53 protein-coding genes (1 of these 53 running past the window's edge) are annotated in these 55,916 nt (G+C 59.0%); 26 read left to right on the top strand and 27 right to left on the bottom strand.

The annotated features are described in order from the left end of the window. Nucleotides 1-806 carry the 3' portion of a DUF1853 family protein gene (locus DT594_RS18045; RefSeq protein WP_149334471.1) on the top strand. It extends 142 nt beyond the left edge of the window, so only the last 806 of its 948 coding nucleotides appear in the window; the start codon falls outside the window, past its left edge; it ends in the stop codon at nt 804-806. 8 nt (nt 807-814) lie between these two features. Here DT594_RS18045 and DT594_RS18040 read toward each other — a convergent pair whose 3' ends face one another. Both DT594_RS18040 and DT594_RS18035 read right to left on the bottom strand, forming a co-directional pair. Beyond that, entirely contained in the window at nt 815-2,359 is a 1,545-nt protein-coding gene (locus DT594_RS18040) for a CHASE domain-containing protein (RefSeq protein WP_149334469.1), read from the bottom strand. Nucleotides 2,360-2,583: 224 nt separating this feature from the next. After that, the gene (locus DT594_RS18035) at nt 2,584-4,038 is read right to left on the bottom strand and encodes a catalase (protein WP_149334515.1); all 1,455 of its coding nucleotides are present in this window, start codon (nt 4,036-4,038) and stop codon (nt 2,584-2,586) included. A 464-nt stretch (nt 4,039-4,502) separates the two neighbouring features. Here DT594_RS18035 and DT594_RS18030 point away from each other — a divergent pair, with 464 nt between their 5' ends. Continuing rightward, nucleotides 4,503-4,766 (top strand): hypothetical protein, encoded by a 264-nt coding sequence (locus tag DT594_RS18030; RefSeq protein WP_246164683.1) that lies wholly within the window; start codon nt 4,503-4,505, stop codon nt 4,764-4,766. Between the two features lie 17 nt (nt 4,767-4,783). On the opposite strand, the gene DT594_RS18025 is transcribed toward DT594_RS18030, so the two are convergent. Next, a complete protein-coding gene (locus tag DT594_RS18025) occupies nt 4,784-5,434 on the bottom strand; it encodes a DsbA family oxidoreductase (protein ID WP_149334467.1) in 651 nt (216 codons plus the stop codon). Nucleotides 5,435-5,562: 128 nt separating this feature from the next. Here DT594_RS18025 and DT594_RS18020 point away from each other — a divergent pair, with 128 nt between their 5' ends. The 3 genes from DT594_RS18020 to DT594_RS18010 all read left to right on the top strand — a co-directional run bounded on the left by DT594_RS18020 (nt 5,563) and on the right by DT594_RS18010 (nt 7,955). After that, nucleotides 5,563-6,813, top strand: coding sequence for an FAD-dependent oxidoreductase (locus tag DT594_RS18020; RefSeq protein WP_149334465.1), 1,251 nt, complete (start codon nt 5,563-5,565; stop codon nt 6,811-6,813). A 30-nt stretch (nt 6,814-6,843) separates the two neighbouring features. Next, complete coding sequence (locus DT594_RS18015; protein ID WP_149334463.1) at nt 6,844-7,365, top strand: DNA-deoxyinosine glycosylase; 522 nt, start codon at nt 6,844-6,846, stop codon at nt 7,363-7,365. Between the two features lie 167 nt (nt 7,366-7,532). After that, entirely contained in the window at nt 7,533-7,955 is a 423-nt protein-coding gene (locus tag DT594_RS18010; RefSeq protein ID WP_149334462.1) for a PaaI family thioesterase, read from the top strand. A gap of 18 nt (nt 7,956-7,973) precedes the next feature. Here the strand turns inward: DT594_RS18010 and DT594_RS18005 are convergent, their stop codons facing one another. Together DT594_RS18005 and DT594_RS18000 are read right to left on the bottom strand one after the other, a co-directional pair. After that, nucleotides 7,974-8,288 (bottom strand): EthD family reductase, encoded by a 315-nt coding sequence (locus DT594_RS18005; protein WP_149334460.1) that lies wholly within the window; start codon nt 8,286-8,288, stop codon nt 7,974-7,976. 67 nt (nt 8,289-8,355) lie between these two features. Further along, nucleotides 8,356-9,315, bottom strand: coding sequence for a sterol desaturase family protein (locus DT594_RS18000; protein ID WP_149334511.1), 960 nt, complete (start codon nt 9,313-9,315; stop codon nt 8,356-8,358). 126 nt (nt 9,316-9,441) lie between these two features. On the opposite strand from DT594_RS18000, the gene DT594_RS17995 reads away from it, so the two are divergent. Further along, entirely contained in the window at nt 9,442-10,446 is a 1,005-nt protein-coding gene (locus DT594_RS17995; protein WP_149334458.1) for a helix-turn-helix domain-containing protein, read from the top strand. Between the two features lie 20 nt (nt 10,447-10,466). Here DT594_RS17995 and DT594_RS17990 read toward each other — a convergent pair whose 3' ends face one another. Further along, nucleotides 10,467-11,048 carry a hypothetical protein gene (locus DT594_RS17990; protein ID WP_149334456.1) on the bottom strand — a complete coding sequence of 194 codons (582 nt, stop codon included), beginning with the start codon at nt 11,046-11,048 and terminating at the stop codon, nt 10,467-10,469. A 154-nt stretch (nt 11,049-11,202) separates the two neighbouring features. Here DT594_RS17990 and DT594_RS17985 point away from each other — a divergent pair, with 154 nt between their 5' ends. Beyond that, on the top strand, nt 11,203-11,802 hold the full coding sequence (locus DT594_RS17985) for a GNAT family N-acetyltransferase (protein ID WP_149334454.1): 600 nt from the start codon (nt 11,203-11,205) through the stop codon (nt 11,800-11,802). A gap of 76 nt (nt 11,803-11,878) precedes the next feature. Beyond that, entirely contained in the window at nt 11,879-12,289 is a 411-nt protein-coding gene (locus tag DT594_RS17980) for a PH domain-containing protein (protein ID WP_178091581.1), read from the top strand. A gap of 45 nt (nt 12,290-12,334) precedes the next feature. Here the strand turns inward: DT594_RS17980 and DT594_RS17975 are convergent, their stop codons facing one another. After that, complete coding sequence (locus DT594_RS17975) at nt 12,335-13,030, bottom strand: pseudouridine synthase (protein WP_149334450.1); 696 nt, start codon at nt 13,028-13,030, stop codon at nt 12,335-12,337. A gap of 162 nt (nt 13,031-13,192) precedes the next feature. Between DT594_RS17975 and rhlP the strand changes: the two genes are divergently transcribed. Beyond that, entirely contained in the window at nt 13,193-13,963 is a 771-nt protein-coding gene (rhlP, locus tag DT594_RS17970) for a rhombotarget lipoprotein (protein ID WP_149334448.1), read from the top strand. A 63-nt stretch (nt 13,964-14,026) separates the two neighbouring features. Beyond that, on the top strand, nt 14,027-15,172 hold the full coding sequence (locus DT594_RS17965; protein ID WP_149334446.1) for a GGDEF domain-containing protein: 1,146 nt from the start codon (nt 14,027-14,029) through the stop codon (nt 15,170-15,172). Between the two features lie 5 nt (nt 15,173-15,177). Here the strand turns inward: DT594_RS17965 and DT594_RS17960 are convergent, their stop codons facing one another. The 4 genes from DT594_RS17960 to DT594_RS17945 form a co-directional block, all read right to left on the bottom strand. Beyond that, the gene (locus DT594_RS17960; RefSeq protein ID WP_149334444.1) at nt 15,178-16,203 is read right to left on the bottom strand and encodes a hypothetical protein; all 1,026 of its coding nucleotides are present in this window, start codon (nt 16,201-16,203) and stop codon (nt 15,178-15,180) included. 69 nt (nt 16,204-16,272) lie between these two features. Further along, nucleotides 16,273-18,192: an acetyl-CoA hydrolase/transferase C-terminal domain-containing protein gene (locus DT594_RS17955; RefSeq protein WP_149334442.1), complete on the bottom strand. Its 1,920-nt coding sequence runs from the start codon at nt 18,190-18,192 to the stop codon at nt 16,273-16,275. Between the two features lie 183 nt (nt 18,193-18,375). After that, nucleotides 18,376-20,523 carry a 3-hydroxyacyl-CoA dehydrogenase NAD-binding domain-containing protein gene (locus tag DT594_RS17950; RefSeq protein ID WP_149334440.1) on the bottom strand — a complete coding sequence of 716 codons (2,148 nt, stop codon included), beginning with the start codon at nt 20,521-20,523 and terminating at the stop codon, nt 18,376-18,378. A 10-nt stretch (nt 20,524-20,533) separates the two neighbouring features. Then, nucleotides 20,534-21,844 (bottom strand): acetyl-CoA C-acetyltransferase, encoded by a 1,311-nt coding sequence (locus DT594_RS17945; RefSeq protein ID WP_149334438.1) that lies wholly within the window; start codon nt 21,842-21,844, stop codon nt 20,534-20,536. 191 nt (nt 21,845-22,035) lie between these two features. On the opposite strand from DT594_RS17945, the gene DT594_RS17940 reads away from it, so the two are divergent. From DT594_RS17940 to DT594_RS17925, 4 genes are all read left to right on the top strand, one after another. After that, nucleotides 22,036-22,407, top strand: a complete 372-nt coding sequence (locus DT594_RS17940; protein WP_149334437.1) for a DUF1622 domain-containing protein — start codon at nt 22,036-22,038, stop codon at nt 22,405-22,407. 93 nt (nt 22,408-22,500) lie between these two features. After that, on the top strand, nt 22,501-23,178 hold the full coding sequence (locus DT594_RS17935) for an MOSC domain-containing protein (protein WP_149334435.1): 678 nt from the start codon (nt 22,501-22,503) through the stop codon (nt 23,176-23,178). A gap of 3 nt (nt 23,179-23,181) precedes the next feature. Further along, complete coding sequence (locus tag DT594_RS17930; RefSeq protein ID WP_149334433.1) at nt 23,182-23,601, top strand: DUF2784 domain-containing protein; 420 nt, start codon at nt 23,182-23,184, stop codon at nt 23,599-23,601. 22 nt (nt 23,602-23,623) lie between these two features. Continuing rightward, nucleotides 23,624-24,067, top strand: coding sequence for a lysozyme inhibitor LprI family protein (locus DT594_RS17925; RefSeq protein ID WP_178091579.1), 444 nt, complete (start codon nt 23,624-23,626; stop codon nt 24,065-24,067). Nucleotides 24,068-24,092: 25 nt separating this feature from the next. Here the strand turns inward: DT594_RS17925 and DT594_RS17920 are convergent, their stop codons facing one another. The 11 genes from DT594_RS17920 to dksA all read right to left on the bottom strand — a co-directional run bounded on the left by DT594_RS17920 (nt 24,093) and on the right by dksA (nt 38,275). Next, nucleotides 24,093-25,274: an acetyl-CoA C-acetyltransferase gene (locus DT594_RS17920; protein ID WP_149334429.1), complete on the bottom strand. Its 1,182-nt coding sequence runs from the start codon at nt 25,272-25,274 to the stop codon at nt 24,093-24,095. A gap of 69 nt (nt 25,275-25,343) precedes the next feature. Beyond that, complete coding sequence (acs, locus tag DT594_RS17915) at nt 25,344-27,284, bottom strand: acetate--CoA ligase (protein WP_149334427.1); 1,941 nt, start codon at nt 27,282-27,284, stop codon at nt 25,344-25,346. A gap of 177 nt (nt 27,285-27,461) precedes the next feature. Further along, the gene (gene panC, locus DT594_RS17910) at nt 27,462-28,313 is read right to left on the bottom strand and encodes a pantoate--beta-alanine ligase (RefSeq protein WP_149334425.1); all 852 of its coding nucleotides are present in this window, start codon (nt 28,311-28,313) and stop codon (nt 27,462-27,464) included. A gap of 4 nt (nt 28,314-28,317) precedes the next feature. Beyond that, entirely contained in the window at nt 28,318-29,112 is a 795-nt protein-coding gene (gene panB / locus DT594_RS17905) for a 3-methyl-2-oxobutanoate hydroxymethyltransferase (RefSeq protein WP_149334423.1), read from the bottom strand. Between the two features lie 175 nt (nt 29,113-29,287). After that, nucleotides 29,288-29,791 carry a 2-amino-4-hydroxy-6-hydroxymethyldihydropteridine diphosphokinase gene (folK, locus tag DT594_RS17900; RefSeq protein ID WP_149334421.1) on the bottom strand — a complete coding sequence of 168 codons (504 nt, stop codon included), beginning with the start codon at nt 29,789-29,791 and terminating at the stop codon, nt 29,288-29,290. Beyond that, on the bottom strand, nt 29,788-31,170 hold the full coding sequence (locus DT594_RS17895; protein WP_149334420.1) for a polynucleotide adenylyltransferase PcnB: 1,383 nt from the start codon (nt 31,168-31,170) through the stop codon (nt 29,788-29,790). Before DT594_RS17895 ends, folK begins: the two co-directional genes overlap by 4 nt. Nucleotides 31,171-32,054: 884 nt before the next feature. Next, a complete protein-coding gene (locus DT594_RS17890; protein WP_149334418.1) occupies nt 32,055-33,488 on the bottom strand; it encodes a sigma-54-dependent transcriptional regulator in 1,434 nt (477 codons plus the stop codon). A gap of 35 nt (nt 33,489-33,523) precedes the next feature. Then, on the bottom strand, nt 33,524-36,475 hold the full coding sequence (locus DT594_RS17885) for a sensor histidine kinase (protein ID WP_149334416.1): 2,952 nt from the start codon (nt 36,473-36,475) through the stop codon (nt 33,524-33,526). Continuing rightward, complete coding sequence (locus tag DT594_RS17880) at nt 36,459-36,635, bottom strand: hypothetical protein (RefSeq protein ID WP_022964510.1); 177 nt, start codon at nt 36,633-36,635, stop codon at nt 36,459-36,461. The genes DT594_RS17885 and DT594_RS17880 overlap by 17 nt, the downstream gene beginning before the upstream one ends. A gap of 138 nt (nt 36,636-36,773) precedes the next feature. Then, nucleotides 36,774-37,709, bottom strand: a complete 936-nt coding sequence (gene gluQRS, locus DT594_RS17875) for a tRNA glutamyl-Q(34) synthetase GluQRS (RefSeq protein WP_149334414.1) — start codon at nt 37,707-37,709, stop codon at nt 36,774-36,776. Between the two features lie 122 nt (nt 37,710-37,831). Then, nucleotides 37,832-38,275: an RNA polymerase-binding protein DksA gene (gene dksA / locus DT594_RS17870; protein WP_096347915.1), complete on the bottom strand. Its 444-nt coding sequence runs from the start codon at nt 38,273-38,275 to the stop codon at nt 37,832-37,834. 230 nt (nt 38,276-38,505) lie between these two features. Here dksA and DT594_RS17865 point away from each other — a divergent pair, with 230 nt between their 5' ends. Both DT594_RS17865 and sfsA read left to right on the top strand, forming a co-directional pair. Then, nucleotides 38,506-39,684: a pyridoxal phosphate-dependent aminotransferase gene (locus tag DT594_RS17865; RefSeq protein ID WP_149334412.1), complete on the top strand. Its 1,179-nt coding sequence runs from the start codon at nt 38,506-38,508 to the stop codon at nt 39,682-39,684. After that, complete coding sequence (gene sfsA, locus DT594_RS17860) at nt 39,678-40,409, top strand: DNA/RNA nuclease SfsA (protein WP_425460587.1); 732 nt, start codon at nt 39,678-39,680, stop codon at nt 40,407-40,409. Before DT594_RS17865 ends, sfsA begins: the two co-directional genes overlap by 7 nt. On the opposite strand, the gene DT594_RS17855 is transcribed toward sfsA, so the two are convergent. Further along, nucleotides 40,381-40,722, bottom strand: coding sequence for a Rieske (2Fe-2S) protein (locus tag DT594_RS17855; RefSeq protein WP_149334410.1), 342 nt, complete (start codon nt 40,720-40,722; stop codon nt 40,381-40,383). The genes sfsA and DT594_RS17855 overlap by 29 nt on opposite strands. Nucleotides 40,723-40,875: 153 nt before the next feature. Here DT594_RS17855 and DT594_RS17850 point away from each other — a divergent pair, with 153 nt between their 5' ends. The 3 genes from DT594_RS17850 to DT594_RS17840 are packed head-to-tail and all read left to right on the top strand — an operon-like array spanning nt 40,876 to nt 43,577. Then, nucleotides 40,876-41,934, top strand: a complete 1,059-nt coding sequence (locus DT594_RS17850; RefSeq protein ID WP_149334408.1) for a FecCD family ABC transporter permease — start codon at nt 40,876-40,878, stop codon at nt 41,932-41,934. Beyond that, nucleotides 41,934-42,698, top strand: a complete 765-nt coding sequence (locus DT594_RS17845; RefSeq protein ID WP_149334406.1) for a heme ABC transporter ATP-binding protein — start codon at nt 41,934-41,936, stop codon at nt 42,696-42,698. Before DT594_RS17850 ends, DT594_RS17845 begins: the two co-directional genes overlap by 1 nt. Before the next feature lie 9 nt (nt 42,699-42,707). Then, nucleotides 42,708-43,577: a ChaN family lipoprotein gene (locus DT594_RS17840; RefSeq protein WP_149334404.1), complete on the top strand. Its 870-nt coding sequence runs from the start codon at nt 42,708-42,710 to the stop codon at nt 43,575-43,577. Between the two features lie 211 nt (nt 43,578-43,788). On the opposite strand, the gene DT594_RS17835 is transcribed toward DT594_RS17840, so the two are convergent. From DT594_RS17835 to DT594_RS17825, 3 genes are all read right to left on the bottom strand, one after another. Then, complete coding sequence (locus DT594_RS17835; RefSeq protein WP_149334402.1) at nt 43,789-44,583, bottom strand: cyclic nucleotide-binding domain-containing protein; 795 nt, start codon at nt 44,581-44,583, stop codon at nt 43,789-43,791. Between the two features lie 182 nt (nt 44,584-44,765). After that, complete coding sequence (locus tag DT594_RS17830; RefSeq protein ID WP_149334507.1) at nt 44,766-45,041, bottom strand: TfoX/Sxy family protein; 276 nt, start codon at nt 45,039-45,041, stop codon at nt 44,766-44,768. A gap of 232 nt (nt 45,042-45,273) precedes the next feature. After that, a complete protein-coding gene (locus DT594_RS17825) occupies nt 45,274-46,821 on the bottom strand; it encodes a bifunctional aminoglycoside phosphotransferase/ATP-binding protein (protein ID WP_149334400.1) in 1,548 nt (515 codons plus the stop codon). A gap of 151 nt (nt 46,822-46,972) precedes the next feature. On the opposite strand from DT594_RS17825, the gene mrcB reads away from it, so the two are divergent. The 3 genes from mrcB to DT594_RS17810 are packed head-to-tail and all read left to right on the top strand — an operon-like array spanning nt 46,973 to nt 50,295. Continuing rightward, nucleotides 46,973-49,294, top strand: coding sequence for a penicillin-binding protein 1B (gene mrcB, locus DT594_RS17820; RefSeq protein WP_149334398.1), 2,322 nt, complete (start codon nt 46,973-46,975; stop codon nt 49,292-49,294). Between the two features lie 21 nt (nt 49,295-49,315). Continuing rightward, entirely contained in the window at nt 49,316-49,969 is a 654-nt protein-coding gene (locus tag DT594_RS17815) for a tetratricopeptide repeat protein (RefSeq protein ID WP_149334505.1), read from the top strand. Then, nucleotides 49,966-50,295 (top strand): YqcC family protein, encoded by a 330-nt coding sequence (locus tag DT594_RS17810; RefSeq protein WP_246164682.1) that lies wholly within the window; start codon nt 49,966-49,968, stop codon nt 50,293-50,295. The genes DT594_RS17815 and DT594_RS17810 overlap by 4 nt, the downstream gene beginning before the upstream one ends. Nucleotide 50,296: 1 nt before the next feature. Here DT594_RS17810 and DT594_RS17805 read toward each other — a convergent pair whose 3' ends face one another. Continuing rightward, the gene (locus DT594_RS17805; protein ID WP_149334397.1) at nt 50,297-50,737 is read right to left on the bottom strand and encodes a DUF4124 domain-containing protein; all 441 of its coding nucleotides are present in this window, start codon (nt 50,735-50,737) and stop codon (nt 50,297-50,299) included. Between the two features lie 430 nt (nt 50,738-51,167). Here DT594_RS17805 and DT594_RS17800 point away from each other — a divergent pair, with 430 nt between their 5' ends. From DT594_RS17800 to pssA, 4 genes are all read left to right on the top strand, one after another. After that, on the top strand, nt 51,168-52,892 hold the full coding sequence (locus tag DT594_RS17800; RefSeq protein WP_096347938.1) for an acetolactate synthase 3 large subunit: 1,725 nt from the start codon (nt 51,168-51,170) through the stop codon (nt 52,890-52,892). Continuing rightward, on the top strand, nt 52,892-53,383 hold the full coding sequence (gene ilvN, locus DT594_RS17795) for an acetolactate synthase small subunit (protein WP_022964492.1): 492 nt from the start codon (nt 52,892-52,894) through the stop codon (nt 53,381-53,383). The genes DT594_RS17800 and ilvN overlap by 1 nt, the downstream gene beginning before the upstream one ends. Nucleotides 53,384-53,431: 48 nt before the next feature. Continuing rightward, nucleotides 53,432-54,448, top strand: coding sequence for a ketol-acid reductoisomerase (gene ilvC, locus DT594_RS17790; RefSeq protein ID WP_096347924.1), 1,017 nt, complete (start codon nt 53,432-53,434; stop codon nt 54,446-54,448). 125 nt (nt 54,449-54,573) lie between these two features. Then, on the top strand, nt 54,574-55,410 hold the full coding sequence (gene pssA, locus DT594_RS17785; protein WP_246164681.1) for a CDP-diacylglycerol--serine O-phosphatidyltransferase: 837 nt from the start codon (nt 54,574-54,576) through the stop codon (nt 55,408-55,410). The last annotated feature ends 506 nt before the right edge of the window (nt 55,411-55,916 follow it).

Raw genomic sequence — 55,916 nt, 5'->3', positions numbered from 1 at the left:
ATCTGCGCGCGTATTGGCCGGATGATCTGCTGGCGCGCCTGAGCCATTGGGATGCTCACCCTGAAGACGGGCCTGCCGCCTTGAGCCAGCAAGCGAATCGGCGTCTGGGAATGTACTTCGAAAGTCTCTACGCCTGCTTGCTGACAGACATTCTCGGCTGGGACTTGCTGGTCCGAAACCTGCCGATCCGACATGCGGGCATTACCCTGGGGGAGCTGGATTTTGTGGTGCGCAACGGCCACACCGGCGTGGTCGAGCATCATGAAATTGCGGTGAAATTCTATCTGGGCTATCTGCAGCCCGGTTCTGCGGCAGGTAAACAGGATGTAAGCTGGTATGGTCCCAACGCGCGCGATCGTTTGGACTTGAAAACACGGCGGCTGCTGGACCAGCAAAGCCAGCGCACGGCGTTGCCGGAAACCACTGCAGCGCTACAGCACGCGGGTATTGAGCAACCGCAGGCGACCCGCATTTTCATGCCGGGATACTTGTTCTATCCGCTGGATGTGCAGTTGCAGGCGGCTGAATGGGTGCCACTTGATCACCCGCGGGGCGTTTGGGCCTATCTGGATGCCGCGGTGCGGATGGATGTGAGCCACTGGGTGCCGTTGCGCAAGCCGCACTGGCTTGGACCTTGGGTGCAGTCAACCGCGCCCGACGAGCTTGAGCGCGACACTGCTCTGGCTGAGATACGTGAGCTGGCAACACCGCGCCTCTTTGCGCGGCTGCAGCAGCATCCCTGTACCGGTGACTGGTGCGAGGCGCAGCGGATCTTCGTTATGCCGGCCCGTTGGCCTGGGATTTAACCTTCATCTCAGCGGCCGGGCTCGCAGAGAACTACAATATTCCGTCCGGCATCCTTGGCGCGATACAGCGCGGCGTCTGCCTGCTCCTTCAGCTCTTCCAGGCTGGTAGTGGGCCCCGGTGTGCGGGCGCATACGCCGACGCTGACGGTCACCACGCTGCGAATTTCGGACAGCTTGTGTTCAATCTTGGCTGCTTCTACCGCAGCGCGGCAGGCCTCGGCGACCTGCGCTGCGTTATCCGTATCAGGTAGAACGATCGCAAACTCTTCACCGCCGTAGCGTGCCAGCAAGTCGGTAGGGCGGCGTACCACGCCCTGCAGGATGCGCGCTACCTCCCGCAGGCATTCGTCCCCGGCCGGGTGCCCGTAGTGGTCATTGAACGGCTTGAAGTAGTCGATATCCAGCATGATCAGCGCCAGCGGTGTAGAAAGCCGTTTGGCTCGGCCCCACTCGTGTTCGAGGAACTGGTCAAAGTGCCGGCGGTTGGCCAGGTTGGTCAGGCCGTCGGTGAGGGACATTTTCTCCAGCTTGTCTTTCGCTTCATTGAGCAGACGGTTGCGATGCAGGTTGATCAACGCATATATCACCAGCAGCGCAATAAAGAGCCCGCCTGAAACCATCACCAGAGCGGGCAGGTAGCCACGTCGGCGATCAATATAGGTTTGCGAGGGCATGGCTTCTATGCGCCAGGCGCGTCCGGCGACATCGCTCAACGGCGTTTGGAAACCCAGCTCACTTACCCAGCGCGGGTCTTCGGGGTCAGCGTTGCTGTAGAGCACATTGGGCTCTGGATCGGATATATCCACAACCTGAAACAGCAGGCTGGAAGTCTCTCCCAAACCAATTGCCTGATTAGCCAGCTCGCCCACCCGAAAAACACCATTCAAATAACCGTAGTGAGTGGATTGGCGGCGCTCGAAGGTGTCGGGATGCCCGCGGTACAGGGGCGCAAATACCAGAAAGCCCTGCTGGGTGTCCGGCTCCTGTACCAGCTTGATGCCGGCGGTTGCGACCAGTCTGCCGGTGTCGCGTGCGGTTTCAAGTGCCGCCAGCCGAAGGCTCTCGCTGGCCAGGTCAAAACCCATCGCCGCCAGGTTCTTGTCCAGTGGCTCAATAAACTGGACCGGTACATACCAGGGCCGGTCAGAAACGGGAACGAGCTGTTCGTCTTCGTTGCGCTCGGTCACTCGCAGGCCGGGTACCAGGCGTTGCTGCACGCGTTCAAACCCTCTAAGGCTATCCCGCTCAATCACCGGCGCCCAGGCGAATGCCATGATCGCTGGCGAGCGATCAAGAATCCCCTCGCTGAGGGTTCTGAAGCGGTCCGAATGCATGCCGGGCATGATATCCATTGCTGCTTTCAGGGCGTGCAGCACTTCAAGGTTGAGCAGCACTTCGCGCTCGAATACGGCCGCGGCTTGTTGAATATCGCCCTGGAACTGCGAGGCAATGGATTTGGTTTCTTCGTTGTAAAGGCTGCGGCTGAGCGCCGCGCAGATGCCCAGACCAATCAGGGCAAGCAGGATTATGGCCAGGAGTGGGTGTCGTTTCACGCTGGCCTCCTGATGTGTGGGTGCGAATACTCTCTGCAACGCTTCAATTCGAGCAGGTCCTCGGCACAACCTTGAGGTGGTGGGGTGCGCTAGTTTAGCTGTAATCGATGAAAGTCGTTTCCATCATTTATCCATGCCGCCATGAAAAAGGGGCCAGTGACTGCTGGCCCCTTGATACGACGCACTCAGGCGCTATTCAGTTCCTTTGATCTCAGGCGCTGACCTCAATTGCCCTTGACGCCTTGGGCAATGCGATCACCAATGTTCTGGTCGATATTGCGCCAGTACTGCAGTGAGCGCTCAAGCACCGGCTCGGTGACCCCATCCTTGAGGTGGCCAACGACGTTGGATACCAGCCTGTCGCGCGCGGCATCGTCCAGTACTTCACGGACCATGGTGCCGGCCTGACCGAAGTCGTCATCGTCGCGGCGCAGGGTATAGGCGCTGCGGACCATGTCGCCACTGGTAGCCCAGGTGTCCACGGGTGGGTTAAGCGATGGATCGGCTTTGGGGCCGCCCTTGGAATTGGGTGCGTAGACCGGATCGGTCACGTTATCCATCCGCATTGCGCCATCTTTGCTGTAGCTGTTAACAGGCGCATGGGGGCGGTTGACCGGGATCTGCTTGTAGTTCACCCCGAGACGCGCACGGTGGGCATCGGCATAGGCGAAGATACGGCCCAGCAGCATCTTGTCCGGACTGGCGCCGATACCGGGTACCAGGCTATTGGGCTCGAAAGCGGCCTGTTCGATCTCGGTGTGGTAATCGGTTGGATTGCGCGTCAGCGTCAACTTGCCGACCGTAATCAACGGATAGTCACCGTGCGGCCAGACCTTGGTCAGATCGAAGGGATTGAAACGATAAGTTTCGGCATCCTTGAACGGCATGATCTGCATCTGCAGTGTCCAACTCGGATGGTCACCGTTTTTCAGCGCTTCGTACAGGTCACGGGTGTGGTAATCCGCGTCCTGGCCAGCGAGTTTGTCGGCTTCCTCCTGAGTCAGGAAGTCGATGCCCTGATCCGTCTTGAAGTGGTATTTGACCCAGAACTTCTCACCCTGTGCGTTAACCCACATGAAGGTGTGGCTGCTATAGCCATTCATGTGCCGCCAGGTTTTCGGAATCCCGCGATCGCCCATCAACCAGGTGACCTGATGCGCGGATTCAGGCGACAAGGACCAGAAATCCCACTGCATATCATGGTCACGCAGGTTGGTATCGGCACGGCGCTTCTGCGAGCGAATGAAGTGCTGAAACTTCATTGGATCACGCACGAAGAACACCGGGGTATTGTTGCCGACCAGGTCATAGTTGCCCTGACTGGTGTAGAACTTGATCGAGAAGCCGCGCGGGTCACGCCAGGTGTCCGGGCTGCCACGCTCACCTGCAACGGTAGAGAAGCGCATGAGTACGTCGGTTTTGGCGCCGGGCTGAAACACGGCCGCCTTGGTGTAGGCGCTGACGTCGTGAGTGACTTCAAAATGACCAAAGCCACCGCCACCTTTGGCATGCGGTTGACGCTCTGGAATACGCTCACGGTTGAACTGCGCCATTTGCTCGATCAGATAATGATCGTGCAACAGAATCGGGCCGTCTGGGCCAATTGTCAGGGAATGTTCGTCACTCGAAACCGGTATGCCAGCATCGTTAGTGGTAGGTTTTTGCTCATTATCCGCCATCATCAGTCTCCATTATCGTTATGTGAATCCGTGAAGCTGGCTCGTGCTCGGCCTGAGGTGCATCACGTGATCGCCGGTATCTGGCATGCGCAGAAGTCATGGCCTCTGCGCACCTCTGTATTGGAGTCATCTTGAGGCTATAGTTCAGTCGGATATCCCAGTTGGGTGGTCATGCGTCGGCCGTATCCGCTGCGGCGCACGTGGGGCTAGCTGGCTATTGGCCTGCAAGGGCCCGTTATATCGGGGGTAGGGCGCTTGGGGGTAACCGACCCTGGTTGAAATACCGTTGGTCGGACAACCGCGCTTTGCATGAACTTCGTGCGTGACTCAGTCTCCAAATCTTACAAAGTATTTTTGTACTGCAGGATCAAGTTGTATAGCTTTCGAGTTACATGGCAAGGGTCTTACGCCGGATCGGTATAGCCTGGATGCTGACAATGTCCAATTCGATGAAGGACTGCGTTATGCAAGAACAGCTCTCTTCAACACCGCGTCCGGCCAAACCCGCAACGCGTAGTGTCCCCGTATCAGTTCCTATCCCTGCGGTTATTGAGGTAGTTGAACTACCAGACCGCCAACAGCGTCAACTGGATGCGTTGCGCGTTCACATCAACAACCTTCTAGCTGATCAATGGCTGATTGCCAGTCGTAACCCTTTGACGCTACAACGTGGCGAGCAGGTCTGTTACGTACTTCACGGCATGTTGGTCTCGGACGGCCTGGTTTGATCTAGCGGCATCTCGGCTCATTCTGGAGCCGAGGTAGCGATTTCCCGTAGCGCGTTTACCAGCGTGCCCGGTTCTTGCGCACCAGCAATCATGTATTGCTGGTTGATGATAAACGCGGGGACGGCAGAAACGCCGGCCTGCTGATAAGTCGCCTCGTCATCCCGTACTGCCTGCGTAAACTCATCGGACTCCAGTATTTGCAAGGCCTCTGCCGCACTTAGTCCAATCGACTCGGCGCAGCCCGCGAGGATAGTAGCATCCGCGATGTCGGCGGCTTTGCCGAAATAGGCATCGAACAGCGCCATCTTCATTTCAGTCTGCTTACCCTGTTCACCGGCCCATTTGACCAGCCGGTGAGCATCAAAGGTGTTGCGGGTGTAACGCTCCTGCATCCGGGTGAAATCCAGGCCAAGCTCCTTGGCAATGCTCATCATGTTGCTCTGCGCGGCCTCCATTTCGGCTGCACTGCGGCCATATTTGCGGCTCAGTGCCTCCAGAATCGGCATCGGCTCGGCGTCCGGGTCGGGGTTCAGTTCGAATGCATGCCATTGCACCTTGAAGTCCAGCTCACCGGCCAGTTCGCGCATGGCCAGCTCCAGCCGCGCGTAGCCGATGGCGCACCAGGGGCAGGCGATGTCGGAGACGATGTCTATTTGCAGGGTTTTCATGGTGAACTCTCGCTGTTGGTCTTAAGTCTATTGTTCAGCTTACACAGAAATGGGTGCGGTTTGTTTCAGATCCTTCATGTACTTACAGACATTTTGCGTACCGATAGTTCAGCCGCCACGGTCGGGCAATGAGCCTGGCTATTGCGGTGATTGGCAGTGGTATGGCCGGACTGGCTGCGGCTTATGGCTGTCAGCGCAACGGCCACCAGGTTACGGTATTTGAAGCGCTGGACGGCCATGGGATGGATGCGCATGCGCTGACCGTGGAAGGCGGTTTGGTCGATGTGCCGCTGCGGGTCATGAGTCGCGAGTCCTGGCCCAGCGTGCTGGCGCTGGCCGGCGCGGTCGGGGTGGGTACTTATGAGGTAAGCACCTACAGCTCCTGCAGTTGGCGTGATCAAAGCACCTGGTTTCGCAGCGGGCAGCTTCCCGGGTTTGATTGGCCCTTTGTTGGCTCCTGGCGTTACTTGAACGGACGTGCGCTGCGCGTCGCCTTGGGTCTACGCAGGTTAGCCAAGTTGACCCGCACGCTGGAAGCCCAGCAGTCTTCGCAGACGCTCGGCGAGGTGCTCGCTGAACATCCGCTGGATCCGGTGTTTTGGCGCGGTCTGATCTTGCCGATCCTGACTACCATCTGTACCTGTGATGAAGAGCATTTGCTCGCCTGGCCAGCGCTACAGCTACTCCACCAATTACACGCGATTGTGCATGGCTCCACGCTGTTGCGTCTGCAAGGGGGTACTTCTGCGCTGGCGCAACGGTTGGCGCAGAATTTGACCTTCTACTCAGGCAGTTCGGTGGCGCAGGTACTGAGCGAAGATCAGCGTTTTCGCGTATGCAATGAGCGCGGCGAAGGCGGGCTGTTTGATCGTGTGATTGTCGCCACGCAGGCCAATCAACTGGATTTTCTCCAGGATCAGACATTCGCCGAGGAGCGGCGCATTCTCGGCGATATTCGCTTTGCCGCCGGCGAGCTGTGGGTGCATCAGGATTTGCGCTTCCTGCCGGCCAGATCGGCTGACTGGACCGCCTTGAATTTCCAGATGGACCGGCAAATGCACAAGGCGATGTTCAGCGTACTGGTCAATCAGGTCGAACCCAGCCTGGCAGGCCGCGCGCCGGTATTGCAGACCTGGAATCCGCTGTTCGAGCCTGACCCACACAAGGTATTGGCGCGGATACCCTTCGAGCGAGCGGTAGTGCATAAGGGTACAGCCAAGGTTCATGAGCATTTGCGTCAGTGGCATGCGGCGCCCGGGCGCAAGGTGTTTTATTGCGGCTCCTGGGCCCATGAGGGCGTGCCGCTTTTGGAGTCGGCAGTACGCTCGGCTGAGTCCGTCGTTGATGCTATCGGTGGAGGTCACTCATCTGCTATCTGATTCTGTTGTTCCGTTAATGCGTGGGGTGTCATGACGCTTGTCCATAGTTTTGCTCCGTTGGCGCGGCCTGATGCTGCCTGTCTGGCGCTGGGCTCAATGCCCGGCAAGGCTTCGCTGAACGCGCAGCAATACTATGCGCACCCGCGCAATTATTTCTGGCCGTTCATGGAGCTGATTCTCGGCATTCAGCCGGGCCTGGCCTATGCCGAGCGCTGTGAACAGCTGCTGCACAAACGGGTGGCGGTGTGGGATGTGTTGAAGGCCTGTACCCGCTCCAGCAGTCTGGATGCCGATATTATCGAAGCGTCGATTATCCCCAACGATATAAGCGGTTTCCTGCAGCAGCATCCGCACGTCAGGCAGTTGTTCTTCAATGGTGCCAAAGCCGAATCCAGTTTCCGGCGCCACGTATTGCCTGATTTGCCAGACGCGCTGCGTAGCCGAATCCATCTGGTGCGTTTACCCTCTACCAGTCCGGCCAACGCGTCGGTGCCCATGGCCGTCAAACTGAGTGCCTGGCAGCAATTGCTCGAAGGCGCGGACATTCGCTGATCTGTGCTCGGGTCGACAGATAAAAGCCGGCGCCGATGTCTTTCCAGGCAGGGTGGCGGGCAGTTGTGCCATCCAGCACCGGGAGGCTGGTGGCAGCGCAGAACTCTGTGCATGCTGTGGCTTCGCTGATGCCCGTCCAAATGTCATCCATAACCCAGGAGCCGCGCATGTCCGTCAGACCCAGTGTCGCCGAGTTGAATGCCTTTTTTCAGCGTGAGTTCCCCCAGGCTCGAGTCCATGTTGATGAGCTTAGCCCCGGTGCAGCCCGAGTCCGGCACCATGTGGGTGATGGGGAGCTGCGGCCAGGCGGTACGGTCTCCGGTCCGGTGATGATGACCACTGCGGATGTGGCCCTTTATGCGGCCATTCTCGGCGAGATCGGTCTGGTCGCATTGGCCGTAACCACCAATCTGAATATCAATTTCCTGCGCAAGCCGGTGTCCGGTCGCGACATCATTGGCGTATGCAAACTGCTCAAGGTCGGCAAGACCCTGGCTATTGGTGAAGTGGCCTTGTATTCCGAGGGTAGTGACGAGCCCGTCGCGCATGCGGTGGGGACTTATGCGATCCCCCCGCAACGCTCTGCGTAGCCGTAGTATTCGCGGCTTTCAGCCGACTACAACTTCGCTGATCTGAAATAGCGGGGTCAGATCCGTGTAGTTGGGCACATCTGCGGTCAGAGTACCGGCATGCGGGCCGAAGCTGCGCTGGAACACTTCTACGGACTCGCAATAGATATGGCACATGGCGATATAGGTCGCCTCAGTGCCGGGCGTGGCACCGCTCAGGCCTTTATCGACGGTGTAATGGTCACAGGCATCGCCCATCAGTTTTTTAACCAGCGGCATGTGCGTGTCGCGGTAATAATCGTGGTTGAAACGCGCGCCGGGCTTGTTCGGGTACATGACACTGACTTTGATCATGGAGTGCATCCTTGTGGTGGTCCAGCCAGCCTAGAGCAGCCCGCGCGTGGCGGCAAGGCTGTTGCCCTCAGGGCTGTGAGCGGTCCCTTGTGTCCCGTTCGCTATCGGGCAGTTCGCGCTGCCATTCCGGCGGCATCCATAGGTGGCGTAAGCGTTGTTTCAACGGCCCGCGGCGGGATACGTCACGAAACATATCGCGATATTCGTGCAGCCAACTGGCGAGCAGGCCGTTGCTTTCCGGCTGGCGGACAATACCGTATTCAATCGGTTGATCTGCACGCTCCTGAGCGAATGTACCGAATAGCCGATCAAAAATAATAAACACGCCGCCGTAGTTGGTATCGATATAAGCGGGATTACGGCCATGATGTACCCGGTGATGATTCGGCGTATTAAATACGTACTCAATCGCCGGGTGCAGTCTGCCGACCAGTGTGGTGTGTATGAAGAATTGGTAAACCAGAGACAGCGCATAGCAGATGCCGATCCATACCGGATTGAAACCGATCAGCGCCAGAGGCACATAAAACAGCCAGCCGCCGTTGAAGATATTGGTGGCGTTCTGGCGCATAGCGGTGGAGAAATTCATCCGCTGCGAGGAGTGGTGAGTCACATGCGCGGCCCACAGCCAACGTACCCGGTGGGAACTGCGGTGCATCCAGTAAAAACACAGGTCGGTCAGCAGCCACAACAGCGCGCCGGTCCATATCGTCAGTTGAATATCCAGCAGACGGTAATGATAGGCCAATGCGTAGACCGGAAAGGCGATCAACCCGGCAAACAGCAGTTCGGTGGTCTGATAGCCAGCGCCAAGCATAAAGTTGCGCAGCGATTCTGCACCGTCAACCAACCGCGGATCATGGCGAATCTTGAAGTACTCCCAGGCAAAAACGCCGATAAACACCGGCGTCGCCAGCATGAACACCAGCTGCCGTTCATCCAGCGCCAGCCAAGGCGGCAGCATGTTTAGCAGCTGCGGCAAGCCGCTTTCACGCCAGAGGCTGTGTAACATCTCGGGAAATGGCATGTTGTTCACTGCGCAGTTGCTTGATCGATAACTCATACTGCACGCGGAAGCTGAACGCATATTGACTTTTCATGCCATATTTTTGACTCTATATGCCAATGATAGGGTTGTTTGAGGAGAACAGGCATGGCCATGCCGTTGCGGGTAACAGGCTCATGGGTGCAACTGTTGACCGATTGGCTGGATCAGGAAGGGCTACCCGCTCCGCAGTTGCGCAATCTATTGGATAGCCGCGGCCCGGCAGACATTGTGCCGTTGGCCGTCTGGCAGGGCATGCTGCAGCGCGCGGTCAGCTTGCGACCTGAGCTGCCGGCCCCTGGCCTGGCCATCGGGGCGATGATTCAGCCGCGGCATGTTGGGGTGCTGGGTTATCTAATCCTTGCCTGTACCACCCTGGGTCAAGCGATGCAGGCCTACCAACGCTATGAAAGCCTGTTCTATGGTTTGAACGTGATGCAGGTTGAGCACCGCGGCGACTGGATCCGCGTGCAGTGGCCGGCAGAGGCATCTACTGGCGCGCTGGCCGATACAGTTGCCATCGCGGCAATGCTGACATTTCTGCGTCGCCTGGTGGCCGAGCCGCCAGTGCCGGCCGCAGTGCATTTTGCATTCCCTCAACCCAGCGCCGCGGACTGTCAGGTCTATCAGAGCTTTTTTGCTTGCCCGGTACATTTTGCCTCGCCGGTGACGGCGGTGGATCTGGCCCTGGCCGATTTGCAGAAAGGTCTGCCGCACAGTGACGCCACGGTGCTTGGGCTGTTGGATAAGCAGGCGCAGGCGATGGTGCTGGCGATGCCGGATGGTGACCATTTCGATCGGGCGTTGCAGCAGGCGATGGTGCGCTTGATGCCGGAGGGAGAGGTAGGATTGAACCGGGTGGCGGCAGAGCTGCATTTGTCGGTGCGAACACTGCAGCGGCGCCTGGAAGTCAGGCAGTCGAGCTGGCAAGCCTTGCTGGACCGTACGCGTGAGCAACTGGCCGGGCATTATCTGCTGGACCCGGCTCTGACATTGAGCGACATAGCTCTGCTACTCGGATTTTCCGAGCAAAGCGCCTTTAATCGAGCCTATCGCCGCTGGACCGGGACAACACCGGCGCGGGCGCGCCGTGATCACCGGTTGCGGCTATAGGTCGGACTACCGCGGTGTGCTTAGACCAGATGCACTACTTCACGCGGGTCGAAATCCTTCCAAGAGCCTTCTTCCAGGCGACCCTCGGCCTGCTCGACATCCATCGCGCCCTGGCTTTTCAGCGTGCGCACGGCCGAGGCCAGGGCATCATCCGGCGCATCCTCACCATCAACACGCACAGCCACATGAATACCTGCGTGCCGATCAGTCAGCTTGCGCGGGTTCTCGCCGTCATCCACGGCTTCATCAACCTCGGACTCTTTGTCAGTGCTGCTGACTGCGCCTGCGAGTGAGCCGGTATAGGCACCCACACCCACGGCGGCTGCCAGCCCGGCCGGGCCGGCGACGGTAGCTGCTGCGGCACCTGCCGCCAAACCTGCAGCGGCACCCAGGCCGCCACCGGTGGCTGCGCCTTTGTCGGCGTCACGTGCGCCGGGCGAGTCATCGTCATCACCACCAATAGGGTAAATGTCATGCTGACCGTCGGGGTTAACGTAAAACAGCGTCATCGCAGAGGCGGGGAACCCGGCTCCCTGTAATGCACGCAATGCTTCCTCGCCCTGGTCCTGCAATTCGAATCGTCCGGCAATAATGGTATTCATCCTGTCCTCCTGGAATAGACCGCATTTGGACATCCCCCAAATGGTACAGACGGCATGCCCTACCAAAATCTTGACTCGCGAGGGCGGAAAAGGTCGCAATTAAAACGTAACAAGGGATTTAATATGCATCACAAAACAGCGTGAGGGAGGGGCAATGGCCAATGCAAAGTGGTTCACGGATATCGAGCTGGGCGCCGGTAGTGTTTCTCTACGGCCCATGGTGGCGTCAGATGCCGCGGCGCTGGTAGATGCCGCTGCTGACGGGCAACTCTGGGAGCTTTGGTACACCCAGGTGCCCTCTGCTGACACGGTAGAGCAGTATGTCGCCTTCGCGTTGGCGGAGAAGGCCGCTGGCCGGGCGCTGCCATTTGTGGTGCTGGATGCCAACAGCGGCGAGGTGATTGGCAGTACGCGTTATTGCAATGCCGAACCCGAGCACCGCCGCTTGGAAATCGGGTACACCTGGTACGCATCGCGGTACCAGCGCACGCCGGTAAACAGCCAATGCAAATTGCTGTTGCTCGAGCATGCGTTCGAGGTATTAGGCGCGGTGGCGGTAGAGTTTCGTACACATTGGCACAACCAGCGCTCCCGCCAGGCCATAGCGCGCCTGGGCGCCAAGCAGGATGGCGTGCTGCGTAATCATCGGATTGAGGCGGATGGCGCTCGCCGCGACACAGTGGTGTTCTCCATCCTCGACAGTGAATGGCCTGCCGTGGCCAAAGCATTGCGCTTTCGGTTGCAGCGCAGATGATCTCGGTGGGTTTCGGCGGCCAATGTGCGGTAAAGTCCGCGCTGAACCCCAACTGATGCTTTGGAGCACTACCCGCATGTCCTACATTGAAGAATCGCTCTCCGATGGCGAAAAGATCGAATCGTTGTTCCAGCTACACTGGTTTGCCCGGGTGCCGATGATCATCTGGATCATCCTGGCTATACCAACGCTGGGTATTACCTTGCTGCTGGCGCTTTATGAGTATCTGAAACTGCGCTCGATCGAACAGGGTGTGACCAACAAGCGGGTGATTCTGAAAACCGGGTTTATCAGCCGGCATACCGAAGAGATGAAACTGAACTCGATTGAAACCGTGGAAATTCGCCAGGGCGTCATGGGCCGGATGTTTGGTTTCGGCACCATTGAAGTGACAGGACGCGGCATCAGCGATGTGGTTTTCAAAGGTATCGATGACCCGATGGTGGTCAAGCGCCGCATCGAAAGTGTCAGTAATCCGATCGCCTGAGAGCGCCGGGTCTCTAAAACGCAGAGGCAAACTGCAGAGCCTGGTTCAGCCCACAGAATCAATTTCTGCCTGAATCAACGGCCTGAAAGCGCCGGGTAGCAGATCATGGTCCAGCACGATGCTACCCATGCTCTCGCGGTGCAGGCTGAGCACGCGATTGCCGACGGCGTGGAACATGCGTTTGACCTGATGGTAGCGACCCTCATAGATGGTCAGTCGCGCCTCGCATGGGGCCAGCCGCTCTAATTGCGCGGGGGAGGTAGTCAGGTCCTCAAAGGCGAAATAGATACCCTGGGCGAAGCGCTTCGGCGTGTCGGCTGAGATAGGTTCTGCGGTAGTTACCCGGTAAATCTTGGGGGTCTTGATCTGCGGTGCGGTCAGACGTCGTGACCAGAGGCCATCGTTGGTCAGGATCAGCAGGCCGGAACTGCCCCGGTCCAGGCGCCCACCAATGTGCAGTAGCGGGCGCAGTGGTTCTGGCAGCAGTTCCATGACCGTGGTGTGCAGCGGATCGCTGGTGGCGCTCAAATAGCCTACGGGTTTGTGCAGCATCAGGTAATGCGCGGTAGTGGGGGCCTTGATCAGTGTGCCGTCCAGGCTCACCATCATGAAGCGATCTATTTCCATGCGCGCATCCCGCGCTACCTCAGAATTGACCTGCACCCGCCCGTCGGCGATCAACAGACGGGCACTGCGCGCGCTGTATTGGCTGTGGTTGCTGATCAGGCGGTCGAGTCTCATGCATGCGATTATAGCGGTATAAATACGGCCAGCGTTCTGGCCTCTGTTTCGCTGCACAGTGTCCTAATGCCGCAGAGTGTTCTAAGATCGTTGAAGGTATGTGCAGCGATGATTATAAACACGTTGTATAGAGATACCTTCTAACCATGCAAGGATGCAGTGATGTCACGTTCACGGAAGATAGGCCGCCGGTGTCTGCTGGTGGTATCAATATGTATTGCCCTTGGCGGCTGCGCGATGGGCGGCTCCGAGCATCGCAGTAGTAGTGTGGTGTCTTATCTTTACCCTAATCAGAATCAACCTGACACTGCCCGCGCGGATGCCGATCCGTTGCTGCCGATGCGTATAGGGCTGGCCTTCGTGCCCGAGCAGGGCCTGAGCCATCAAGCGTTGACCGAGCGCGATAAAGCCAGTTTGAAAGCCACTGTCGCGGACTATCTCCAGCAGCAATCCTTTGTTCGCCAGGTAACGCTGGTGCCTTCCGCCTACCTCAGGCCGGGCGGCAGTTTTGGCAACCTCGACCAGCTGCGAAAGAAGTATGACATCGACATCATGGTGCTGCTGTCCTACGACCGCGCTCAGTTCGTTGGCGCCGAACCGGCATCGATTACCTACTGGACCCTCGATGGCGCCCAACTGATCAGTGGCGCGAGTAACGATACCTATACGCTGCTGGACGCCGCGGTGTATGACATTGCCGAGCGGAGAATGCTGTTCCGCGCGCCAGGCTCCAGTCTGATACAGCCGCAGCCTGACAACTTGACCCTGGCCGAGCAGGTCCGGCAGGACAGTCTGCTTGGTTTTGCCCAGGCCAGCACCGACTTGATGAGCAACCTGCGTCAGCAATTGACCCTGTTTCGCGCTCAGTTGGAGCGCTCCGCGGGGCACAGCACAACAGCAGATAACCCAGTTAGCCACCGTTCCGCGCATTAGCGGTCGGCAACCGGCCCTCGCTGCTCTATAGTCGGCATAATAAAAACAGCGTCGAGATAGCGAGTGATTACATTTCTGAGTGAACTCTGGTCTATCGGTGCCCAGAACCAACACACGTCACTACGCCGGCAGATTGCCCTCAGTAATCAGATAGGCATGCTCGGCGCTGTGGCGACATTGCCGTATCAGGTGTTTTACCTGATCTACGACATCGGTTTCTATTGGGCGGTGTTCAGCGCCAACCTGGTGTTCATTACCGCCTACCTGTCGGTCGTGATCTGCAATGCGATGGGTCGCCATTCGCTGGCGCGGGATCTCGCGCTGGGCGTGGCCTGCACGCAAGTTTTTGTAGTGACTTTGTTGATCAGTTCGGCGGCGGGAGTGCAACTGTTCTACTTCTCAGTGGGCGCCTTTCTGGCACTGATTTACAGCAACATGAATTCGCGGCGGTTCTGGTTGCAGTCTGCAGGGATTGGCGCCTTGTTCATCATCAGCCAGTTTCTGTTCACTCCGGCTCGCGCATTGACGCCGGTGCCGTCGCCCTTTGTCGATATCATGTTCGGCGGCAGTGTGCTGGGTGTACTGGCGTTGTCTGCGGTGATCTCTTATCTGTATCGCCGGGAGATCGAGCAGGCCGAACTTGAGCTGAAGCTGAACAACCGCAAGCTGACTACCCTCAGCGTCACCGATACGCTCACTGGGTTGGCCAACCGCCGCAAGCTGGATGAGACACTTCTGCGCGAATGGGAACGCACGCGCCGCAACGGTTTGCCGCTGTCGTTCATCATGTGCGATGTCGATCATTTCAAGATCTACAACGACAACCTGGGTCATCAGGCTGGAGATGTCTGCTTGCAGCAGGTCGCCAGTGCCCTGCAGGAAGCGCTGGTGCGCCCCGGGGATCTGGTAGCCCGCTATGGCGGAGAAGAGTTCGCCATTGTGCTGCCTGATACCAATGCGCTGGGTGCGCACCAGGTAGCGGAAACCCTGCGCCAGGCCGTCGGCGCCATGCGCATCCCGCATGTGCCGGAGGAAGGAGTGGCCTTTCTCAGCATCAGCCTCGGCGTTACCACGGTGGAAAGGCCGGGGCCCGATGAGCTGCCGGAGATTTTGTTGAAAAAGGCTGACGAGGCGCTGTACATGGCCAAGGCGAACGGCCGCGATCAGGTGGTGTATCTGGCGTTAACCGATCACCCGCTGCCCGCCTGAAGCGTTCAGCGCCTGAAGTTGACGTAGCGCCGGTGCGGATTGCCGCCCCGCCAGATAAAACCCTCGAAGTAGTAATGCACGAAAGTAATGGTCAGCATCAGGATGGTCACCGCCGAATACTCATGGTAGCTGGTGAGCAGAAAGGCGATGCCGACGGATACCAGCGGCAGCACTACCACTGGCGATAAACGGGTAAAGGCAGTCAATCGATAGAGACTGTTGACCTGCTGCTGCTTGTTGCGATTGCGGTCATGAGTAACGTAGACCATGTAGGCAGTCACATCGTGAATCACCCGCGGGATCAGAATAACGAACAGCGTATAGCCGATCTCATTGATCAGCAGTGCTGACACCAGCAACGCGACATTGCCCCACAGATACCAGACGCCGATCCGATGCCGGGAGGTCGGCGTCAGCCGTACCGCCAGCACCACCAACGCGGCACAGATACAGGTGGCGGCGTAGGTCAGCGCATCGTACAGGCCGATACCAAAGATATTCAGATTGCCGATGTATTGCTCGCCATAGACATTGATATAGATCGCGAACCCGGCCAGCACCGATAGCCACTTCCAGCTTTTGAACGCGCGACTGGGCGGCGTTGCCATCATCATCAGCGTCAGACCCAGTTGTTGAGCCAGCACGTGGTAGATGGTGTAAAACGCGAGAAAAACAAACAGCAGGTTATAGCTCAAGGGCTGCGGGCCGAGAATGCCGGCGCTGGCGACGCCGGCAAAAATCAGGGTAGGCCAGAGCAGGGTGCGACGGTAGTGGGCGAGGTACTCGCGGTCGGCCATGGTCACCAGGCTGGCGACGATGTGCGGCAGGCCGAAGATCACGGTCCAGAACGGCCAATGCTCAGGCTGATCCGGAATGTACTGGCGCAGAGCCTGGCCATTAAAAATCCAGGCATCGGTAATCACCAGCAGTACAGAGACGGGAATAATCGCATAGAGCGCCAGCAGCCAGCGGCAGTCAATTACATGCAGTAGCTGTTCCTGCACGGGCAGTGCTTGTTCTTGAGCGGACATAAGGCAAAACACTTCGGCGGAGAATGATGGGTGTCCGCCGAGTTAAGCATAGGACGACCGGCCTACCCATCACCCGTCTGGGGCATCAGGCGCTGACTGTGATCTGGCGCTGCTGGCCAGGGCGCCAATCAGTAGCGCGCGGTAGAGCTGTTCCTTGATACCGGTCGGCTTGGCCAATTGCATACGCTCCAGGCTGGCGATGTCTGCTGCGCTGAGCCGGTAACCGATACCCTTCGCGACCATACGCAGCATACCCAGGGTGTTGCCGGCGAGCGGCGCAAGGACTGATAAACCGACTGCCAGGTGGTCCTCAGCGGCGGTCATGCCGCTGCCCAGCGGAAAGCTCGGCAACTCCCCGGCGTTGAATGCAGGCTGTAGGGATTTGGCGATACGTTCAGGCGTGTTACAGCGGTAGGGCAGCGGGATCTGATAATCCGCGGCGATTTTGCCGGCCTTCTTGGCCTGGGCCAATAGCGCGGGTTGAAAGGCTGAATCGCAGATATTGAGCATGGCGGCGATCACCTCGGCATCACTCTTGTCACGCAGATCCGCCATGCCGTATTCGGTGATCACGATGTCGCGCAGGTGCCGGGGAATGGTGGTGTGCGGGTATTCCCAGCAAATGTTTGACAGGGTTTTGCCCTTGCGGGTGCGGGTCGCCTCCAGGGTGATAACCGAGCGTGCGTCTTCCAGCGCAAAAGCCTGGGCGATGAAATTGTACTGACCACCGACGCCGCTGATGATCTGATTATTCGCCAACCCGTCGGACACCACTGCGCCGCCCAAGGTAACCATGATCGCGCTGTTGACGAAACGTGCGCCGCTGCGCGCCTGGCGCTTTTGAGCTTCGTCACCGTACAGCTGATTGGTGAAAGACACCGGCATCATCGCAATCTTGTCGCGCAGGGCGGCGGGCATCTCGGCCAGGCGTTGATGGAATAGGGGGCTGCCGATAAAAAATCCGGCGTGAACAACGGCGCCGTCCACCTCACGCTTCATGATGCCGCTGTCGATCAACTTGAGAAACCCTTCAACCAGCATTTCGGTCACCCCGTAGAGCCCCTGATCAAAGGGCGCCAGGTGTAGCTCCCGAGGGGCTTCGCGCGGGCCATCCAGCGCTGCTGCGAGTTGCTGGAACAGCGCATTGTGCTGGTGGCGGAGCAACAGGCTATGAGTGATGGCATCGCCGATCGAACCGATGCCGATCTGCAGGCTGCCGGCGTCGGGTATCAGCCGCGCCACCTGCAGACCGATGGCGTAATCGTTCAGTCCGGCAGGTTTGTTCGGCGGGGAGAACAGCGGGAACTGCACTGCCTCACCGTGCAGAATGTAGTCAAAATCGCTGGCTGGCCGATCGGCATCGCCGTGCATAAAGGGCAGGGCAGTATTGACCTGGCCGACGCTGATGATCGGCATCGCGCCACTGCGCCTGCGGTCCAGCAGGTCGGCGCTGATATCCGGATTGCAGCTCAGGCTGTAGCGCTGCGTAGGGCTGGGAGTCGCGCCGCCGGCTTCTGTTTCCAGCGGGCTGACCAGTTGCAGAATCAGATTAACCCCCTGACGAATCAAGGTGTCCAGCGCGTGGGTGTAGTTTAGCGAGGTATAGGCCTGTTGCGCCAGCGGTACGCCGAGCCATTGACCCGGCTGCAGAAAGAAATCCACCACCCGAATATTCTCGGGCAATTCTCCGCTGCGTACTGCCTGGGCGTATTCCAGGGGCGGGTAATCATCGAACAGCCGCTGTGCCAGCGGTCCGAGAAATCGCGCCTGGATCTCGCTGCCGGCTCGGGGCTTTTCCAAGGTCAGGGCGGTAAAGATGGTCAGCGAAATCGATGCGTCTTCCCGCGCCCGGCGATACAGGCTGTTGATCAGATGATTGGCCTTGCCCAGCCCCAGTGGCAGGCCTACCACGACGCGCTTGTCGAGGCGATCGAGCAGTATGTCGATCAGGGGTTCGCAATCCGTGAACAAGGTGGGGCTGGTCGACATGAAGGCCTCAGTAGGGAGTGAATGCTAATGCTCGCTGTATTGGAACACAGGCGGCTGGGCTAGTGGAGAGGCAGTAAGTTGATACTGCTGGCAAATTCGGCACACACCAGCTTTGCTGGCCGGACTTTTCAGGTTCCGGCTCAGATGGGTAGCGATCAGGCGGAGGCAGAGCAACAGAGCAGCTTAATCCTGCGTGCTCGGCTCCAGTAATCCCTCACTCCAGCCGGGGTCGGGAGCAAAACGCTCGCCGTGGTCTTCCTGCAGGTCGTGCAGGCGTTTGATTACCTCATCAACACCCCGCTGTTGCGCGTAGTGCAGCGGCCCGCCAGTAAACGGCGCAAAGCCGGTAGCGAAGATCATTGCGCCATCGAGCAGCTCGGTATCGGCGACCACTTCTTCTCGCAGACAGGCCATACAGGCGTTAAGCATTGGCAGAATCAAGCGATCGAGGGTGTCTGTGGGTGCTGGTTTGCGCGGGCTGCGTTTTTTCGGTTTGCCCTCGCTCCAGGTATACAGGCCCTTGCCGGTCTTGCGTCCCAGATGGCCCTTTTCCACTTTGCTGCGCAGCCATTCCGGGGTTTCGGGCTGATGCGGATTGACGCGTTCACGGAGCATGTCGGCCACGTCAATGCAGACATCCAGACCGACCTGATCAGCCAGCTCGATCGGGCCCATGGGCATGCCGAAGTCGATCGCCACCTTGTCGATGGCTTCAGCGGGCACGCCTTCGTCGAGCAGGCAGATGGCTTCGACCAGATAGGGCGTGAGGGCGCGGTTAACCAGAAAACCCGGAGCGCTGGCCACCGGTACCGGCAGCTTGCCGATCTGGTCGACGAACTGGCGGGCACGGCGGAAGATAGTGGCATTGATCACCGAATGGCTGACCACTTCGACCAGTTGCATCTTGGCCACGGGGTTGAAGAAATGAATGCCGACCAGGCGCGTCGGGTCCGACAGCTCGCCGCGAAGGTCCTCGAGCAATATGCTCGAGGTATTGGTAGCGAGGATCGCGCCGGGCTTCAGGCGCGGCTCGATCGCGGTATGGATTTTCAACTTCAACTCGAGATCTTCGGGCACGGCTTCCAGTACCAGATCAGCCTGTTCAACGCCGCTGTTGTCCGGATCGGGTATCAGCCGGTCGAGCACGTCGCGTGTTTCGGCGCTGGACAGGTGTTTGTTTTCACATAGCTTTGCCGCATTACCAATGGCCTCGGCAATGGATTCCGGGCGGGTGTCATGCAGGCTGACGCGTAACCCTTGCAGCGCACACCAACCGGCAATGTCGCCGCCCATGGCGCCGGCACCGATCACGTGCAGGTGTTTGATCGCATCGTTGGAGAGGCTTTTCGACTTGCCCTGCTCCTTGAGTTTCTCGCGCAGAAAAAACACCCGTACCAGGTTGCGCGAGGTTTGAGTATTCAGCAGCTTGGCGAAGGACAGCAGTTCGGCGTGGATCATGCTGCCGGGATTACCCGCATGCTTTTCCCACAGGCTGATCAGCGCTTCCGGTGCCGGATAGTGCTGCGGTGGCGCCTGTTTGGCGGCCTCGGCGCGCATACGCCGACCGACCAGTTGGCGTACCCAGGCATACAAAAAGGGTTGCGCGCGCCAGTCGCTGCGGCGCTGATGCAACTTGCCGTTGATCGCATCTTCCAACGCCCCAGCCAGGTGGCGTTCTTCCACCAGGCGGTCAATCAATCCCAGACTCAGGGCCTTGCGATCGTAGGTATTCTTGCCGGTGAGCATCATCTGCATCGCGTCCAGCGGCGGAATCAGTGCCGGCAGTCGCGCGGTGCCGCCGAGCCCCGGGTGCAGGCCGAGGAGAATCTCCGGCAGGCCAAAGCTGGCGCCGTGGATCGCCAGACGATAGTCGCAGCACAGCGCCAGTTCGAGCCCGCCGCCCAGCGCGGCGCCATGAATCACGGCGATGGTCGGGCAGGGCAGGTCGGCCAACTGCTGGATCAGAATATGCGCGTCGCTGAGCTTGTTGATCACATCGCGTTCATTGTGCAGCTGGCGGAATTCGCTGATATCCGCACCGACGCAGAAGCTGCCGGGTTTGGCCGAACGGATGACCAGTGCCCGCGGCATCTCGTCCTGCAGGCTTTCGATGACCTCGCCGAGTTCGCGCAATACCTCTTCGGAGAGTACGTTGGCGCTGGCGCCGGCCTTGTCCAGTAACAGCCAGGCAACATCGCTGGCATCACGCGCCAGGTGCCAGTTACTCCAGCGTTTGTGGATGGCCGAGCGGTGCAACAATTGGGTGGCGTTGCCAAAGGGGCCGAGTTCCATATGCCGATCTTTCAATGCGCTGTAGACGGGTCCTGTCATGGTCGGGCTCCTAAACGGTTTCGATCAGCATGGCGCCAGCCTGGCCGCCACCGATGCATTCAGTGGCGATACCGCGCTTGAGGCCGTTGCGATGCAGCGCGTTGATCAGATGCAATACGATGCGATTGCCGCTGGCGGCCACTGGGTGGCCGAGGCTGATACCACCGCCGTCGATATTCAGGCGCTTGTGATCGATGCGCCCCAGGGGGCGCTCCAGCCCCAGCACCCGGCGGCTGAAATCGGCATCATCCCAGGCCGCCTGGCAAGCCAATACCTGGGCGGCAAAGGCTTCGTTCAATTCCCACAGATCGATATCCTGCATGCTGTATTGGTGGCGCTTGAGCAAGGCGCTGCCGGCGAGTACCGGGCCCAGACCCATGATTTCCGGATCCAGCGCGGCCCAGTGACTGTCGACGATCACCGCACGGGGCTTGAGGTTGTATTTCAGTACCGCCTGCTCGGAGGCGAGGATCACCCACGAGGCGCCATCGGTAATCTGTGAGCTGTTACCGGCAGTGACCTTGCCATAGGGCCGCTCGAATACCGGCTTGAGTTTGCCCAGTGCTTCCAGGCTGTTGTCCGGCCGCACGCCGTCGTCGGCCTTGAGGATCTTGCCCTGCGGCGTTATAGCAGCGACCACCTCATCATCCAGCCAGCCCTGCTCCTGCGCGTGAGCAAGTCGCTGATGGCTGCTCAGCGCGTATTCGTCAGCGCGCTCGCGGCTGATATTGAACAGGTGGGCGAGTACTTCCGCCGTCTGGCCCATGTTCAGTTCGACTATCGGATCGGTCAGGCCCTTGACCAGGCCCACCTCCGGCTTGAGAAAGCCCGGGCGGAACTGCAGCATCGCCCCCAGCTTGGCCGGAAAATTGTTTGCACCTTGTACCCTGGAGAACCATTTCACTGCCGGCTGCGAGAACAGCAGGGGTGAATGACTCAGCGCTTCGGTGCCGCCGGCAAGGATCAGGTCGGAGCTGCCATTGCGGATATACTGCGCGGCGGTGTCGATTGACTGCATACCCGAGCCGCAATTGATCTGCACCGTATAGGCCGGCATGGCTTCACCCATGCCCAGTCGCAAGGCGGCGACGCGCGCCGGGTTCATCTCTTCCGCCACCACGTTCACGCAACCGAGAATGACCTGATCAAAATCCTGCGGCGAGAAGGGTTGGCGCAGCAGCAGCGGACGACCACATTGCACCGCCAGATCCACGGGGGTAAAAGGCCCACGACGGCCTCCGGCCTTTAAAAAGGGCGTGCGCGCGCCGTCAATGATGTAGACGGGCTGCCCAGGCGCGGGTGGCTGAAGCTCAGTGGCCATGACTCATATCCTTCTCTGCTGTCCATTTCTCATTTACCTCAGGCTGCGAGCGGCCCCGCAAGTTCCATCGGGCATTGGTCTAGACTGGTCACCGATGCAACTTTCAACTGCGTGCTCGGTCCCCTTTAACGGGTACCTGACAGTATGGCAGGTGTTACACGCGCCGATGTAACTCGGCTCAGGGAGGCAATGTGGGGAATTGGGTTGTTCAGGTAGCCGAATGGACGGTGGCGTTAACCGAGTTGATTGGCTTGGGCATCATTGCCTTTACCGCGCTCTATTCCATAGCGGTGGCGGCTTTACATGGCGCCAAAGGCTATGACGCCGCGGGCATCTTTCGTGAGGTGCGTCAGCGCCTGGGTCGCGGGATATTGCTTGGGCTGGAGTTTTTGATAGCGGCAGACATTATCCTCACGGTGGCTGTGGATCTGACCTTCGAATCCGTGGGGGTATTGGCGCTCATTGTGTTGGTGCGTACCTTCCTGAGTTTCACCCTGGAGGTCGAGCTGACCGGTAGCTGGCCCTGGCAGCGTAGCAGTCAGGAAAAACCAGAACAGGACTGAAAGTGCTTGCCTTGAGCGCTGCCTCGCGTTCAGCATGGGTTAATTCCGCAGCTCGATCTGCATTTGACCCATGCCGCCGCGCAGGTAATTTTCATGCTCAGTTCACCACCCCGGATACTGTCCATCAACGCCGCACGGCGGCGCAGCATCGCTGTCGGCGCGAAATCGCAGCAAACCGGACTGTTCAAGGAGCCTCTGGCGGGGCCGGTCCTGATTGATGCCAATGGGCTGCCTGGCGATGAGATCATCAACAGACGTTTCCATGGCGGCCCGGATCAGGCGGTTTACCTGTATAGCCAGGAGGACATCGACTGGTGGGCGGAGCAGCTGCAGCGCGAAATCGATCCCGGCTTTTTTGGCGAGAATCTGACCATCAGCCACTGGTGGTCCGAGGTGCGTGTTGGTGATCGTCTGCAGATCGGCGAGCTGCTGATGGAAGTGACGGCGCCGCGGGTACCCTGTGCGGTGATGGCCGCTCGGGTGGGCAACCCGGCCTTCGTCAAACAGTTCATCAAGGCTTGCCGCGGCGGTGCCTATGTTCGGGTGCTGCACGCTGGGCCGTTGAGTGTCGGCGACAGCCTGGAAGTTGCGCGGGTGCCGGTTGATCATCCCACGGTCGACGAGATTTTCCGCTATTGGCACGCTAAGACGCCTAACGCCGATTTCCTCCGCCGCACGCTGGCCGCGCCGATAGCGATCATCCTGCGCGAAGCCCTGGAGAAGCGATTGCCGGACGCCGAGGCCGCCACCGGACAGTTGCCCGGTCTCTGAAACATGGTCACCGAGACGCTCTACCATTGGCTGGCAAATGCGGTGTTGACCCTGCATTTGTGCCTGGTGGCGTTTGTGGTGTTAGGTCTGGTGCTGGTGCTCGTCGGCAACTTGCGCCATTGGCGCTGGGTCAATAATGTCTGGTTCAGGCTGGCGCATCTGGCGACTATCGGCGTGGTGGTAGCCCAGGCCTGGTTGGGCATTATCTGCCCGCTGACGACCCTGGAGATGTGGCTGCGCAGTCAGGCAGGAACGGCGGTTTACGCCGGCAGCTTTATCCAGTACTGGTTCCAGCAATTATTGTATTACGACGCACCGGACTGGGTCTTTATCCTGGCCTACAGTGTTTTTGCTCTCTTGGTGGTGGGGAGTTGGTGGGTGTTCCCGCCACGTTGGCGGCGTTCGGTTTCAGCCGAGCGTTGAATGGACTATGGGGGGAAGGATTGTGAACCAATTACGACATCTACCGGCCTGGTTAACGCTGGCCTGCCTGCCACTGGCCGCGTGCGCGGCGCCGGAGGCGGTGAAGGTTGATTGCGCCGAGGCGATCAGGACGTTGGAAATCAATCAGTGCGCCCAGGCCGAGGTGCAGCAGGCGGAACAGCAACTGGAAGACTATCTGAGTGCAGCGCGGCAACGTTATGCGCAGGACTCGGAGGCGCTGACTGCCCTGCAGAGCGCGCAGCAGAGCTGGGGCCAGTTCCGCCAGGAGCACTGCGCTGCGGTCTATAGCTTATGGCGCGAGGGCAGTATTCGGGGGCTGATGCATAACCAGTGCATGCTGCAACAGACCCGCCAGCGCACGCATGACGTCTGGCAGGTCTATCTGACCTCTATGGATAACAGCACCCCGGTGCTGCCCGAGCCGGCCGTTGAGGCTGCCGAGTAGCACAGGGGATGGACTTTCAATGCCCTTAGTCGCGCTCTAGGGCCAAGGCGACGCCCTGGCCGCCGCCGATACACAATGTGGCCAGACCTTTCTTCGCATCGCGGCGGAGCATTTCGTGCAGCAGGGTCACCAGTACCCGGCAGCCTGAGGCGCCAATGGGGTGGCCCAGCGCAATAGCGCCGCCGTTGACGTTGACCTTGTCAGCATCCCACTTCAGTTCCTTGCCCACCGCCAGCGCCTGGGCGGCAAAGGCTTCGTTGGCTTCGATCAGGTCCAGGTCGTCGATCCGCCAGCCGGCTTTGGTCAAACAGCGCTGGGTCGCAGACACCGGTGCTATGCCCATGATCGCCGGGTCTACGCCCGCATTGGCATACGCCGCGATTTTTGCCAAGACCGGCAGGCCCAGTTCTTTGGCCTTCTCTGCGCTCATCAACAGCACCGCTGCCGCACCGTCATTCAGGCCGGAAGCATTGCCGGCGGTGACACTGCCATCCTTTTTGAACGCACTGCGCAGCCGGCTAAGGGTTTCTGTAGTGGTGCCGGCGCGCGGTTGCTCGTCCTTGTCGACCAGCAGGGCGTCGCCCTTGCGCTGGGCGACATTGACCGGGGTGATCTCGGCGTCGAAATAACCGGCTTCCTGGGCGGCAACGGCTTTCTGCTGGGACGCAGCGGAGAAGGCGTCCTGCTCTTCGCGGCTGATCTGATATTTATCCACCAGATTCTCGGCCGTGATACCCATATGGTAATCGTTGAACGCATCCCAGAGACCGTCGTGGATCATGCTGTCGATCAGCGTGCCGTGGCCCATGCGCTGCCCTTTGCGTGACGTGGGCAGCAGGTGTGGAGACAGACTCATGGACTCCTGACCACCGGCGATGATGATCTCGGCATCGCCACAGCGAATTGCCTGGGCACCGAGATGCAAGGCCTTGAGCCCGGAGCCGCAGACTTTGTTCAGATTCAGAGCTGGAACGGAAAAGGGCAGGCCACCGTGGATGGCTGCCTGGCGTGCGGGGTTCTGACCGCAGCCGGCCGTCAGCACCTGGCCGAGGATGACTTCATCTACGCTGGCGGGGTCGATCCCGGTCTTTTCCAGCAAAGCGCGGATAACCGTGGCGCCCAGTTCGTGGGCGGGCACGTTGGCGAACTGCCCGGCGAAACTGCCGATGGCGGTGCGGGTGGCGGCAACGATCACTACGTCATGCATGAAAAAACCCTCTGTGCAGTTCCCAAAAGGAAACAGCATAGAGGGCTCGTCAGGTCAGAACAAGTTGTCTCAGGCGCGATTCAATCGGTTTGCCACCAGCTCGTCGACTACCGCTGGGTCAGCGAGTGTCGAGGTATCGCCGAGGGTGTCCAGTTCATCGCAAGCGATCTTGCGCAAAACCCGGCGCATGATCTTGCCTGAACGGGTCTTCGGCAGGCCCGGCGTCCACTGCACGAAATCAGGCTTGGCGAAGGAGCCGACCTGTTCGGCGACGAACGCCTTGAGCTCTTTGACCAGTTCATCGCTCGGGGTAATGCCGCGCATTGGCATCACGTAGGCGTAAATGCACTGGCCCTTGATGTCGTGCGGGCAACCCACCACAGCGGCTTCCGCCACGGAATCGTGCAGCACCAGAGCGCTTTCCACTTCGGCAGTGCCTATGCGGTGACCGGAGACGTTCAGCACGTCGTCGACCCGGCCGGTGATCCAGTAGTAACCGTCCTCATCACGCCGCGCGCCGTCGCCAGTGAAATACACACCCTTGTAGGCGCTGAAGTAGGTATCGATCAGGCGTTGATGATCGCCGTACACGGTGCGGATCTGGCTCGGCCAGGAACGCTTGATGATCAGGTTACCGCTGGCCACGCCTTCCAGCTCGTTGCCCTCGGGGTCTACCAGGGCCGGCTCCACGCCAAAGAACGGGCGGGTGGCCGAGCCCGGCTTGAGATCGGTAGCGCCGGGTAAAGGTGTGATCATGATTGCGCCGGTTTCGGTCTGCCACCAGGTATCGACGATAGGGCAACGCATTTCACCCACTACGTGGTAATACCATTCCCAGGCTTCCGGGTTGATCGGCTCGCCGACGCTGCCGAGCAAGCGCAGGCTGGCGCGCGACGTTTTGGTCACCAGCTCGTTGCCCTGGGCCATCAGCGCGCGGATCGCAGTCGGCGCGGTGTAGAAGATGTTGACCTTGTGCTTGTCGACGATATCCCAGCAGCGGGAGGCGTCGGGGTAGGTCGGCACACCTTCAAACATCAGTGTGGTGGCGCCGTTACACAGCGGACCATAAACGATATAGGAGTGACCGGTAATCCAGCCGACATCGGCGGTACACCAGTAAACTTCGCCGTCGTGATAGTCGAACACATAGTGATGGGTCATGGCCGAGCCGAGCAGATAGCCGCCAGTGGTGTGCAACACGCCCTTGGGCTTGCCGGTCGAGCCGGAGGTATACAGAATGAACAATGGGTCTTCACTGTCCATGGCCTCGGGCGGGCAATCAGTGCTCACCGCGGCGCAGGCCTCGTGATACCAGATATCACGATGTTCATGCCATTCCACGTCGCCGCCGGTGCGTTTGACGGTGACCACGGTATGCACGTTGGGGCACTCTTTCAGCGCCTTCTCGACGTTCTGTTTGAGCGGTACACGCTTACCGCCGCGTACGCCTTCGTCAGCGGTGATCACCGCTTGGCAATCCGAGTCATTGATACGGTCACGCAGCGCGTCAGGCGAGAAGCCGCCAAAAACCACGGAATGCACAGCGCCGATGCGTGAACAGGCGAGCATCGCATAGGCCGCTTCGGGAATCATTGGCATGTACAGACAGACGCGGTCGCCTTTCTTCACGCCGCGGGCGCGCAGCACATTGGCCAGGCGGCAAACATGTTCGTGCAGCTCACGATAGCTGATGTTCTTGGAATCGCTGGGCTCGTCACCTTCCCAGATGATCGCGGTCTGATCGCCGCGCTTGTCGAGATGGCGGTCGATGCAGTTGACGCTGACATTCAGCTTGCCGTCAATAAACCAGGCCGCTTCGCCCTTGCTCATATCGCTCTCGTGCACCTTGCTCCAGGGTTTGTCCCAAGTCAGGAAACGTTCAGCCTGCTCGGCCCAGAAGGTGTCGGGCTCTTCGATCGATTGCTTATAAAGCTTGTGGTATCCCGCTTCATCGAGGTGTGAATCGACGCGCGCGGCGTCTGATACCTTATGGTTTTCGATCTTGTACATGGGAAAGGGTCCTCTTGTTTTTGTCGGCATGGCCTGAATATGTCTGCATCAAGCGTCGATCAATATGCCGGGCAATTCAACCCTTCTTTGGTCTGATAGGCGCGCAAGCGCCTGCCAACCGGGCGTTCTTCAACGCACGGCGGTGGTAGCGCAAGGGGGGCTGGAGAGGGGGGAGCGCTACTTCAATTCGAAATGCAGATTGTCGATCAGGCGCGTCTTGCCCACATACGCCGCCGCAAGGACAACCATGTCGGTGGTCTGGGCGTTAACCGGTTCCAGGCTGATGGCGTCGCGCAGGTCCAGGTAGTCGGCGCGCAGGCCGTGGGTTTCCAGCTGTTGGCGGGCGCGCTCGATCAGCGCGGGGTAATCGCGCTGGCCGCTCTGGATTTCACTGGCGATCGATTGCAGGGTTTTATACAGCTGCGGTGCCAGTTGCCGTTCGGCTTCGCTCAGATAACCGTTGCGTGAGGACAGCGCCAGACCGTCTTCAGCGCGCACTGTCGGCTCGCCCATGATCTGCACCGGCAGGCACAGGTCCTGAGCCATCTTGCGGATCACGGCCAACTGTTGAAAGTCCTTCTGACCGAACACCGCCAGATCTGGCTGGACGATATTCAGCAGTTTGCTGACCACGGTGGCTACCCCTTCGAAATGCCCAGGACGGCTGGCGCCGCACAGGCCTTCGGAGACGACCGGGACGCTGATCCGGGTATGCCCGTCCATGCCGCGGGGGTACATTTCCTTGACGTTGGGTGCGAACACCAGATGCGCACCTGCATCGAGCAACTTGCGCTGGTCGGCTTCCAGCGTGCGCGGGTAGCTCTCCAGATCTTCACCGGCGGCAAACTGCAACGGGTTGACGAAAATGCTCACCACCACGAAATCGGTACGCTGCCGGGCCTTCTCCACCAGGGTGATATGGCCGGCATGCAGGTTGCCCATGGTGGGCACCAGACCAATGCGCTTGCCATCCTGGCGGGCACGACTCAGGGCTGCGCGCAATTGCGCAATGCTGTGCAGGGTGTTCATCTGTTCAGAACTCGTTTTCGGCTGCGGGAAACTCTACACGCTTGACGGCATCGACATAGGCGCGCAGGGCGGCTGGAACATCCTGCTGATCCAGCATGAAATTTTTCACGAAACGGGGCTGCCGGTGGCCGCGAGTCAGGCCGAGCATGTCATGAATGACCAGCACCTGGCCGTCGGTCCCACTGCCAGCGCCAATGCCGATGACCGGCACGGATACCGCTTGGGTGATCGCGTTGGCCAGGGTGCTGGGCACGCACTCCAGCAACAGCATGCTGGCACCGGCGGCTTCCAGGGCCTTGGCATCATCCAGCATGGCCTGGGCCTGGGCGTCCAGCCGGCCTTGAACCTTGTAACCGCCGAGCAGATTGACCGCCTGTGGCGTGAGGCCCATGTGCGCGCAGACGGGCACGCCATTATTGGCCAGGGTACGAATGGTTTCAGCCAGCCAGCCAGCGCCTTCAAGTTTGACCATATGTGCGCCAGCCTGCATCAGGGCAGCGCCGCTGCGCAGCGCCTGCTCAACGGTGGCATAGGACATGAAGGGCAGGTCGGCCATGATAAAGGCGCTGCTGTTCCCGCGCTTTACCGCCCGGGTGTGGTAAGCCATATCTTCCACGCTGACCGGCAGGGTGCTGTCATGCCCCTGCAGCACCATGCCCAGTGAGTCGCCAACCAGTATGACTTCCACTCCGGCTTCATTGACCAGTTTTGCGAAGGTGGCATCGTAGGCGGTCAGACAGGTGATTTTTTCGCCGTTCTGCTTGAGCTTGTTCAGCGTTGTCAGGGTTACGTCAGGCATGGCAGATTCCACTAGTGCGGCCTCTTCGAGGCGTCGTGAATGTAGGGTGCGGCCGGATTGCGTCACAGCGCGAATCTATCGGGGCGCTGATCAGCTCACTGATGCGGCTCAGGGTTCCATCCACCTGGTGGTGAGTATAGTCCTGATGCCCTGGTGTCGGGTTGCGAGTCATCTTTTACCCTTGTGCGCGCTGGTCGGCAAGGGGTTGCAAGCCTTCGGCAGGGCAATTTGCCAGCCAGGTCTGCAATGCGCTGCCATCGGGGAGAATCAGGTCCGGTTCCAGTTCCGCCAGAGGGTAGAGTACAAAGGCACGAGCATGCATATGGTAATGCGGGACTTCCAGCCGCTCCACGCGGATCTGCTGGTCGCCATACAGCAATATATCCAGATCCAGAGTGCGCGGCCCCCAGCGTTCAGCCTTGCGTTGCCGGCCTTGCTCCAGCTCGATGCGCTGCAGCTCGTCAAGTAGCGCCAGGGCTGGCAGATCGGTCGTCAGCAGCGCGACGGCATTGATATAGGCTGGTTGGTCCTGTGGGCCCATAGGCGCGCTGCTGTACAGCCTGGAGCAGGCTGAAAGCCGGGTGTGCGGCAACGCCGCGAGGGCAGCGCAGGCACGCCGGATCTGCTCGGCTGGCTCAGCTTGATTGCTGCCCAGGCCGATGTAGCATCGCACGCTCATGAGTCGGCGGCAGTCCGGGGCTTGCGTTTGCGCTTGTTGCGCGAGCGCTTGGGGCCGGTGGCCTTGTCACCCAGTTCGGCGATCATCTTGCGTCGCTGGTCTTCACCGACTTCCTGGTAGCGCGTCCACCAGCGGCCCAGGCCTTCGGTATCTTCGCCCGCACTTTCGCGTAGTAGCAGGAAATCGTACGCGGCACGAAAGCGTGGATGCTCAAGCAACTGATCGGCGCGCCGTCCGCTGCGTCTTTCCAGGCGCGGCTGCATATCCCATATCTCGCGCAGAGGCACACTGAAACGCTTGGGAATGGCGATGTGCTGACATTGCTCTGTAATCAGATCCTGCGCTGCCTGCTGTTGGGCAGGTATGGTCGGCACGCCCTGATCTTCCAGGGCCTTGATTCGTGGCGCTAGAGCCGGCCACAGCAATGCGGCAAACAAAAACGCGGGGGTGACCGGTCGGCCCTCACGGATGCGATCATCGGTATTGGCCAACGCCTGACGAATAAGCGCCAGGCTATAGTCGGGGTTCTGCTCGATGGCTTCCTCTGTGGCCGGGAACAGCGGCTCGAACAGGTAGTAATAGTGCAACAGGTCGAAGGTTTTAACCCCCTGGCCGCTCATTAACAGCTTCAGCGATTCATCGAACAGCCTTGCGGCGGGGATATCGAACAGCAGATCGGCCATGTCCGGTATCGGTGCGGCGGAGTGCTGCTCTATCTCGAAATCCAGCTTGGCGGCGAAGCGCACGGCACGCAGCATGCGCACAGGGTCTTCCTGATAGCGTTGTTGCGGATCGCCGATCAAGCGAATTTGCCGCTCACGGATGTCATGCATGCCATTGGCGTAGTCGTGGATATGCCCGCTACTGACGTCGTAATACAGGGCATTGATGGTGAAGTCGCGGCGCTGGGCGTCGTCCTCGAAGCTGCCGTAGACGTTGTCGCGCAGCAGGCGCCCGGATTCGCTTTGGCGGGATTTTTCATCACCCTGGGCCAGACCGGTTTCGGCGTCATCAGCGTGGCTGGCGCGGAAGGTGGCCACCTCGATAATTTCGCGCCCGAAGTGCACGTGAACCAGCTTGAAGCGACGGCCGATCAACCGCGCGTTGCGGAAGGTAGCGCGTACCTGCTCCGGCGTAGCACTGGTAGCCACGTCGAAGTCCTTCGGCGTCATATCCAGTAGCGAGTCGCGCACACAGCCACCCACGACGAAGGCCTGGTAGCCCGCCTGCTGCAGGCGTTCGACCACGTTCACAGCATTTTTGCTGATGCGCTCTCGGCGCAGATTATGTTGGCTGGCGGGAATAACCGAAGGCGTGGTGCGCCTGTGGGCCGCGCGGCCGAAGGGGGTAGGGAGTTTTTTCAACAGCTTGCGAATCATAGGGTCAGGCTTTCCACCGGCTTATCCAGTCGCAGGTTGTTGCGCTGAAAGTAGCATTAATGTCAGGGAAAAATCACTGAAGAGCATATCGCTGGAAGCAGCGTTTGTGCCTATGGCAGCCGATTGCCTGACTTGAATGAAGGGCATTCTAGCCTGATTGGCGCGGAAATTGAATTATAAGCGAATATCAGCGTGCGAGATCGGCAGCGGACTATCGTCAGGGATGCTTGGTTGGGGGGCTGCAGGGAAGTACGAAAGAAAACCGAGGGCAAAACAAAATAAAGCTCAAGGGGAGTAGATCACTCCCCCTAATAGATTTTTTATTTTTATTATTACGAGCATTTGTTTTTGTTAGGCAGAGGCGACAGTGTCGCCCTGTGACCAACCCTCCCGGGTTATCCAAAAACAAACGGATTGCTTTGGAAGCTTATTATCCTGCTCAGGCCTATCATTGGCATTGGACTGTCTGGTTGCTCAGGCAACTTTTATTGTTCTCTGTCCAATCGAACTTCCTGTTCGCAGAGGGGGAGACACATTCTCCAAAAAAATCAGTTTGCTACGACTCGCACGTTTTATTTTTATTGTGTGTGTAGTCAGATTTTATTTTTATTATGTTTGCTTGGTTTTTATTGTTGTTATGCCAGATATAAAGCATTTGCCGTGCCAACATTTGGAATGTGTTGTAAAACAAGGACTTGATGATTTTGTGCGATTTCTCTATCGCTGCCTGCGAGAGGATTCGTTACCTATCAACCCGCTGAAGTGTTACGGGGTTGGCATTTGCGGTAACAGTTGCGCGGGGCGGATGGGGGGTAACAGGTAACATTCTCCGATTTATTGCCAGCACTGCGTCTACTGCGCGCTTTTGATGCCGCTCTGCGGCATCAGGAATTGGCGGTTTTCTTGCGTGGAATGCCCAGCCGTTGGCGGCGCTCCCAAAGGCATTTGCGACTGATGCCGAGCTTGTTGGCCAGCTCGGTCTCGGTCATGTGCTCCTGGTGCTCGAGCACGAAATGCTGGAAGTAGTCTTCCAGTGACAAGTCTTCGGTGGGTTCATGGCTGACACTGTCGGTGTGCTGCATGGTTTCCAGGGCGTTGGCGGCCTGGGAGGCGCGTTCGTGCTCCAGATCCAGCTCTATACCCAGCAGGTCGGGTGTGATGGCGTCTTCGTCGCAGAGTATTGCCGCGCGCTCAACTGCGTTTTCCAGCTCGCGCACGTTGCCTGGCCAGGTATGCAGGCGAATCGCGTGCATGGCCGCTTCGGTGAAGTGCATACCTTGCTGGTTCATCTTGTCGCCCGCGCGCTTGAGCAGGGCTTGGGCAATCAACATGACATCTTCGCCGCGTTCGCGCAGCGGCGGCAGACGCAGTTCTATGACATTGAGCCGGTAGAATAAATCTTCGCGAAACAGGCCCTGGCGTGCCAGGGTCTTCAGGTCGCGGTGCGTGGCTGCAACCAGGCGTACGTTAACCTTGTGCGATTGCACCGAGCCGACCCGGCGAATTTCACCTTCCTGCAATACGCGCAACAGCCGGGCCTGAGCCTCGAGGGGCAGTTCGCCGATTTCATCGAGGAACAGCGTGCCGCCATTGGCCGCTTCTACCAGCCCGGTGCGGCCTGCAGTGGCGCCGGTAAAGGCGCCTTTTTCATGCCCGAAGAGCTCGGATTCAATCAGCGTTTCCGGGATGGCGGCGCAGTTGACCGAAATCATTGGCGCCTTGGCGCGACGCGAGTTCTCGTGCAGCGCCCGCGCCACCAGTTCCTTGCCGGTGCCGGACTCGCCTTGAATCAGCACGGTGGAATCGGTGGGCGCTACTTTATTGATGCGCTTGAATAGCGTTTGCATGGGCGCACAGGAGCCGATGATGCCCATCGAATGGCCACTGCCGGTGGCGACTTGGGCAGGCTCTTTGCTGCTGTCGTTGCTAGCCGGGTTGCCTATGCTCGGCGCTTGAGTCCGCCGCGCCTGACTGTCGTTGATGATGCGTGCGACGGCCTGGAGCATTTCCTCGTGATCGAAGGGCTTGGCGATATAGTCCACCGCGCCGAGCTTCATCGAGTCCACCGCCGAGCGCAGGCTGGCATAGCTGGTCATGATCAGCACTGGTGTGTCCGGCGCTTTACGGATCATTTCCGTGCCGGGCTCGCCGGGCAGGCGCAGGTCGCTGACGATCAGGTCAAAACTGTTCAGGTCGTAGCGCTCAACGGCTTCGCCTACGGAGCCAGCTTCGCTGACTTGATACTGGTGACGCTCTAACAGGCGGCGCAGGGCGGAGCGAATAATGGCTTCGTCTTCAACTACCAGGATATGCGACATAGTTACCTCGTGCGGTGCAGGCCTGAACCCAGGGGTCAGGCACTCGCACCGGTGCTCAATACGCTGTAGCGCGGCAGCGTTACGGTAAAGCGGGTGCCACGCTTGAGAGTTGGATCTGCCGGACTGTCCACGGTGATCTGCCCATAGTGCTCTTCGATAATCGAGTAAACCAGTGCCAATCCGAGCCCTGTTCCTGTCCCTGGTTGCTTGGTAGTGAAGAAGGGCTCGAATAGTCGATCCATGATGGCTTTGTCTATGCCACTGCCTTGATCCTCGACCAGTAGCAGGACCTGATGCTCGTTCTGTTGGGTAGAGACGGTGATGCGATCACCGTTGCTGCTGGCGTCCCGCGCGTTGCCAAGCAGGTTGATTAACACCTGTACCAGCCGTTGGCTGTCACCGGCGGCAACGTGGTCCGGATGACACAGGTTAACATAGATCACTTCCGGGCCCTGCCGGTTGAGTGATAGCAGGTGTATCGCCTCGTTGGTGCAGGCCGCCAGGTCGACTTCATCATTGGCATTGTTGTGGCGGCTGCCGACATGCGCAAAGTTGACCAGCGACTGCACAATACGCGAGATGCGGTGGGTCTGTTCGATCACCTGTTCAGCCATTTCCCGCGCTTCCGGTTGATCAGACTCCTCTCGCAGATTCTGCGCCAGGCAGGCGATCCCGGTTACCGGGTTGCCGATCTCGTGCGCCACACCGGCAGCCAGCCGACCAATGGAAGCCAGGCGCTCGGAGTGCATCAGCTCATCCTCGAGCATGCGCGTTTCGGTCTGGTCCTCGATCAACAGCACCAACCCACTGGAGGCGTTATTGCCTGGTTCGTCGATCGCCGCCTTGTGCAGGTTGAGCCATTGGGTGTGACCGTTGACCAGCAATTTCTGTTTGTGCAGGTGCGCGGATTGATCGGCGACAAAGCGTTCGAGCAGTTCATTCCAGGGCTCGGGCAGATTGCTCAGGCGCGAGCCGATCACCGTTTCGGCGTCGATCCCGGTCAGCGCTTGCATGGCGCGGTTCCACATCAGGACCTCGTTGTCCTTGGCCAGCGAACACACGCCCATGGGCAAGTCTTGCAAGGTTTGTCGGTGGTAGCGGCGCAACGCGTCCAGTTCAGCCGCCAGGCCGGTCAGCCGCGAGTGGTAGTCCTCAAGGCGGTTTTCGATAAAGTGAATGTCTTCAGTAACGTAACCCTCGCGCGCGAGTTTGAACGGCAGGAAGGTTTCGATGATGTCCTGGGCTACCGCCGGACCCATTAGCCCGGACAGATTGGCTTCCAGCCGATCGCGCAGGCGCCGCAATGCGTAAGGCCTTCGCTCATCAAAGGGCAATTGCAGGTCGCGCAGCGCTTGCTCGACCTCCTGCTGAGCGGTTTTGTTACCCAGCGGTTTGGCTAACTGTTGAGCGAACTCCTGAGGGGAATTGGCCAACAGCTCCATCCGTTGCGGGCGGCTGACGTTATCTACCGAGCAGGCCTCGGCGGCACTGCGCTCTTCACTGGAGCGCTGGGTAAACAGCGACACTGTGGTAAACACAAAGATGTTTGCCGCCAGTGAAGCGATCGCCGCCAGGTGCCAGGTATCGGCGTTGAAGCTGAGCGCTTGCCCGAACAGCTGGACGCCGGTCAGCTCGGTAACCAGAGGCAGCAGCAAGGTCAGGCACCAGACCAGCATGCCGGCGATCAGGCCGCCAATAAAGCCGCGGCGATTCGCCTGTGGCCAGTAGAGTACCGACAGCGCTCCGGGCAGAAACTGCACCGTTGCGACGAAGGAAGCGATACCCAGATTGGCCAGATCCTGCTCGGCACCCAGCAGACGGTAGAAACCATAGCTGGCCATGATGATGGCGGCGATCAGCGTGCGCCGGGTCCAGAGTAGCCAGCGATAGATGTTGTTGTCGGCACTGGGTTGGTACACCGGCAGTACCAGATGGTTGAGGACCATGCCGGACAGCGCCAGGGTGACCACGATTATCAGGCCGCTGGCGGCAGACAGCCCGCCGATAAACGCCAGCAAGGTGAGCCAGTCGGCGCCTGCGGCCATGCCCAGCCCGAGGGTGAAATATTCGGGATTGGTCGGTACGTTAAGGTGCAAGCCAGCCCAGAGAATCGGCGGGACCGCCAGGCTGATCAGCAGCAGAAACAGCGGCAGCCCCCAACTGGCCACGGCCATTGAGCGCGGATTGATATTCTCGGTAAAAGCCATGTGATATATGTGCGGCATAACGATCGCCGCGGCAAAAAACACCAGCAGCAAGGTCCGCCAAGGGCCTTCCTGCAAAGGTGTATGCAAGGTGGTCAGCGCTTGCTGGTTGTTGGTCAACCAGGTTTCCAGCCCGGCCGGGCCACCGAAGACGCCATAGAGTGCGTAGAGGCCAACTGCGCCGATGGCGATCAGTTTGACCAGCGACTCAAAAGCAATCGCGATCACCAGGCCTTCATGTTTTTCCCGGGTGGAGATGTGCCGAGCGCCGAACAGGATGGCAAACAGGGTAATCAGCACGCAGAAGCCCAACGCCACGGAGTTCTGACCGGACTCCTGCGTCAGGATCTGTACCGAATCGGCCACCGCCTGGATCTGCAGCGCCAGCAGTGGCAGAACGCCGATCAACATGAATATCGTCGTCAGGGTCCCGGCCAGGGTGCTGCGAAAGCGGAAAGCAAACAGGTCGGCGAGTGACGAGAGCTGATAGGTGCGGGTAATGCGCAAAATCGGGCTGAGCAGTACCGGGGCCAGCAAGAAGGCGCCGCAAACGCCCAGGTAATAGGTCAGAAAGCCATAGCCGTACTGATAGGCCAGGCCGACGGTGCCGTAGAACGCCCAGGCGCTGGCGTAAACGCCAAGCGACAGGGTGTAAACCGCCGGGTGGCTCATCAGTGCCCGTGGCAGTAAACCCCGCTCGGTTACCCAGGCGACGCCGAACAGCGTCATCAGGTAGAGGATGCTGATCAGCAGTAAATGGCTTAGGTCAAAGCTCGTCGGCATCTTTGGGACTCTGTAGAAGAATGCCGGCAATGATCAGAATCAGCCAGAGGACGTAGGGACGGTACCAGGCACCCTGTGGTTCGATCCACCAGTCCATGATGGCTGGGGAGAACAGGTAGATGCCAATCACCAACAGCAGTACCAGGCGGTAGATGTACATGGGCTTCCGTCGTGTCGGGGCAGTATGTGCGCTGCAATTCAGTGCTGGCGCGCGCCGGACATGGTGCCTTGTGCCGGCGAATAATGCACTAGGTTAATCAGCCGCTGAAGGCTTGCCAAGGGCCAGCAGTGGCTTCGGTCAGACAGCGGGCAGTTGATCCTGAAGAATCTCGCGCGTGACAGGCAGGCGCGAAGGATCCCAGTGCGCGGCGCCCCATGCCAGTTGCTCGGCGGGGGGTGCACCGTGCAGCTCGGCCGGCGGCGCTTGATACAATGCGGCCAGCGCCTTGTACAGCGTGACACTGGCGAGCGCCGGGTCCAGCGGTTTGGAACCGAGTCGCTTGCTGAGCTTTTCACCCTGCTGGCGAACCACCAATGGTGTATGCAAATAGCGTGGCGGGCGTACGCCAAGCAGTGCGTAGAGGTGCAGCTGGCGCGGCGTGGAGTCGAGCAGGTCGGCACCGCGTACCACGTCAGTGACGCCCTGGGCGATATCATCCATGACCACGGCCAACTGATAAGCCACTATGCCGTCGCGCCGGCGGATGACGAAATCACCGAGTTCGCTAGGTAGGTGCTGGCTGTAGTGGCCTTGCAGGCGGTCGATGAAGCTGTAGTGCCCATCAACAGAGTTATCAGTGCGTATACGCACCGCATGATCCTTGGCGGGTGGCAGGTTGCGGTCACGGCAGGTGCCGGGATAGATGCCCTGGTAAGGCGACAGATCACTACGTGAGCAGTCGCAGTAATACGCATGGCCTTGATCGATCAGCGCTTGAATCTGTTGTTGGTACAGCAGCTGGCGCTCACTTTGCACCCACACTTCGCCCTGCGGGTGCATGCCGAAGGCTGCCAGCGTGGCGAGAATATGCTCTGCGGCGCCGCGTTTGTTGCGCGGCAGGTCGAGATCCTCCATCCGGACCAGCCAGGTACCCTGGCGATGATGTGCATCCAGATAGCTGGCCAGCGCAGCCAACAATGAACCGAAATGCAGATAGCCGCTCGGGGTGGGTGCAAAACGTCCGATATAAGGTAGAGCAGCGTCTTGAGAGTAGGCTGGAGAGGTTGCCGGCATGGCTAGATCAGCCTTGGCTGGGGATACGGTGAGCGAGCCAGACCGGAAAGGGTCCTGGCGTCTATCACTGCAACCGGCCTGCTACCCGAAGCGGGCGAGGGCCGGTTGTAGCGAAGAACGGATCAGCTACCTACCTGCTTTTCCTTGATCTCTGCAAGCGTCTTGCAGTCGATGCACAGGGTTGCAGTAGGGCGCGCTTCCAGACGGCGAATGCCGATTTCCACGCCGCATGAATCGCAGAAGCCGTAATCGTCTTCCTCGATACGCTGCAGTGTCTGATCGATTTTCTTGATCAGCTTGCGTTCACGATCACGTGCGCGCAACTCGAGGCTGAACTCTTCTTCCTGACTGGCGCGGTCGGCCGGGTCGGGGAAGTTGGCGGCTTCATCCTGCATGTGATGCACGGTGCGATCCACTTCCTCCATCAGCTCTTTTTTCCAGCCGTTGAGGATCGAGGCGAAATGCGCAAGCTGTTGCTCGCTCATATATTCTTCGCCTTTCTTTTCCTTGTAGGGCGCAAACCCGCGAATCAACATAGAACTTTTTTCTTTGGCATTGCTGGGCATGAGAACCCCTCACTTTTAGCTCGATCGTCCTGTGTCAGGCCTACGTCTAGATGACCTGAGGGTGCAGCCACTGGCGTGCAAGCGGGCAAAACTACCAGAACATGATCAAGCGCGCTACTGTTTGCCGCCAGAAGGTGAGCAGATGTTTGGCAAGCCCCGTTAAATGGGGCGCAAACAGGCTGCTTGAACTGGACCGAGAAGGTATGATTCGGGCTTTTGCGGAGAACAGCATGCGTCAGCCACAGTGGGCAGGCCGTAGTCGCGATATTCAGCCCTTTCATGTCATGGCGGTGCTGGCGCGCGCCAAGGCGCTGGAAGCCGCCGGGCGTGACGTGATCCATATGGAGATCGGCGAGCCGGATTTTTCCACTCCGCTGCCGATCGTTCGCGCTGGCCAGGCCGCCTTGGGGGATGGTTGTACGGGATATACTTCAGCGCTCGGGCTACCAGCCTTGCGCGAAGCTATCGCTGGTCTCTACAAGTCGCGCTATGGCGTTGACCTCAACCCCGAACGAGTGGTGATCACCCCCGGCGGCTCCGCCGCACTGCTGTTGATCAGCGCCTTGCTGGTCGAGGCTGGCCAGGAAGTGCTGATGGCCGATCCGTCCTATCCATGTAATCGCCACTTTCTGCGACTGGTTGAAGCCCGCGCCCGATTGGTGCCGACCGGCCCGGACACCGCTTATCAATTGACTCCGGAACTGATCGAAGCGCACTGGTCGGCGCAGTGCGCCGCCGTGCTGGCGGCGTCCCCGGCAAATCCGACTGGCACCATGCTCAGCGCTGCCGAACTGAAGGCAGTGGCTGACACCACCCGGCGGCTAGGGGGGCACCTGGTAGTGGATGAGATCTATCACGGCCTGACCTACGGCTGTCAGGCCAGCTCGGTGCTTGAAGTTGCACCAGATGCCTTTGTGCTCAACAGCTTCTCCAAGTACTTCGGCATGACCGGATGGCGTCTTGGCTGGCTGGTAGCGCCTGAAGCGGCGGTGCCCGAGCTGGAGAAGCTGGCACAGAATCTTTACATCTGCGCGCCGCATATGGCCCAGCAAGCTGCCCTGGCCGCATTCACGGAGGAGACCCTGGCGATTTGCGAGTCACGCCGCGAGGCTTTTCAGGCGCGGCGTGATTTTCTGTTGCCAGGCCTGCGTGATCTGGGCTTTCAGATTCCGGTGACGCCGCAGGGCGCCTTTTACCTTTACGCGGATATGCAGCAATTGGGCGGGGAGAGCGATGCGCTCTGCCAGCATCTGATCGAATCCGAATATCTGGCAGTAACCCCAGGGCTGGATTTCGGGCATTACCGCTCCAACCAGCATATGCGCTTCGCTTATACCGCCTCGGTCGAGCGCTTGGGCCAGGCGCTGGATCGTCTCGCGCGCGGGCTCAAGCAGTGGCCTGGATGCTGATTCCTTTTGAAGCACCGCTGCTGCCGGGGATATTGATTCGCCGCTACAAGCGCTTTCTCGCGGATATCCTGCTGGACGATGGCCGCGAGCTGGTACTGCACTGTCCGAATACCGGCTCGATGAAAAATTGTGCGCAGCCGGGCAGCCGTGTCTGGGTTGATATACAGAACAAACCGGGGCGCAAACTGCCGGGTACCTGGGAGTTGGTCGAGGTCGCTCCCGGCCAACTGGCCTGCATCCACAGCGCTCGGGCCAACCGAGTGATGGCTGCGGCATTGAAAGCCGGTCTGATTCCACCGCTGGCCGGATTTGCCGTGCAGCGCCCGGAGGTCAAATTGCCGGAAGGGCTTAGCCGCTTCGATTTTCTGCTCAGCGAACCCGGTGAGTGTGTTGTCGAGGTCAAGAGTGTGACGCTGGCGCTGGGCGATGGTCTGGGCGCCTTTCCCGACGCGGTCAGTTTGCGTGGGCAAAAACATTTGCTGGAGCTGATCGAGGTGGTGGCCAGTGGTCGACGAGCCTGCCTGCTGTTCTGTGTGATGCATTCGGCTATCACTCACGTGCGGCCGGCGGACGAGATTGATCCGGTGTATGGGGCTTGTCTGCGTGAGGCGGCAGCGGCGGGCGTGGAGATCATCGCCTGGTCGATCAAGCCTACGCCTGCCGGCCTTCAGGTGCTGGGGCAACTGCCGGTAAACCTCAGTCCAGCCAGAGCTGACCGTTGCTAATATGGCAAGGCCGCGCAGTGAGGTAAGCCCCTGCGCACGGCCCGGCTACACATTCGCCATTTTCCGGCAGAAACAGGGCACCATGGGTGGCACACTGGATGAGCCTTTCCGAGCTATCGAGAAACTGGTCCTGCACCCATTCCAGCGGGATGCCGCGGTGCGGGCAGCGGTTTTCGAACACGGTTACCTGGTCGCCCTGGCGTACGGCAAAAAGGGCCTGGCCCTGGTGCATCAGGCCCTTGCTGCCGGGATCGGCCAGTTCATCCAGACGGCACAGGGGTTGCGGTAAGAAGTCGTCGATTGGCTGGGTCATGGGCTGATTATCGCCACACTGGGCGAGGGATGCCAGCTTTGCTCGGGCACAGGCTTAGGCGCCGATTGTGACTTTCCATTAACGGAGGCTGGCATTGGTCCCGCGTCTAAGCCGACAATCAGCGCAGATTTTGCAGGCTCAAAGGAGTAACGGATGGAAGCGGCTCCCCGGTTAAGGCCGGTGATCATGATCATATTGGTGGTGCTGTTGCTGATTGCGACAGCGCTGTCGCTGACGCTGGGCGCCGTGGCTATTCCCCTGCTGGAAAGCCTGCAAGTGTTGATCAGCATGCTGTGGCCGTTTTCAGCGTCGTTTTCAGTGCCTGCCGACAGCCAACTGATTATCGAGCAGATTCGCTTGCCGCGTACGCTGATGGGTTTGCTGGTGGGCGCCACCCTGGCATTGACCGGCGCCGTCATGCAGGGCCTGTTTCGTAATCCATTGGCCGATCCGGGCTTGATCGGTGTGTCTAGCGGTGCGGCGCTGGGTGCCGCATTAATGATAGTGCTGGGCGCTTGGGTGGCGGTGGGTTTGCCGGATGCACTGCTGCCATATCTGACCGTCGCCGGAGCCTTTATCGGCGGAGTGGCGACGACATTACTGGTCTATCGTCTCGGGCAAACCGCTCAGGGCACCTCGGTGGCGAGCATGTTGCTCGCAGGTATCGCCATAGCGGCCATCAGCGGCGCCCTGATCGGGCTGCTGAGCTACCTTGCCGATGACCGCATGCTGCGCACGCTGATCTTCTGGAATATGGGCAGTCTGGGCGCAGCCAGCTACGAGCGAGTAGCTGTGCTGGCGCTGTGCTGCGCCTTGATCGGCTGGCGCCTGCCACGCCAGGCATGCGCTTTGAATGCGTTGCTGCTGGGCGAATCGGAAGCGCGGCATCTGGGTATAGAGGTGGAGCGGGTCAAGCGCGAACTGATACTGCTCACCGCGCTGGGCGTTGGCGCCTGTGTTGCAGTGGCGGGGCTGATCGGGTTTGTCGGGCTGGTGGTCCCGCACCTGGTGCGGCTGTTGCTCGGCCCGGATCACCGCCGGGTTCTATCCGCATCGATGCTGCTTGGCGCGGCGCTGCTGTTGTTGGCTGATGTCGTAGCGCGGCTGGTGATAGCCCCCGCCGAGTTGCCCATTGGCATTCTTACATCGCTGCTGGGTGGCCCATTTTTTCTCGCGCTATTGCTGCGGGCGCAGCGGCGGGGAGGCTTGTAATGCTGCAAGTCTCACAGCTGAGCTGCGCGCGCGGGGGCTGCGAGATTCTTCGCGGCATCGATTTCGAGTTACGCTCTGGTGAAGTGCTCGCCGTGCTGGGCACCAACGGCGCAGGTAAAAGCACCTTGTTGGCGACGCTGAGCAATGAGCTTCCGGCTTTCAGCGGCAGCATTCATCTGGCTGGCCGCGCCCTCAGCAGTTGGCCGGCGCTGGAGCGCGCTCGGTGTCTTGCCGTGTTACCGCAATCCTCTTCTCTGGCATTCGCGTTCAGCGTTGAAGATGTTGTCGCGCTGGGTCGCTTGCCGCATAACAGCGGACGCCAGCGCGATACGCAGATTATTGGCGAAGCGATGCTGGCAGCCGATGTGGCGCATTTGCGCGGCCGCAGCTACCTGGCATTGTCCGGCGGCGAACGCCAGCGAGTACATCTGGCCCGAGTGCTGGCGCAGATTTGGGATGCCGGTGAGCAAGCTTGCCTGTTGCTTGACGAGCCGACTGCGTCACTGGATCTGGCTCATCAGCAATTGATTCTCGAACAGGCGCGGCAGGTAGCCCAACGCGGCGGCGCGGTGATGTTGGTGCTGCATGATCTGAATCTGGCCGCGCGTTACGCTGACCGCCTGCTGATGCTGGATCGGGGAACCACGGCGGCGCTGGGGTCGCCGTGGCAGGTGCTTGAGGCCGCTCGCATTCAGCAGGTGTTCAACGTCGCCGTGCGCGTCGAGCAACACCCACAGCAGAATTGTCCACTGATTATCGTTTGAGGAGTGCTTATGGGTCGGCGCTTGGTTGCCGTGCTGATGTTGATCGTTGCTCCCGCGCTTGGCGCGCAGACATTGCCCGATTGGATCAGCCCGAAGGGGCATGATGAGCCCAATGTCGGCCGCATACTCGATACCGCCAGCGGCGAATGGCACAGCCCGCAGGCGTTGCTACCGCGCCTGGCCGCGGCGGACTATCTGGTGCTGGGCGAGCAGCATGACAATCCGGATCATCATGCGTTGCAGTTGTGGTTGCTGGAGGCTTTGGCGCAACGGCGCGACCAGGCCACGGTGGCGCTGGAAATGCTCGACGCCGATCAACAGCCGGCGGTAGAGGCACTGCAAAAGCACAATGCCTTGCCCGATCAGCAAATGCTGGCGGCCAGCCTGAATTGGGCTGAGGGTTGGGACTGGGCGTTATACGGGCCGATCGTGCGTTGGGCGTTGAAGCATGCTGATGCACTGGTGCCGGCCAATTTGACCGACACTGAAATACGCGGCCTATATCAACAGCCGCCCACGAACAGCGATGTTTATGACGAACAAGCGCGCACCGCGCTGCTCGAAATGATTGCCCAATCTCATTGTGACCGCCTGCCGCAGGAGCATTACCCCGCGATGCTGGCGGTGCAACAAGGGCGCGATCAACGGATGGCGCAGGTGCTCGGCAGCGCAGCCACGCCCGCAGTGATATTGGTGGGCAGCGTACATGCGCGCAAGGATCTGGGGTTGGCGCTGCACTGGCACAACGCAAACACCGAGAAGCCTTTGACGCTGATCATGGTCGAGGCGGGCAAGCCGTTACCTGGGTCTGAACAAGCTGACCTGGTCTGGCTGACTGCGGCTTTGCCGGCGCAGGATTATTGTGCGGGATGGGAATAGGTCTGGGGTTCAGACTGGGCGCGCTCTGTGGAAGGCGCAAAAACAGCTGTCGATCAGGCAAAAAAATGGCCCGCTCAATGAGCGGGCCTAATCCGTGATTAGCCTGATGAGGAGATAACCGCTTGGAGCAAGCTGTTATCAACAAGTCATCTCGCGACGACTTGTTGCTAATGATATAGATTCTCATTCTCACGTCAAGGGCTAATGCGAATTATTTTGCAGCCTGCTTGTAGTGGGTCAGTTCCTTGTTCATCAGATCAATACGCCGCGCCATACTTTCGATCAGACTATGCGCGATGCGTGGGTTGCTCTGCATCAATGCCAGGAACTGCTCCTTGGGGATCATCATCACGGTGGTCGGGGCGCTGGCGGTCACAGTGGCCGAGCGCTTTTCCCGGGTAAACAGCGCCATGGCGCCAAAGATCTCATCCTTTTGCACGTCACCGACCTTGATGCCTTCAACGAAGGCTTCGGCATGGCCTTCGGTAATGATGAACACGTGATCGGCATCGTCGCCCTGGCGAATCAGTTCTGCGCCCGCCGGGAAGTGTTGAAAGCCTGTTACCGGACGCACTTCCGGTGGGCGGCTATGCGCTAGCGCATCGGACATCAATGCCGCCTGGCCAAGAATATATTGGGTGAACTGCTCCTGACGCTGGCTGCTGGCATGGATGTGCTTGAACAGGGCTTCGCGATCAAAGGGTAACAGCACCAGCGGTTCTTCACTCTTGTACGTACAGGGGGCGGTGTTAAGGCCCTGGCGCAGGCCAATCAAATCGCCTTCCTGGACGTAGAAAATCGGCTTGTCTTCTATTTCGGCATGCAGCAAGCCGCTTTGCAGCAGGTAGATACGGTTGTTGCCAATGTGCTGGTACAAGTCCGCAACCGCATCGAGCTCAATGGGTGGACCACAGGGGGCTAACCCCTGAAGCAGCTGCTCGGGAATACGTTGCAAGGCATTGATAAGCTTTTCAGCGTAGGGAGGCTGGTCACCGATAAGGTACATAGACGAATTCCTTTTATGTTTATTCCACCTTGCCGGGGTGTCAGCTGCGGTGTTACAGGCACCCGGTAAACTCAGCGGCTATGCCATAAGATACTGTAGTGCACCCAGAGACTGCCAACATAAATTGCCGGTTGCAGGCAGGCAAGCTGTCTAGTATCGCAATGTGAGCTGGGTCGCCTTTCTTAGGTCGAGGACTCGTGCGCCTGTTGCTGCTCAAGCTGAGCAAGCAGCTCTTCCTTGTACCGGGGGTCAAGTTCATTCCAGTGCACATCTTCCAGCGCCCCCGCAATCGCGAACATCAGTGACTTCGAAGCCCTGAAGCCGCGCGCTTTTACCGCGCAATAGGCGCCCACCGGGCCGCGCTGGCTCAAGTCAGCGCGATTGTGAATACCGGTAGCATGCAGCCATTGGGCAGAGGTTTTGCCCAGATTACGCAGGGTCAGCAGCTCGTCATTGATCATGGCGTTCTCCTGCTGAATAGCAACGCAGCAAAATGCCGGCAAGAGGAGGGAGGCGCAGTTGAGCGGACAGGGCAGACAGAATGGTGCCGACGACGGTCGGTAATGGTATTGGCATAAGATGATCCGGGCTTGTTTTTATTGGTCCCCGGATTGAGTGTAGTGCGCCCCGGCCTGGACGTACAGCCAGGGCTCACTCACAGCGCGGCTGAGAAGCCGCGTGATACCTTCTTCAGAAGCGCTGGCGCAATTGCGTAACCAGTTTGGCCATGCTTTCGGTGCTGTCGGTGGCTACTTGCAGGCTGATGGGTTGCTCTTCCTGCGTGAGCTCCTCGGCGTGCGCCTTTTGTTGGCGAGCAATGTCGATGTCGCCGTCAGACGGATCGCGCCCGTCTTCCCGACGCTTCTGCATCCAGGTTTCGATGGTCTCCAGTGGCGCATCGCAGTGCAGAATCAGACAGGGCGCGCCCTGGTCCTCAACCGCCTGGCGCAGGATGCTGCGCTGTGCCTGTTTCAAGTTGGTTGCATCGACGATCACCGGATAACCTGCGGCCAGAATCTGGCTCGCCAGGCCGGCCAGGCGCGCGTAGGTTTGCTCGCTGCGTTCCGGCGCGTACAGCCCCGTATTCAGCTCGCCGCTACCCTCCGCGCCGAACAGCCGTTTGCGTTCAACGTCGGAGCGGATACGTATCGCGCCTAATTGCTCGACCAGATGCAGCGCTACCGTGCTTTTACCTGAGCCGGAGATGCCATGGGTCAGTAGTCCAAAGCGCAGTGGCACATGGGTGTAACGTTCGGCCAGATCGGTGTAGCTATGGTACCGACCCAATACTTCCTGCCGCTCTGCCTCGCTTACGCCGTCCTGGGTCAGACGCAGCAGTGCGACCTTGGCGCGGACCATCGCTCTGTAGGCCTTGTAATAGTCAAGCAACGCCAGGCCTGCATAATCGCCGGTGTGCTCCAGATAACCATTGAGAAAGCGCTGGGCCAATTGCGTCAGGCCGCGGTCTTCAAGGTCCATGACCATGAAAGCGACATCGCCCATCACATCGGTCCAGCGGAAGGCCTCATTGAACTCAATGCCGTCAAACAGAGTCACTTGCCCGTCGATGAGGGTGACATTGTCCAGATAGATATCACCGTGACACTCACGTACAAAACCGTCGGCCTTGCGTTGTGCCAGTTGGGGAATCAGGCGTTGGAAGGTAGTATGCGCCCACTGTTCCAACTGATCGAGTTGCGCCAGGTCGCTGGCCTCGCGCAGCAGCGGTCGAATGTGGTTGAAGTTGTCGGCTACCGGCGCGTGCAGGTTGTCCGGCTCACCCCAGGGGCTATCCAGCGGGGCATGGTCAATTTGTTGGTGAAAGCTGGCGAGTCGGGTGGCCAGGCTGTCGATATGGTCTGTGGTCAGGGCGCCGGCGCGCTGCAGGTTACCCAACAGGTCCTCCTGTTTGAACTGCCGGGTCTTGACCATATATTCGATAACCGGTCCGTCACTATTGAGGCTGGGGGCGGTCTCAGTGCCATGCACCGCTACCACGCCCAGGTACAGGTCTGGCGCCAGGCGACGGTTCAGACGCACCTCTTCATGACAGAAGTGCTCGCGCTGCTCAAGGCTTGAATAGTCGAGAAAGCCGAAATTGACCGGCTTCTTGATTTTGTAGACGAAGTCGCCGGTCAGCAGCACCCAGGAGATATGCGTCTCTATCACGGTGAAACCGCTGACGGGATGGTCATAGAGGTCGGGATTCTGCAGTGCTTTAAGCAGTGTCTGGCTCACGGTATATCCTTGCTTTGACAGGCAAAGGAGGCATTATGCGGGTTGGTGAAGCAGAGTCCAACCTTGAACAGGTGTCAGTTCATTTAATGACGGCATTGGTCCCATGCTGGTTGCAGCCAGGGTAATGATGAAAGTTACGGTGTAGGGAAATATGGCTAGAAAACGCAAGGCAAGCAAAAAGCAGGGTTTCTGGCGTCGCTGGTCGGGCCTGATGATCAAGTTGGGTCTGGTTGGATTGGTGTTATTGGCAGGTCTGACTATTTATCTGGATGCAGTGGTGCAGGAGAAGTTCTCCGGCAAGCGCTGGGCTGTGCCGGCGAAAGTGTTTGCCAGGCCGCTGGAGCTGTACGTCGGCCAGCAATTGAGTCGTGATGACTTTATTGCTGAACTGTCCGCACTGGGCTATCGGACGTCGTCTGCAGTTCGCCAGCCGGGTCAGATGTCCGCATCAGCAAGTCAGGTTGATGTGCATACTCGCGGATTTCAGTTTTTTGAAGGCACGGAGCCCTCGCAGCGCTTGAGTGTGCGCTTCAACGGACGCCAAGTGGCTGCGCTGTCAGGTAGTAACGACCCGGTGATGGCGCGCATGGAGCCGTTGATGATCGGAGGCATCTATCCCGCGCACAACGAAGACCGCATTCTGGTGCGCCTGGATCAGACGCCGCCGTATCTGGTTGAGGCGCTGATCGCTACCGAAGATAGAGACTATTTCCAGCATTTCGGTGTGTCGCCCAAAGGCATCGCGCGGGCCATGTATGTGAATATGGTGGCCGGTGGGGTAGTGCAGGGCGGCAGTACGCTGACTCAGCAACTGGTGAAGAACTTCTACCTTACCAGTGAGCGCAGCCTGTTGCGAAAAGGCACAGAAGCCATCATGGCCGTGTTGCTGGAGCTGCATTATTCCAAGGAAGAAATTCTCGAAGCCTATTTGAACGAGGTATTCCTCGGTCAGGACGGGCGCCGCGCCGTGCATGGTTTTGGCCTGGCCAGTCAGTATTACTTCGCCCAGCCGCTGCATGAACTGCAACTGCATCAGGTCGCGTTGCTGGTAGCTATGGTCAAGGGACCTTCCTATTACAACCCGCGGCGGCACACCGAGCGGGCCAAAGCGCGGCGGGACCTGGTGATCGGCATGTTGGCCGAGCAGGGCATGATCAGTCCGGAGCTGGCTGCAGAAGCGCAGAAGCAGGATCTGGATGTGTCGGTGCGCGGCAGTATGGCCGACACCAGCTATCCAGCCTTTATGGATCTGGTCAAACGCCAGCTCAAGGAAGACTATCGGGATGAAGACCTGACCAGCGAAGGTCTGCGCATTTTCACCAGCTTTGATCCTCTGTTGCAGAACAAGGCAGAAAAAGCGGTGCAGTCGACCGTCAAGCGGCTTGGTCCTGCTGAAGGTGACATACCGATTGAGGCGGCCATGGTGGTAACCAGCGCGCAGGCCGGCGAGGTGCTGGCACTGGTGGGCGGCAAGGATCCGCGCTATTCCGGCTTCAACCGGGCCCTGGACGCGTCGCGTCCGATTGGCTCGTTGATCAAACCAGCGATCTATCTCACTGCGCTGGAAAAGCCGCAGCAATATTCATTGACCACATTGATTGAAGACGAACCCATTACCCTGCAGGCAGAGCCGGGCAAGACCTGGACACCGCAAAACTATGATCGCACCAGCCATGGCTGGGTCCCGCTACACAAGGCGTTAGCGAACTCCTATAACCAGGCGGCAGTGCGCATAGGCATGGATGTCGGTGTGCCCGAAGTATTGAGAACAGTCGAACGTCTGGGGGTAAAACACGATTGGCGGCCCTTGCCGGCGATGCTGCTAGGGTCGGGCGCGATGACACCGATGCAGGTTACCGACATGTTCCAGACCATTGCCACTGGAGGCTACAGCACACCGTTACGCGCGATTCGCAACGTTTTGGATGCCGAGGGCGAGCCTTTGCGGCCGTATCCTTTCGAGACGCAGCAACGTTTTGATCCGGCCACTATCTATTTGTTGCAGGAGGGTATGAGCCGGGCGATGACTCAGGGCACGGGTCGCTCCGCATACAATCATGTGGCCTCTGACGTCAGGCTGGCTGGCAAGACAGGTACCACCAATGATCTGCGTGACAGCTGGTTTGCCGGCTTTTCTGATGATCTGGTTGCGGTGAGTTGGCTAGGCAGGGATGATAATGGACCTACGCGCCTGACGGGCGCTTCGGGCGCCCTGCAGGTGTGGAACGCCTTCATGGGGCAAGCCTACCCACGCAGCTTGTCCAACGCACCACCCGCCGGAGTGACCATGGCGTGGATCGATGAAACCACTGGGCTTGGTAGCGATCAAAGCTGTCCCGGTGCAGTTCAGGCACCTTTTCGCTCCGGCTATGAGCCATTACCGGGGCCGGGCTGTCGGGAGTTGATTGATACTGAAGGCCTGAAGGAAGGCGCCAATAAGGTGCTGGATACGATTCGCGGCTGGCTGCAATAAATGGAAGAGGATGTAAAAATGATGAATAAAATGGGCCTGTTGGCCGGCCTGATCGTTTTCCTGGCAGGTTGTGCCGGCGGTGGCGGGTCAATTCCGGTGGTGGATTCCGGGCGTGATGTGTCTGATGAAACCATGCAGGCCGGGGCGGGCATGGTGCCGCCTGCGCAGCAGCCTCAGCTGGAAGAAAATGGCGCTGTGGTGGTGATGATTCCTGATCAGACGGGGGGCTCGCAGCCTATCGAGTCCTATCCGATCGACGCGCAGCCATCGTCTCAGCAGGGAAACTCCTCAGGCTCCTCTTCCGGGGCTCCGGCGGGCAGCCAGAATGGAGGGCTGCAGCAGGACGAGCAGCTCGACGGGCCGGTGCTGGCGTTGTTAACCGTGTCACGGGATCAGCAGTCCCGCGGTGATCTTGGTGGTGCTTCGTCAAGTCTCGAGCGAGCCATGCGCATTGCACCGCGCGAGCCTCAGGTGTTTTATCGCCTGGCGCAGGTGCGTCTTGCTCAGGGTAACGCCGCGCAAGCCGAACAGATGGCGCAACGCGGACTGTCGTTTGCCGCGGGACGGCCGCCGTTGCAGGCCGGGTTGTGGGAGCTGATTGCTCAGGCCCGCGAGCAAATGGGTAATGCGTCAGGCGCTGCCGAAGCACGGCAACGGGCTCGCGTTAATCTGTGAGCCGGCCCTGGGGTGAGATGGCTCAGGCGCTGATTGATCTGGAGCGCGAGCTTCGCGCATTGCAGATGTGGACAGTGGAGCCGCCGGACGCACGGCGGCTGGCCAGCGGTGAGCCGTTTTGCGTTGACACGCTGGACTTCGAAGAATGGCTGCAATGGGTATTTGTGCCGCGCATGAGCGATCTGATCGCCCAGCGCGGATTGTTGCCGGGAGCGGCTCAACTTGCCCCGATGGGCGAGCAGGCTTTTGTCCATTTGGGGCGTCGCCAGCAACCACTACTGTTGCTGCTGGCGCGTATTGATCAGCTGTCGCGCCAGCTCACCTGATTCAGTTTTTGCAATAGTTTTCCAGATCCGCTTTGGCTTTTGCGATCAGCTCTTGACGCTCATCTTCACCGATTCTTTCCACTTCGCCAGCGTCATTGGTGCGGCTGAGCCGCGGGTTGGTTTCCAGCGTCCGCAAATTGGCCTGTAACTGCGTGCATTGCTCGAGCCGCTTGGCCTCTGCAGCTTTATCTGCCTTGGCCTGTATCTCGGACTGCTGGTCTTCTTCGGGGTTTGCATCCCGGGAGGGCAGCGGCGCCGGTTCACGCAAGGCTCCACCTGGAGGGGGGGAGGCAGTGATATCCACACGCTGATAGCTTTTACCTTCCGGTGGCTGTTGTCCGAACTGGGGTACGCCCTGATCATCCACCCAGCGATACATTTGTTCTGCCACGGCCACGCTGCTAAGCAGGCCAAAAGTCAGAGCAACGAGCGTCTTGTACATGCGGTTTCCATCCCTGCGTTAAAGGTGTCGAGAACCGCTACTATAGCCAATCTTGCAAAAATGGACACGAGCTGTGTATTTGACAGGCCCTGGATGTGCGGCTTTTGTCTAACTTGGCTTGACTTGTCGCTTCCGAGTGTAAACAATTCGTGGTTCACATAAGCAGGCTGTTAACGGAACCCACACGGTCTCCGGGTCAGCTGGCTTTGTTGCTCAATCCAGGTGGCGAAACCCGCCGACCCCTGGCCTGGCACCCGCACGCGCTACCTCGCGCTGGGTGAGGCGGCTCTGGCATCTACATAGAGCCTGCCTCCATTGCACGTAGTCAAGCTGATGCATGACGACCACCGTTGTCAATGCTCTGCCGAGCAGTAAACAGGTACCCTGCTACCGTCCAGATGGCGAGTGGCAAGCTAGAGGTGATTCTAAAGTGGAGCTTTTATCCGGCGCTGAGATGGTCGTCCGCTCATTGCGTGACGAGGGTGTTAAATATATATACGGGTATCCGGGCGGTGCCCTGTTGCACGTCTACGATGCGATCTTCCGCCAGGACGATGTCGAGCATATTCTGGTGCGTCATGAGCAAGCGGCCGCACATATGGCTGATGGCTACGCGCGCGCGTCCGGCAAGGCCGGCGTGGTGCTGGTCACCTCCGGTCCAGGCGCAACCAATACCATTACCGGCATCGCCACGGCGTTCATGGATTCCATTCCGATGGTGATTCTGTCTGGCCAGGTCGCCAGTAACATGGTCGGTACAGATGCTTTCCAGGAAACCGACATGGTCGGTATTTCTCGCCCTATCGTGAAGCACAGCTTCATGATCAAGGACCCGCGGGAAATTCCGGAAGTCATCAAGAAAGCCTTTTACATTGCCCAGAGCGGTCGCCCTGGTCCCGTGGTCGTGGATATTCCGAAGGATATGACCAACCCGGCGGAGAAGTTCGAGTACAGCTACCCGAAGAAGGTCAAGCTGCGCTCCTACAATCCCGCTGTTCGCGGTCACTCCGGCCAGATTCGCAAAGCGCTGGACCTGCTGGTCGAGGCCAAGCGCCCGATCATCTATTCCGGTGGCGGCGTTATTCTTGGCGGTGCCGCTGCACAACTGACCGAACTGGCGCGTGAGCTGGGTGTGCCGGTTACCAATACGCTGATGGGTCTGGGCGCTTACCCGGGTACTGATCCGCAGTTTATCGGTTGGCTGGGCATGCATGGCAGTTACACCGCCAACGTCAGCATGCACCACAGCGATGTGATTCTGTGCGTCGGTGCACGCTTTGATGACCGCGTTATTAACGGCGCGAGCAAGTTCTGCCCTAACGCCAAGGTCATTCACGTCGACATCGATCCTGCGTCCATCTCCAAAACCATCCGTGCCGACGTGCCTATTGTTGGCCCAGTTGATAGCGTTCTGACTGAAATGGTCGCGATGGTCAAAGAGCACAATCTGCGCCCGGCTAAGGAAGCCTTGACCAGTTGGTGGAAGCAGATTGGCGAATGGCGCGGCGAAGGTCGCATGTTCCCCTATAACGAAGGGGATGGTTCGATCATCAAACCGCAAACGGTTATCGAAACTCTGTGGGAAGTGACCAAGGGCGATGCCTATGTGACCTCCGACGTGGGCCAGCACCAGATGTTTGCGGCTCAGTACTATCCGTTTGACAAGCCCAATCGCTGGATCAATTCCGGCGGTCTCGGCACCATGGGTTTTGGTCTGCCAGCGGCGATGGGCGTCAAGCTGCATTATCCCGATGCGCAAGTTGCCTGCGTGACGGGTGAGGGCAGTATCCAGATGAATATTCAGGAGCTCTCTACCTGCCTGCAATACGATCTGCCGGTCAAGATCATCACGCTGAATAACCAGGCGCTGGGCATGGTTCGCCAGTGGCAGGACATGCAGTACGGTAGTCGTCACTCGCATTCCTATATGGAGTCGCTGCCGGATTTCGTCAAGCTGGCTGAGTCCTATGGGCATGTTGGTATGCGCGTAGACAAGCTGGAAGACCTAAAGCCGGCCATGGAGCAGGCGTTTGCCAACACCAAGCAGCTGGTGTTCATGGATATTCGCGTCGATAACTCCGAGCACGTATACCCAATGCATATCAAGGATGGATCCATGCGCGATATGTGGCTGAGCAAGACGGAGCGCACGTGATGAGACACATTATTTCCGTATTGCTGGAAAACGAGCCTGGTGCCTTGTCCCGCGTTGTCGGGCTGTTCTCCCAGCGTAACTACAATATCGAAACCCTGACCGTTGCGCCGACCGAAGATCCGACCTTGTCGCGTCTGACGTTGACCACGGTAGGGCATGACGAAGTCATCGAGCAGATCACCAAGAACCTCAATAAGCTGATTGAGGTCGTCAAGCTGGTGAATCTGTCCGAGGGATCGCACATCGAGCGCGAGCTGATGTTGGTGAAGATCAAGGCTACCGGAGCCCAGCGCGCCGAGGTCAAGCGGACCACTGATATCTTCCGCGGTCAGATTGTCGATGTGACCAGCAGCGTGTATACCGTGCAACTGGCTGGCACCTCTGACAAGCTGGACAGCTTTATTGAAGCAGTTGGCCCGACCACGGTCATCGAGGTGGTGCGCACCGGCGTATCGGGCATTGCCCGTGGCGAAAAAGTGCTTAGCATCTAATTTAGACAGCGGGTCCGCTAGGGCCTGAACAGGAAACAGGGGAATTTCATGCACGTTTATTATGATAAAGATTGTGATCTGAGCATCATCCAGGGCAAGAAAGTAGCCATCATCGGTTACGGTTCGCAAGGCCATGCACACGCCTGCAACCTGAAGGATTCAGGTGTTGATGTCACCGTAGGTCTGCGCAGCGGCTCTTCCACTGTCGCCAAGGCTGAGGCCCATGGTCTCAAGGTGACTGACGTAGCTTCCGCCGTTGCCGCTGCCGATGTGGTCATGATCCTGACCCCGGACGAGTTCCAGTCCCAGCTGTATCGCGACGAGATCGAGCCGAACCTGAAGCAGGGCGCAACACTGGCCTTCGCTCACGGTTTTGCCATTCACTACAACCAGATCGTGCCGCGCAAGGATCTGGACGTGATCATGATCGCACCCAAGGCCCCAGGCCACACAGTGCGTACCGAGTTCACCAAGGGTGGCGGTATTCCTGATTTGATCGCTGTATTCCAGGACGCTTCCGGCAATGCCAAGAATCTCGCTCTGTCTTACGCTTCCGGCGTGGGCGGCGGCCGTACCGGCATTATCGAGACTACCTTCAAGGACGAGACTGAAACCGACCTGTTCGGTGAGCAGGCGGTTCTTTGTGGTGGCGCTGTCGAACTGGTCAAGGCTGGTTTCGAAACGCTGGTCGAGGCTGGTTACGAGCCCGAAATGGCCTACTTCGAATGCCTGCACGAGCTGAAGCTGATCGTTGACCTCATGTATGAAGGCGGTATCGCCAACATGAACTACTCGATCTCGAACAATGCCGAATACGGTGAGTACGTTACCGGTCCTGAAGTGATCAACGCTGAATCCCGTGAAGCCATGCGCAATGCACTCAAACGCATTCAATCCGGCGAGTACGCGAAGATGTTTATCGCTGAAGGCGCGCACAACTATCCGTCCATGACGGCTGCCCGTCGTCTGAACGCGGCGCATCCGATCGAACAGGTCGGTGAAAAGCTGCGTGGCATGATGCCTTGGATCTCCGCGAACAAGATCGTGGATAAATCCAAGAACTAAGCTGTACTGCATCAGTCAAAGAGAACGCGGCCAAGGCCGCGTTTTTTGTGCACGGTGATAACGGGCTGGTAAACCTTCAGTTCAGTTGCCACACTGTTATTCTGTTAATGCGGCAAGGTAATCTCATGATCGATAAGCAAGAGCACGACCCAAAGGATGATATGGATGCGGCCCACGGCATACTGCCCATCGATGAACACATAGAAGAAGTACCTGGCCCTGATGGCAAGAAAATCAGACATCGCGGCATTTACTTGCTTCCCAATCTGTTTACCACCGCCGCGCTGTTCTCCGGTTTCTACGCCATCGTCAGTGCGATGGACGGCAACTTCGCTAATGCATCCATCGCTATCTTTGTGGCGATGGTGCTGGACGGGCTGGATGGTCGGGTAGCTCGCATGACCAATACCCAGAGCGCGTTTGGTGCCGAGTTCGACTCGCTGTCGGATATGGTTGCCTTCGGTGTAGCGCCGGCGTTGGTCGTCTTTTCCTGGGCGCTGGCTGATCTGGGCAAAGTAGGCTGGGTCTTCTCGTTCATCTACCTGGCAGGTGCGGCGCTGCGCCTCGCGCGCTTCAATACGCATATTGGTGACGAGACTGAGGACAAGCGCTTCTTTACCGGGCTCGCCAGTCCGTCAGCTGCAGGCCTGGTTGCGGGTATGGTCTGGGCGTTGAGCGATTTCGGCATCGATGGTGGCGATATCAGCTTCCTGGTCGGTGTCCTGACCGCGTTGGCTGGTCTGCTGATGGTCAGCAACGTGCGTTATTACAGCTTCAAGGATCTGGATCTGAAGGGGCGAGTGCCGTTTTTCGTCATTTTGCTGGTAGTGCTGGTATTCGCGATCATTTCTACCGACCCATCGCGGATTCTGTGGTTTATCTTCATCGCTTATACCGTATCCGGCCCAATCCAGGCGTTGTGGCGCTGGCGCACCAAGCAGAAGGTTACGCCCGAGGCATAAGGCGTTTCGCTGTTTCTTCTAAGAAACCGTCAATTAACCCTTGACGGTTTTTTCATAGCCCCTATAATGCGCGTCTGCCCAAACGGGGTGCTTTGTATAAAGCGCTTTACAATCAATAAGTTAGCGATAATTTAGCGGTTGACAGGGCAGACGAGTAGCGTAGAATGCGCCGCTCACTGGGAAGGTCGGCAGGATCACTTTTCCAGGCGCTGAGTTAAGTCAGCGAAGTTTCACGGAAGCGGTTGACAGGGGTTTTGGCTCCTGTAGAATGCGCCTCCCGGTCACGAGAAAGGCTTTGTTCTCGGGACGGATCAAGCAGCGATGTGATGAACAAGATTCTCACAAAAATGCTTGACAGATTAGAAGGTTAGCGTAAGATACGCGGCCTTGGTTAAGCGGAAACGCAGACCGAAACGCTCTTTAACAATGTGAATCAAGTAATTCGTGTGGGTGCTTGCCTTATGGGATTGATGATCCGAAAGATTATCAGCCTAAGCAAGTTACTC

The sequence above is a fragment of the Halopseudomonas laoshanensis genome (assembly GCF_008365385.1).
Lineage (GTDB): Bacteria > Pseudomonadota > Gammaproteobacteria > Pseudomonadales > Pseudomonadaceae > Halopseudomonas > Halopseudomonas laoshanensis.
Note: the sequence above shows the minus strand (reverse complement) of the source record. Positions and strands in the feature narration are given on the sequence as shown.

What these genes read in the sequence shown, in the direction of transcription:
- DT594_RS18035 (WP_149334515.1), bottom strand. Translation starts at nt 4,038, where the DNA reads ATGGCGGATAATGAGCAAAAACCTACCACTAACGATGCTGGCATACCG.
- DT594_RS18030 (WP_246164683.1), top strand. Translation starts at nt 4,503, where the DNA reads ATGCAAGAACAGCTCTCTTCAACACCGCGTCCGGCCAAACCCGCAACG.
- DT594_RS18025 (WP_149334467.1), bottom strand. Translation starts at nt 5,434, where the DNA reads ATGAAAACCCTGCAAATAGACATCGTCTCCGACATCGCCTGCCCCTGG.
- DT594_RS18020 (WP_149334465.1), top strand. Translation starts at nt 5,563, where the DNA reads ATGAGCCTGGCTATTGCGGTGATTGGCAGTGGTATGGCCGGACTGGCT.
- DT594_RS18015 (WP_149334463.1), top strand. Translation starts at nt 6,844, where the DNA reads ATGACGCTTGTCCATAGTTTTGCTCCGTTGGCGCGGCCTGATGCTGCC.
- DT594_RS18010 (WP_149334462.1), top strand. Translation starts at nt 7,533, where the DNA reads ATGTCCGTCAGACCCAGTGTCGCCGAGTTGAATGCCTTTTTTCAGCGT.
- DT594_RS18005 (WP_149334460.1), bottom strand. Translation starts at nt 8,288, where the DNA reads ATGATCAAAGTCAGTGTCATGTACCCGAACAAGCCCGGCGCGCGTTTC.
- DT594_RS18000 (WP_149334511.1), bottom strand. Translation starts at nt 9,315, where the DNA reads ATGCCATTTCCCGAGATGTTACACAGCCTCTGGCGTGAAAGCGGCTTG.
- DT594_RS17995 (WP_149334458.1), top strand. Translation starts at nt 9,442, where the DNA reads ATGGCCATGCCGTTGCGGGTAACAGGCTCATGGGTGCAACTGTTGACC.
- DT594_RS17990 (WP_149334456.1), bottom strand. Translation starts at nt 11,048, where the DNA reads ATGAATACCATTATTGCCGGACGATTCGAATTGCAGGACCAGGGCGAG.
- DT594_RS17985 (WP_149334454.1), top strand. Translation starts at nt 11,203, where the DNA reads ATGGCCAATGCAAAGTGGTTCACGGATATCGAGCTGGGCGCCGGTAGT.
- DT594_RS17980 (WP_178091581.1), top strand. Translation starts at nt 11,879, where the DNA reads ATGTCCTACATTGAAGAATCGCTCTCCGATGGCGAAAAGATCGAATCG.
- DT594_RS17975 (WP_149334450.1), bottom strand. Translation starts at nt 13,030, where the DNA reads ATGAGACTCGACCGCCTGATCAGCAACCACAGCCAATACAGCGCGCGC.
- rhlP (WP_149334448.1), top strand. Translation starts at nt 13,193, where the DNA reads ATGTCACGTTCACGGAAGATAGGCCGCCGGTGTCTGCTGGTGGTATCA.
- DT594_RS17960 (WP_149334444.1), bottom strand. Translation starts at nt 16,203, where the DNA reads ATGTCCGCTCAAGAACAAGCACTGCCCGTGCAGGAACAGCTACTGCAT.
- DT594_RS17955 (WP_149334442.1), bottom strand. Translation starts at nt 18,192, where the DNA reads ATGTCGACCAGCCCCACCTTGTTCACGGATTGCGAACCCCTGATCGAC.
- DT594_RS17950 (WP_149334440.1), bottom strand. Translation starts at nt 20,523, where the DNA reads ATGACAGGACCCGTCTACAGCGCATTGAAAGATCGGCATATGGAACTC.
- DT594_RS17945 (WP_149334438.1), bottom strand. Translation starts at nt 21,844, where the DNA reads ATGGCCACTGAGCTTCAGCCACCCGCGCCTGGGCAGCCCGTCTACATC.
- DT594_RS17935 (WP_149334435.1), top strand. Translation starts at nt 22,501, where the DNA reads ATGCTCAGTTCACCACCCCGGATACTGTCCATCAACGCCGCACGGCGG.
- DT594_RS17930 (WP_149334433.1), top strand. Translation starts at nt 23,182, where the DNA reads ATGGTCACCGAGACGCTCTACCATTGGCTGGCAAATGCGGTGTTGACC.
- DT594_RS17920 (WP_149334429.1), bottom strand. Translation starts at nt 25,274, where the DNA reads ATGCATGACGTAGTGATCGTTGCCGCCACCCGCACCGCCATCGGCAGT.
- acs (WP_149334427.1), bottom strand. Translation starts at nt 27,284, where the DNA reads ATGTACAAGATCGAAAACCATAAGGTATCAGACGCCGCGCGCGTCGAT.
- panC (WP_149334425.1), bottom strand. Translation starts at nt 28,313, where the DNA reads ATGAACACCCTGCACAGCATTGCGCAATTGCGCGCAGCCCTGAGTCGT.
- panB (WP_149334423.1), bottom strand. Translation starts at nt 29,112, where the DNA reads ATGCCTGACGTAACCCTGACAACGCTGAACAAGCTCAAGCAGAACGGC.
- folK (WP_149334421.1), bottom strand. Translation starts at nt 29,791, where the DNA reads ATGAGCGTGCGATGCTACATCGGCCTGGGCAGCAATCAAGCTGAGCCA.
- DT594_RS17895 (WP_149334420.1), bottom strand. Translation starts at nt 31,170, where the DNA reads ATGATTCGCAAGCTGTTGAAAAAACTCCCTACCCCCTTCGGCCGCGCG.
- DT594_RS17890 (WP_149334418.1), bottom strand. Translation starts at nt 33,488, where the DNA reads ATGTCGCATATCCTGGTAGTTGAAGACGAAGCCATTATTCGCTCCGCC.
- DT594_RS17885 (WP_149334416.1), bottom strand. Translation starts at nt 36,475, where the DNA reads ATGCCGACGAGCTTTGACCTAAGCCATTTACTGCTGATCAGCATCCTC.
- DT594_RS17880 (WP_022964510.1), bottom strand. Translation starts at nt 36,635, where the DNA reads ATGTACATCTACCGCCTGGTACTGCTGTTGGTGATTGGCATCTACCTG.
- gluQRS (WP_149334414.1), bottom strand. Translation starts at nt 37,709, where the DNA reads ATGCCGGCAACCTCTCCAGCCTACTCTCAAGACGCTGCTCTACCTTAT.
- dksA (WP_096347915.1), bottom strand. Translation starts at nt 38,275, where the DNA reads ATGCCCAGCAATGCCAAAGAAAAAAGTTCTATGTTGATTCGCGGGTTT.
- DT594_RS17865 (WP_149334412.1), top strand. Translation starts at nt 38,506, where the DNA reads ATGCGTCAGCCACAGTGGGCAGGCCGTAGTCGCGATATTCAGCCCTTT.
- sfsA (WP_425460587.1), top strand. Translation starts at nt 39,678, where the DNA reads ATGCTGATTCCTTTTGAAGCACCGCTGCTGCCGGGGATATTGATTCGC.
- DT594_RS17855 (WP_149334410.1), bottom strand. Translation starts at nt 40,722, where the DNA reads ATGACCCAGCCAATCGACGACTTCTTACCGCAACCCCTGTGCCGTCTG.
- DT594_RS17850 (WP_149334408.1), top strand. Translation starts at nt 40,876, where the DNA reads ATGGAAGCGGCTCCCCGGTTAAGGCCGGTGATCATGATCATATTGGTG.
- DT594_RS17845 (WP_149334406.1), top strand. Translation starts at nt 41,934, where the DNA reads ATGCTGCAAGTCTCACAGCTGAGCTGCGCGCGCGGGGGCTGCGAGATT.
- DT594_RS17840 (WP_149334404.1), top strand. Translation starts at nt 42,708, where the DNA reads ATGGGTCGGCGCTTGGTTGCCGTGCTGATGTTGATCGTTGCTCCCGCG.
- DT594_RS17835 (WP_149334402.1), bottom strand. Translation starts at nt 44,583, where the DNA reads ATGTACCTTATCGGTGACCAGCCTCCCTACGCTGAAAAGCTTATCAAT.
- mrcB (WP_149334398.1), top strand. Translation starts at nt 46,973, where the DNA reads ATGGCTAGAAAACGCAAGGCAAGCAAAAAGCAGGGTTTCTGGCGTCGC.
- DT594_RS17815 (WP_149334505.1), top strand. Translation starts at nt 49,316, where the DNA reads ATGAATAAAATGGGCCTGTTGGCCGGCCTGATCGTTTTCCTGGCAGGT.
- DT594_RS17805 (WP_149334397.1), bottom strand. Translation starts at nt 50,737, where the DNA reads ATGTACAAGACGCTCGTTGCTCTGACTTTTGGCCTGCTTAGCAGCGTG.
- ilvN (WP_022964492.1), top strand. Translation starts at nt 52,892, where the DNA reads ATGAGACACATTATTTCCGTATTGCTGGAAAACGAGCCTGGTGCCTTG.
- ilvC (WP_096347924.1), top strand. Translation starts at nt 53,432, where the DNA reads ATGCACGTTTATTATGATAAAGATTGTGATCTGAGCATCATCCAGGGC.
- pssA (WP_246164681.1), top strand. Translation starts at nt 54,574, where the DNA reads ATGATCGATAAGCAAGAGCACGACCCAAAGGATGATATGGATGCGGCC.